Here is a 56,061-nt window from a genome sequence, read left to right as displayed (position 1 = left end):
ATCCACTCGCAGAAGCGGCTCCACACATCGGCGCTTTGGCGCTGCTGTAATGTTGTAGTCATGTGTTTATAATTGCGTTTGAGTTATGTATGTTTTGGTAGGTGTTTCTACCTCATGAATTTATAATAAGCTTTATGTTTCGATTTGTAAAGGGGTTTAAAGTAAGTATTAATTATAAAAGCCATTAGTTTTTCTGATATTACCGAATTTACAGCAGCTATTGTGATAATTGAGGGGGCAGAATGCCCACCCCATAAGGGTTTGATTATTTCAGATGTAAAAATTAACCCGGTGGCCAGGTCATAGGACGACGACCGAGAATATGTATATGTAGATGATAAACTGTTTGACCGCCATCAATACCAGTATTTATGACTACGCGATAACCGTTTTCTAGTCCTGCTTGTGCTGCAACTTTCTGAGCTGTTAATAATAGATGTCCTAAAAGTGCTTGGTCTTCAGGTTCAGCGGTAGCAAGATTAACTATGGGTTTTTTGGGAATAATAAGGATGTGAACTGGTGCTTGTGGGTTAATATCTGTAAAAGCTAAGGACAAATCGTCTTCATAAACAATATTCGCGGGAATTTCTTTACGAATGATTTTGCTGAAAATGGTTTCTGTGTTTTGACTCATACAATTTTGATTTCTTCATCTCCTAGATATTCTAAGTGATGATTGGTATTTTCTCCATAGAAATTTTTCAGAATAGTAAAAGTTAAAAATGCTATTTATTTTCCTAGAGTCATGGAGGGGGATAACTTGATTTAAAGATCTAAACCATTTTTTTGTAACTTCTTAAATGGATCTAAAATAAAATCAATAACTCTACGTTGACGGATAATTACTTCAGCACTTGCTGTTTGTCCAGGTGTGAGAGGAATCTGTTTATTACCAACTTGAATATAAGGATTTTCTAAAGCAATATCTAATTCATAAGTTTCTATCCGACTGTTAGTATTTTCCTGAACTTTAGAATTAGGTGAGATCCAATTAATTCGCCCTGATAAAATGCCATATTCTTGGAAAGGATAGGCATCAAATTTGATTTTTACTAGCATTCCTACCTTGACAAAACCACTATGTTGACTAGGCATACGTGCTTTTAAAATTAAAGCGGCATTTTTAGGTGCAATTTGAGCAATCATTTGTCCTGTCTGGACTACAGAACCAGGTTTTTTAGTAGGTAATTCAAAGATTGTTCCATCAATAGGGGAGCGGATAATACGCTGTTTTAACTGTAACTGTAAGGATGTAATTTGTCCCTTTGCTTGTCTAATTTCTGATTGCAGAGAAATAATTTGATTTTGTAAATCTTTAAACTGTTCTTGACTTTTTAATAATGCTATTTCTCCACCTTTGATAGAACTTTTATAACTACTTTCTTGTTCTTTTAATTGCAATTTTGCCTGTTCAATATCTGATTTAACTTGATTCATTAGTGACCGATAAGTAATTTCTTGTTCTTTTAGCCGTAACTGTGCTGTTTGAAGATTAAATTTTGATTCTTCTTGTGTACGTTCGCTTTCTTCGGCAATTTTTTCTAATTCTACTACTTTAGTTTGAGGAATTATTCCTTCTTTTAATAGTAAACGATAACGTTCAACTTCAGCAATATCTCGATTTAACCGACTTGTAGCTAATCTATGGTTAGTTTGAGTAGATTGTATATTCTGTTTTACTTGATCGATTTGTGCTCGTTTTTCTAAACTTTGTAAATTATATGCACTTTTTTTAGTCTCAAGTGTTTCTTGAGCTTGATTAATTCGGGCAATTTTTTCTAATGATTGAGATTGGTTTTGCTGATGCTGAATATTCATCGTCATTAAGACTTGATTTTTCAATACTTCTAATTGAGCTTGGCGATTAATTAAACCTTCTAATTTATCTTTTCCCTGTTTAATTTCTGTTTGCAGAACATCAGATTCCATTTCTAATAAAACCTGCCCAGCTTTAACAGTTGCACCTTCTTTAACATTAACATTAACAACGCTACCAGTTACTGAACTATCTAATTTTTGTGTTGCACCTTTAGGCTCTATTCTCCCGGTAGCATTTCCCGTTTCATCAACCTTAGTTAACATTGCCCAAGGTAAAATAATTGTGGCAAAACTAACTAATAAATACAACATTGAACGAGTCCATACTTTTGGTAAAGCATCTAATAATTCTTCTGTTCCATAAAACCAATCCTTAGCTTTATTTAATTTCTGATTTTGGCTTTGATTTTGGATAAAGGTAGTAGATTCAGCTTGATGCTGTTGGTTTATAGTAACGGTTGGTTGTGTGTAGACTGACTGTGGCATAAGTAGTTTTAGAGTTCTATATTTTTGTAGTTATAGATCCCCGACTTCTTGAATAAATTGGAGATCTAGTGATAATTAATTTGTTTGCGCTAATTGTTGTTGATTGAGATAGAAATAATGTCCTTTTTTAGTAATTAATTCTTCATGTGTACCGCTTTCTACTAGAACACCACGATCTAAAACTAAGATTAAATCCGCATTACGAACAGTAGAAAGACGGTGAGCAATAATTACACTTGTACGACCTTGGAGGATTTTTTTGAGGTTATTCTGAATAATGCGTTCTGATTCAGAATCAAGATGACTTGTAGCTTCATCTAATATTAAAAGTCGGGGATTTCCTAATAGTGCACGGGCAATTGCTAACCGTTGACGTTGTCCTCCTGATAACATTCCACCACCTTCACCAATTTGGGTTTCATAACCCATTGGCATTCTTTTAATAAACTCATCTGCACCTGCAAGTTGGGCTGCTTCCATAATCTCTTCTAAAGAGGCTTCAGGATGGGCAATTGTGATATTTTCTCGAATTGTTCCGCCAAATAAAAATGTATCTTGATCAACAACTCCTATTTGCGATCGCAATGAATTTAAGGAAATACTAGTCACATCTTGATTGTCAATTAAAACTCTTCCATCTGTCGCCAGATATAAACCCAAAATCAATTTAGAAAGTGTTGTTTTCCCCGACCCACTGCGCCCAACAACGGCTACAGTTTGTTCGGGCAATATCTCAAAACTGAGATTTTCTAAAATATTAATCTCACTTTCAGGATGGTAGCGAAAGGTAACATTATTAAAACTAATTTTCCCGATTAATCTCGGTAAAAATTGCCGAGTCTCACGTTCTACATTTTCCTCTGGTTCTGCCTCCAATACATCATTAATTCGTTCCGTAGCGACAATTACCTCTTGCAATTGATTCCACAAAATAATTAGTCGTTGAAAGGGCTGAATAATATTGCCCAGCAACATATTAAAAGCTACTAATTGACCAATAGTAAGTTGATTTTGAATCACCAACCAAGCCCCAAACCATAATAATCCCGTACTTGCTAAAGATTGAATAGTCGAGCTAACTAATTGCAGTTGATTACTAATTACTTGACCACCAAAATTCTTTTTGATTAAATTATTTAGCAATTCTTCCCAATGCCAACGAACTGCTTGTTCAATAGCCATAGAACGAATTGAAGAAATGCCAGTCAAGCTTTGAATTAAATAACTATTTTCCAGTGTTCCGGCAGTAAATACCTCTCGACTAATTCGCCGTAAAAATGGTGTGGCAAAGAATGTTAATAACACAAACGGTGGCACAATTGACAATGTCATTAATGCCATTGGTGGACTGTACCAAAACATTAATCCTATATAAACAAATACCGTTAATAAATCCAAACCAATAGACAAAGCTTCACCAGTCAAAAACCGTTGAATTTTTTGATTTTCTTGAACACGGGAGACAATATCACCCACATAACGAGACTCAAAAAATGAGAGAGGTAAACTAAATGTATGTTTAATAAATCCCACCATTAAAGCTACACTAATTCGGTTAGCGGTGTGATCTAGTAAATATTGTCTTAACCCATTAATGGCAACACGAAACAAACCAAAAATTAACAATCCAAATCCTACAGTATTTAAGGTTAAAACACTACCTTGAACAATTACTCTATCTAATAAAAGTTGAGTAAATAAAGGTGTAACTAATCCAAATACCTGAATTAATACTGAAGCAGTAAATACTTCGAGTAGAACTTGAAAGTGGGGTTTAACTAAATCTAATAACTGCCAAAATGGCGTGTTAGCTTCTTGCGTTTTTTTGAGGGAAGCTGTAGGCTGTAATAATAAAGCGTAACCAGTCCAACCTGCCAGAAATTCCTTAATATTTAGCTGACGTTGGCCAATAGCTGGATCGGCAATAATTACCTGTTTTTTTGTAATTTCATAGACAACAATGTAATGTTTACCCTGCCAATGAGCGATCGCTGGTAAAGGCTGTTGAGCGAATTTATCTAAACTAGCTTTCACTGGACGAGTAGCAAAACCAAGGCTTTCTGCCGCTGCACTCAAACTTCTCATTGATGCACCACTACGGCTAATATTAGTTAGATCCCGCAGCCGATTAATACTTAGGTTTTTACCCCAATAACGACCAACCATAACTAAACAAGCAGCACCACAATCAGCAGCACTTTGTTGTTCAAAAAATGGATAGCGTTTAGTAAATTTACGCCACCAATTGCCAGCAATTACAGTAGGAATAGGAAAGTATTTAGGGCTTTTTTGAGATTGTATCGATTTGGAAATTATTGGTTGAAAAAAATTAGAACTTTTTACAGTCTTTACTGTTTCAATAATCGGAATTTCAGAAGACTTGGAAGTATTAATTAGTTCCGCTTTATGCAATAAAAGATCATAGACATGAGGAAATTGACCTATGATCTTCTTGACAATCTGTTCGGGAAGATAAGCAATCTTTAAATTCACAGAAGCTCTAGCAACATAACTGCTAAACTCTCGTTCTGGAAATAAAGTCAACTCCCCAAATGATGACCCTGGGGTGAGAGTATTAATTAAATTATTGGCACTATCCAATAATCTCACCTTACCCGTCAGCACAATATAAATTCCCGGTTTTGCTGTTATCGCTTGCCAAAATTGCTTGGCTACTGGTGGTTCAATAATTTCTAATGCCTTGATACAATCTTTAACTGCTTGATCTGATAACCCATCACTCAGAACCTGCTTAATATGTGTAACTAACTGTTCTTGAGAAAACGCTGACAGCATTTCCTAACCTCCAAAACACTACTATTTATTAGTCTGTATGAGATTAAATGACCAATGTAAACTAGGTTCAGATGGAGAATGCAAATCAGTAATTTTAATTGCCAAATCCTGATTTTCAGTAGTTATCAATGGGGAAATTTTGCGCTTAGTAGAAAGTCCCATTTGTTTAAGTAAACGATTAACATGGCGATCACTAATTTGAATTCCTAACTCTTTTCCTAAATGTTTACTTAACCATTGAGCCGTCCAATCACCAAAAGCATAGCCATATTCTCGGGGACTACAATTAACTAATTCCTTTAATCTTTCAATATATTGATGATTCACAATCTTTGGTCTACCCAATGGCCGCTCATTCCATTTGTGTGCCATACCCGCCTCAGCAATACCAATCCAATATCTTGCCATTTCCTGAGAACAACCAATCATTTCACAAATATGAGTTTGCGATTTTCCCATATCTGCTAATAACATAATCTCAATTCGTCGCCGATATTCTGGTTGTGAATTATTTTGTAAATTTTTTAGCAATACTTTCCGCTGAAAAGGTGTTAAAAACTTACTTTCATAACTATCGTAAATATTAACAACCCGATCTTGATGAGAATAAGATGACATAATTCTTACCAGTTGCCTTCAATTCAAATTTGGGCAAATCCATATCAGTCCTATACCTGTTAAGTAAAGGCATTTGATGAGTATTTCTTTGATTATCAATATCTATGCAACAGTCATAGCTGTTTTGTCCCCCAATAAACAGCACCATTTGGCAAAATACCCACAGATAAACTCCAAAAACTTCTCTGAGGTATCAGATTAATTAACTCTAAACTATTTAAGTTCATACAGTTTTAATGACCCAACAATTACGAAACACTTGTTCCACAAATTGTAGCCTCAAAGTAAATAAGCTCTGATGTAATATATCCCTTACACTAACCTAAAACCAAAAAACTATCATCAGCAGAATTTCTTAAATATGAAATTGTCTGTTCGATAACATATTATGGGTTAGGGCTAATGCTACAGTAATTCAGTTTAGATAAAAAAGTGACAAGGCTTTAATTGCTATCTTTAAATTCTGCTATATCTTCTTATAAAATTTATATAAAAAATAAAATCTTCATCTAAACTTCATAAAAATTTTACATAAAATTTATATAAACTTAAATTTTGTACATTAATACTAACAATTTATGTCCTCATGGTCTTGTCCAGTCCTAGATATGAAAAAGAAGCTGTAAAATCATACAACTTCTAAACAACCCCTAATTACCGTTAAATCAATTGCCAGTTGACATGACAGTAAAAATTTGCTAATAGGAGAATGATTTCACCATAACTTTTCCTTTTCCTCATCTACCTTTGTAACTAAAATTAGCCCAACCTTAGCTACAGAAAATTTAGTAGCAGAAGTTATTTATACACCTGAATTTAATTGGGACAAGCCACCACCCCAATTGAAAACTACTCAGACTTCCTAGGAAAAAGAACCACCGTTATTGACATACTCACCGTCCTAAAGGAGCGGTGATTCTTGACACTTCACTGGAACACGCCACAAGTGGTCTTATCGTCCCTCTATGTCCGTTTAAAGTCTCCCAATGCCCTATGGCGACTATACCCAAATTATAACATAAAGCCGTCCTAGAAGGACGGGGCTTGTATCCCAGATTTTTGGTCATGGTTTATCAGTCTTAATGTCGAATTTATTTAATTAATGAGAAACTGAATGCCCAAGCAATCAGCCCATACCTTTCCTCTACAAACACAAACAATTTTCTTGGGAAAAATGCAATTAGTCTGCCTTGAATCTTGGTTTAGGTTGTTATTTCTAATTTATAGGATGTTACCAGTGTATATTTGCCATTCTGGCAGATTTTTACAACAAAGTCAGTAATTGCAGTTACTCACATTTCCTATTAGTCAGTCTGAGTAACAAGCAATTACAAGATAATCAGCAACTATGCCGACTTTTTTTCCCTACTATTAGTGTGGGACTCTGCCTTTTGCTTACTTCCCACTTCTAGATAAGCCATATCTTTAATCTTGTTTAAACAACTAGAGGCCAGATTGCCTTCGGCTCTTTTCTCTGTGGTTGGTTTGGCAAGTTTTAGCGGTTCATTATTTTGTGTATTTGAGCGACCTATGCGAGCATTCTCTTTCAGGATACGGTTATAAGTACGATAAGGGATATAATGCATTGGATTGTAGCCTACGAACCGCAACATTAAAACACAAGCCCAAGAATACTTCCCTGCTAAAATCGCCTCAACCACTTGGTCCAACTGTTCCGGATGGATTTTTGGTTCTAAGTTGTTACCACTACCAGCAATATCTTGATTCATAATCTTAGTTGTTTTTGAATTGAGTAAATTAGTTCAGTGTCTGCAAATGCCATGGTCTTCAGCCAAATTGCTGTTGCGGGAATGACCAGAACCTATAAATAATCAATTGGTGACAGATGTTGAAAAGAGTAACAACTTGTTGCAAAAGTCCGGTACTTGTGAACACCCATACCTGACCAGAAGGAAATTTAAAGAACCGTATCTCTAAAGTCACCCGTTGAACTGACTTAAAAAACGCATTTGACCTGATGATTTTTTTCATAACCTGACCTGTGATTGAAAACCTGATTGTTTTTAATCAAGCCTGTGTACTGTTGTGCTTTGTCGCTTGTATCCTAATTTCCTGCGCGGTATTACAGTTTTCAATTAGTAATATCCATAGCTCATAGAAATAATATGTATTAATTGCGTCTGGGCTTTGGGTTTATATTTACTAATGAATTAAAGGTAAAAATTTACCAAATTTTCTGATTTCTACCAAGAAGAACTGAGTTAGACGTAGCTTTTCGTAGATGCCATTGTGTACTCTTGAAACTTAAAAGTGGAAATTTTCAGTTTTATCCTAGTTACTGCTATATAACTTCTTACCATTGTTTTTGTAGCTTTTGCTGTAAAAGCTGACAAATGCTGAATGGAATCAGAAAAACGATTGATTTCTCAATTTCAAAAGCCACATTTTTATTTATACTATTTTTTGTCGCTAATGTCATCTGCCAAGGTGGCAAGATTTAAGTTAAATTTACTGAACTTATCTAGATATTTACTTATGTCCTGTGCAAGTTTGATTTTTGTCACCACTTGGCAAAAAATGAGGGGTGTCACCCCCCACCTTAATCTCAATGGCAGATGTTATCATTGTCATACAAAGCAAAAATACCACTAACATACTTTATATATGCTCCTAGCATATAAATAGTTTTAGAAACCAAATATATTAGTAATACGTTAAAGTTTAACTAAAAAAGTAGCTATTTATTATATATTTTAGTTGGCCAAGACTCTTACTGTAAAGCTGTTTCAAGGTTTTTTTGTCTTTAAAAATAGATAGAAGTCTAAATTAAGAAATAATTCAAAAACTAGCAAAATATTTTTTGTTAATTCTCTAGTCTTGTCAATTAATTGAAATTCTCAATATCTTTGATTTTAGATAAAGAACACATTTAGATAGATGTAGATCACAAAAACTGTATCACCAATGACATTTGGCTATTATCTTATTTGTTGACTTAATAGCTATTTATTTATTAGCCGGTATTGGTATTAATGATAATAGCCAGTTTATTAATTATATCTATACAACTTATTACTATAGGCAACATTACAATATATTCATTAAACTAATTTGGTAAAAATAACTATCATTATTTATTATCAATTTTCGCAGATTCTTCTGGCTAAAGATAATACTTGGGTATGAATCAAGATTGAGTCCGTATTCCTAAGTAATTTTAAAAAAATAAGTCTTCCAAAATTTCAGTATATTAACCCCTACTATTCAGCTTTAAGAACTAATTACTAACTCAGATTTTTTTGACAACTTACTCAAAAATTTATCAATTAACTCCTTGACACAAAGCAATCAGGAGGTTATATTGTAACTCCCAAGCTACTTGAGTTTTTAAGTAAGATGGGAAATTTTCAGGGTGCTCACTATTGCAAAGTTTTAATTTTATTAAAAACAATTGGGAACTTATCACCTTAACTGGCAGTCTTAGATACTAACGGCATTTGCATCTGAACTAACCTGACAAAATAGCTTGATAAAGCTCCTGCTGTCCTTGCTTTATTCAACTATCCTGCAACTACTAGTATCATTGATGATTAAAGTGTACTGGTAAATTCTCATCTGTTTCCAACTGGAGTGGGGAATATTTTTAGGTTGGTAATTTCCGGCTTTTTATTTCCCACAACCTGAAATGAAATGGAGAACAAGTGATTTTTTCGACCCTGAGGAAAATTTATGTTAAGTAATTAACTTTCAAGCGTGCTGTTATTTCCATAGCACTTGCTAAAGGCAATTACTAATGTGATTTATTGCCATTTGCTGACTCTTCATTTTTTCATAACTTCGGTGGGAAAGTCAACCCCATGACACTGAGTCCAAAAATTTATCTTCCATAAATTTAGAATTCTTGGAGATAAATCAGGGAAAAAGACATATATCCTAAAGCATTGAGGTTCAGATTTAAACTATTCAACACTTAAACATTACTGATTTTTTCACTCAATTCCGGAAATAATAGGAAAATAAAATCTCCCAAAAGTTGGATGAAAATCAGATAATTAAGAAATTCTGTATTTTTTAGGTTTTGTGAACAATCATCTCCCGGACTTCTTAGACCAGTCAGAGAGATAACGAATGTGGGATTTAACGAATTAGCAAATAAATTCCCCAAATAGCCATAGCGCGGAGATAGGTACTAGCACGGAAAGTACCATTAGCTGTGATTGCTTCTGGAGTGCGAAATTGCAAACCGTTGTTGTAAATTTGCCTCACCACAGCCTCCGTTAATTGCATTGCTTCATTTTTCATGTCCATTTGCATGAGGAAGGCTGCTAGACCAAAATTAATTCCAGTCCAAACCTCCAAAGGGTGGGTAGAATGAGGATTTTCTGGTAAACCATTGGGAAGAACACCGTTAGCAGCGCCAAATTTACCATTTTGGAATTTGAGAAAACAGGAATCATGTACTTTTGTTAAGGCAGACAAAGCGCGATCGCTGGGGACAATATCTGGTAAACTCAATAAACGAGCGTAAAATTGCCCACACAATTGATCAGCCATAACCACATCAGAACCACTGTCACTATCTAACCGATAATATTCACCATTCCACAACTTTTCCTGATAAATTGGTTTAGATTGATTTAACCAACCCTGATAAATTGACCCTTGCACCTCCACCTCCGTGACCTCTGTGCCTCTGTGGTTCGCTAAAATCTTAGAAATAGCAATAGCAGCCTCCAAAGCCGCTAACCATAAACCACCACAATATGCACTGATACCATTTAAGCGCCAATCATCAAAAGTTTGGTCAGGTGCGCCGGAATTTTCGGGTATGCTGTCCCCATCTAAATCAAATTTTTTCACATAATCGAGAGTCTGAACAATAGCATCCCAACAATCTGCTAAAAAGTCAAGATCATTGGCACCGGTAAACAGAAAATCTCGATATACCTGTAAAACAAAATCACAACCTAAATCTTTCCAGAGATTGCAGTCTTGATAACTAGTATAATTGGTTTTTTCCCAAACGTGTTCGTTGGGAGCGCCTAAATCGTGAGGTGTCGCACCTGGGACTTTACGAACTGCGAGAGGACTGTCAGATTTAATTGTCAGATAATAACCGATAATTCTAGTTGTATCATCACCTTGGGGAATTGCTCTGGCAAAAGCGCGAATTACTGATTTTTCCAGTTCAGGAAATAACATCAATAAACCAAAAGAACCATATAACCGCACGTCTAGACTTTCATACCAACGGTAATCTAAACATTCTAACACAGCAAATTGACCAATGGGATCAATTTCCGAGGCAGCGCTCCAGAGAGTTCCTCCGCTGGTTAAGTCGTAAAGTTCGTTGAATAAAGCCATTTTAAACCAATTGGGTAAATCTGATCTTTCTAAAATAGGATTTTGCCAATTTTGAATGAGCGATCGCCAATTATGATATGATTTGAGTGCGGTAGTCGCAATTTGCCAAGCATTCTCACCATTACAGCCAAAAAAGTCAGTATATCTGCGGAAATAGTTCACTCCTGCGGCAAATTCCGTCACCGGAAAATCCCAACTCAGGACAAAGGGAACTTCTAAAGTTTCCCCTGGTTGTAAAGTCAAACGGACTGCAATTGCAGCGCCTAATCTGGTATTTTCGTCTGCGGGAGTTTCATCTATATAATTAGGTAAAGAACCATTTTCTGCGAAATTCTGCCAAATATCTGCACCATTACCGACAGGGTTAAATCGGGAATGATGAAATATTTCAACTTGAGAATTTTTGGTAGTCGCAATACACCAAGTTCCGTCTCCTTCTTGAACGGTTTGACTATTAGAAACTTGACCTAAAACACAACCAAAATATTGATCATCTTCGGCTAAACAATTATAATTGTTTTGACTTTTTCCCCAAGCTGGTTGATATTCATAAACTGGACTACCATCATCTCTAACTCGCACTTGGGGAGATTTTAAAGTATTAGTAAACCAACCTACCATATTTTCCCAAGTTAACATGATGCTGATAGTAATTGGTGTATTTGTGGGGTTGTGAGCTTTCCACAAAAAAACCGCTACTGGATAACTAGTTTCTTGATAATTATCTGCCCAAATTGGGGAAAATTGCTCACAGGTTAATTGAGTTTTAAAGACATTTTCGTAAACAAACCAACTGCGGGGATAAAGTGCGTGATATGTTCCTGACCTGACCCCCAACTCCTCTTCTTCTACAGAGGAAGGTGGATACCATTGCCAGGATGATAGTGTATGATCTTCTGGGGGTTGGGTAGATAATGCGTAAGCTTGTCCAGATTCAAAGATACTAAATTGACAAGCGGGAACGGTTTTAAAAGTATGTTCTCCTCCGTCAATGTGCCACAGGTTAAAGTCTCCCCGTGAAGAACGTCCTATACACCCCGCACCAAAGCCACCAAGGGGCATTCCGTGCCAGGGACCATCATCTATATTACTAGGATAACGGACGGTGTAGGGCTTATCCCAGCCTAAGCCAATGGGACGTTTCCAGGTGCAGGGGGTATTTGGGGGTGGTTTGTCATGGTTTGAGTTTTACGGTTAATGCTAATGAAGACTAGCGCGATGTGTGATTTTTCTCAAGTCATCATGAAAATATTGTTATTTCGCGCAATCTCTCTTATTCATTTCCTGCTCTGCTAGGAATTGATTTATTTTGTCAAGTATTTCGGTGGTATTGTCTTTGTGTTGTATTTGCTGTACGACGGAGTGATTTTGTTAATTTGGTTTGTTGGTTAGGGATACGTCGTCAAATCTTTTGGTTAACTTGTGGAAATGTGACGAATCGGAATTTGCGTCAACTTCTGAAATGTAGCTACAGTGATTAGTATCGAGCAAATAAGACATAGTAACAGAAATTAAAACTGCGTTTGGGAACGGGTTTCTTCAACTAAACGCAGACAATCTTCAAGATCATCACCAGGCCAAGTTCCAGCATAATGTAGTAAATCACCTGCTTTTTTACCTCGCTTGATGGGGGAAATACGACGTAATGGGCGTTGATTTACGGTGCTTTTTTCCTGAATAGAGTCGAGAAAATCACTAACTAAGGAAAGCTGTTCTGGTGGTAGTTGGGATATCTGTTGTTCAATCTTTTGATGTAGTTCTAAATAAGTCATCTGTACCTCGTTTTCATAGGAAGAATAGGGATGATTCTATTTTATCTCTTTATTTTACAGCGATTCCTTCGGTGCGCTTCGCTATCGCACTCCCAAAAATCACACAAGCACTAAATTATCAATTTGCTGCACAGACTACTCATCATCATCTTGAACGTTTTTTTCGTCAAATCCCAGCCAAAATAGTAGCACCTGTTCTAATTCCAGCATTTGTTCTGGTGTTATGTTTCCCAATTTGCGTAAAAGCTTTGCATGAGGAATTGTGATGATATTTTGCACATCAAATACTCCTTCCCGAAGGAAATTAGTTTTGATTTGTGCCTCAAATCTTGAACCACGTGAACTTGTTGTGTGTGGAACAAGAGTCACTAATGCACGATCTTGATCTAGTACAGGAATACTGATTACTAAACATGGTCTAACTTTTGCCACATAACCTAAATCTACTAGCCAAACTTCACTACGTTTAGGACTACTCATACTCCGCTTCTTCCTCATCTAAATCAAGAAAAAGTCCCTCAGCATTCATGACTAAATCTTCATCAGATAAGGGCGAAAAATCTAAATCAACTGTCCGCTTTAAAATCTCTAATACCAAATCTAACCGTTCTGAGTCTGTCAAGCGGTCGAATGTATTCAGAAGTTCTTGTACTAAAGCAGTCATAGCTTTTTTCCTATATATGGAGATATTATAACATGAGCTTGATATGGCACTCATCAAAATCATCCTACAAGCGATCGCACTCCCCAAAATCACACTATAAGCGATCGCATTCCCAAAATCATCCTACAAGCGATCGCTCTCTCCAAAATCACACCACAAGCGATCGCATTCCCAAAATCATCCTACAAGCGATCGCACTCATCAAAATCACCCTAGAAGCGATCGCTCTCTCCAAAATCACACCACAAGCGATCGCTCTTCCAAAAATCGCACAAACACTGATTTATCAGATCCCTCATCTTATTCAAGCTGACTTAAAATATAAAACCTATGCCTAAAAATGACAAAAAACCTCTTTTAACGTTGTAAATTTGTTAGAATATCAAGGTAATTGGAAACAAACTATACCATTTAAAAGGATAAGACAGTATGGATGCTGCGAAACTTCTAGCACTTTATGAAGAAGGAGAAACAGATTTTCAGGAATTAAACTTGGAAAATATTGATTTAAGAAATGCTGATTTGAGTGGTGCTGATTTTAGTGATGCTAATTTCAGTGGTGTTAATTTTAGTCATGCAAATTTACGCAACACTAATTTAGCAGGTGTTAATTTTCATGATTCAGATTTAAGTAATGCTGATTTGAGCGATTCTGATTTGGGTGGTGCTAATTTCAGTGGTGTTAATTTTAGTCATGCAGACTTACGCAATACTAATTTAGCAGGTGTTAATTTTCATGATTCAGATTTAAGTGATGCTTATTTAAGTTATGCTAACTTATGTTTTGCCAATGCACAGCGTTCTCAATATGACTGTGTATATATAGATGATTGTATTGACAATTCACAATATGGTTATGCCGAAGAGTTAGAAGTTGCAATTTTCAGTAATGTCAATCTAAGTGATGCAGAATTAATTGAAACAAAATTATGTGGTGTAGACCTTAGTAATCTGAATCTTAGTGGTGCTGACCTGAGTGGTGGTAACTTGAGTGGTGCTAACTTGAGTGGTGCTAACTTGAGTAATGCTAACTTGAGTGATGCTAACTTGAATGGTGCTAACTTGAATGGTGCTAACTTGATTAATGCTGACTTAAGTAGTGTCAATCTTAGTGATAAAAATCTTAGTCATTTCAACTTCAGCGATGCTCATTTAAGTAGTGCCGAGCTTGAAGGAGTGAACCTAAGCTATGCTAATTTAAGTAACACCCATCTAGATTGGGCAAATCTTAATCAAGCTAATTTAAGTAATGCTAACCTTAGAAATGCTGATTTAAGTCATGCTCAATTAAATAAAGCTTTTCTCAATCAAGCTGATTTGAGTGATGCTAATTTAAAGGATGCCGATTTGAGTGATGCTAATTTAAAGGATGCTAATTTGAGTGGTGCTAATTTAGATAATGCTGATCTGAGTGGTGCTAATTTAAAGGATGCTAATTTGAATTTGGCTAATCTGACTGGAACTATAATTGATATAAAAACAGAAATAGATCATAAATGGGCTATTGTTTGGAAAATTCTTAATCAAGAAAAATTTGCTCAAATAAATCAACAATATAAAAATCAAATTAGCTTATCTGGGACACAAAATCATTTTTCAAAATATGAGTTAGAATGGATTGATTTAAGTAATAGTTATCTAAAAAATGCAAAATTGGCTAACTTTAGTTTAATTCATACTGATTTTAGCAATTCACATTTACATTCGGCTGATTTACATTCGGCTGATTTGCGTGGTGCAAATCTAACCGGAGTAAACCTACAAGAAGCTACATTAATAAAAGCGAATCTTCAAGGAGCAAATTTAAGTAATGCGGATTTACGATATGCAAATATATCTGGAGCAAACCTAAATGATACTAAAAGAGGTGGAGCAAAATTTTCTGATATATCATGTGATTGGACTCAACTTAATGATGAGCAATTTGAACAACTTTGCTACGATCTCCTTATAAAACAACATAATTTAAAATTAACTGATATAGATAAAATGGGTAAATCACGCTCTCGTGATGGTGGTCGAGATATTGTATTTTCCAAAGGTACAGATATTAATAAAAAACCTATCAAATGGATAGCTCAGTGCAAATTAAAAAGTGATAAGGGATCTCTTGGAAGTTCACAAGTTCCAAATATTCGTGATATGTTAGATCAATATAATGCAGAAGGTTTTTGTATACTTACTAGTGGCATAATTGACGCTACATTACATGATAAACTGGATACTCTGAAGGAAGATAAAGGTTTTGAAGTAGAACGATGGTCATATTTAGAAATAGAACGCTTTTTAGCAGACCATCCAGAAATTAAAGCAAGATATTTTCAAGATTAATTTGATGAAAATTATCCATAGGAATAGCCTACGCAGGTAGGCTTTGTCTGTATAGCCCCAGATTTCTAATCTGATGACTATATAAAAAAACACATTAAACAATATACCCTAACCTTCCTCATTTCTTAATCTTTGTAACAATTCCTCACGGGATAAATTACCCAAAGAAAAATGTTTATTACTTAAAAAATGGATCTTCTGATTATGCTTTGATCACTGACTTTAATCGTTATGAAGATGTAATTCATCTTAAAAAACTATCATTTAACGCCTCAAGTTCAAGTCAAGCCTGGAGTTATCGTTTAGTTAATGTTGGTTCTAATACAATTGTAGGTAAATTTAGGCTTTTAGCAATGAAAAGTCAATAATTAACCAATATATTCAATTAACCTTTATTTAAAAAAGGTTGTTTGAATTTTTTACTTAAAAGATTTTCGTCCAATAATATAATCATAATGTGATCTTTACCGTGAAGTAAGCGAACTGACAAGTCAGCGCTATCGCTTATCTATCGTCAATAATTGTAGGGGTAAAAAACAATGCTAAACCCTTACCTATCGGGTATTATTAATGGTGGAGGGATAGAGAGTGATCGCTTTGTAAAATTTACGATAACTCATTTTTAGTCAGTTTCTTGGATACCCAGCTAATAATACCGCTAAGTAACGCACCACCCATCAATATACCAATAGCAGGATTAAATACTGGTATCCAGAGTTTGTGCCACAAATCTAAACCTAAATTGATTCCAGAAGCATCACCAATCACGGCTATAACAAGCCATGCAAAACCTAAAATCACTAGGAAAACATCAGCGACTAAGATCAAGTTAAGCCAGTTTAATAATTTGTCTTTCATTTTGATTGGTCAGTTGTCAGTTGTTAGTTGTTAGTTGTCAGTTGTCAATTGTCAGTTGTTAGTTGTTAGTTGTTAGTTGTTAGTTGTTAGTTGTCAGTTGTCAGTTGTTAGTTGTTAGTTGTCAGTTGTTAGTATCTTCCCCCTATTCCCTGTTCCCTTTTCCCTATTACCTATTCTTCAAATAACCATTTTTTGACCTTTTCCAAATTTTTCCAATTAGGTTTTCTAGTTAAACCATCTTCAATACTATTTTTAACTTCCTCTTGCCATTCTTCATTAACAAATATTAATTGTTGTGCAAAATCAATGTGTTCTCGTAAACCTTTTTGACCTGTTTCCAACATAGCTAAAGCCAGATTAATTCTCCCTTGTGGGTCTTGGGGATTGAGTTTCACAGCTTTATTAGCAGCATTAAAAGCCAACTTACCCTTATTATCAAGAAGATATAACCAAGCCAAACAAATCCAAGCAGAACTGGCTTTAGGAGAGCGATCGCATACCTCCTTAAATACAGGAATCAGAGATTCTACAGATTCTCCAGCCTTATAACGTTCTAAACCTGTATCAAACAGGGAATCAATAGTATTAGTCATTTGTTCTTAGTCAGTTGTCGATTATCAGTTGTCAGTTGTCAGTTGTGATTAGCAACCAATAACTGACAAACTTTTCTCAAATATTACACGCCGAAAGATTTACCGCAACCGCAAGTTTGGGCGGCATTAGGGTTAGTAAATTGAAACCCACCACCAATCATGGCATCACTATAATCCAACATTAAACCATAGAGGTAAAGTAGACTTTTGCGATCGCTAATAATTTTAAACCCATCATAATCGAAAACCTCATCATCAGAAGTAATCTTACTGACATCCTCAAAATCCATCATATAAGACATTCCCGAACAACCACCTTGTCTAACTCCCACCCGTAAGCATAAATCTTGCCCTTGCTTATCTTGAAGAGACTTAACCTGCCGTAATGCAGCCTCAGATAACAAAATTCCCCGTTGTTGAGTTTGAGTAGCTTGTGTCATAAATTCCTAACTCCTGAACTGGTTTTATCAATACCCCATAAGGCATTCTCATCCCTCTGGGTGGCTATGAATGTTTTTGTATTCATTTTAGCGACATTAGCACGGCAAAAAGAATAAGAAAGTGGGAAGATGGAAATATGGACGGAAAATTCTCAATTATTCCTTCCCTATCACCAGTTGCCACATTCTTAGCAACCTTAGATTTTTATTCTAGAATTGAGGGGTTCGGTGTGTTTCCAGATTAACCATTCCCAAAAGTCTAATTCTATAATCGCTTTGTTTTGATTCATTTACTTTATGACAAGTTTTAATCGCTCTACCAGTCGTCGGTTGCAGAAATTAACCCAGATTCCTTCTGTATGGGAGGGCGATCGCCGTCCATTGTCATCACCACACACCCCATTTACAGACCCAGAAGCCAAAGGAGATTGTATTCTTTGGGTAGATGGCTCTGAAGGCATTGTAAGAGCCATGGACATGGTAGACCCCGCCCTGGGACCAGAAGCCATTGTGCGTACCCTTATGCGGGCAATAGAACATCCCCAAAGTCCCGCCAAACCCGGTAGACCACAAAAAATAGTCGTCCGTGACCGGGAAATTCAATTTTACTTGCGCGGAGTGTTACAAGATCTAGATATTACCATTGACTACTCGCCAGAATTACCGATAATTGATGAACTTTTTCGCTCTTTTGCTGAAGTCATTGATAGTAAAACTCCCGATTTACCACCCAAATATGCCAAAATCCTCCGTGATAAAGCCTTAGAAGTCTGGCAAACCTCCCCTTGGAATTTTCTAGAAGAACAGCAAATTATATCCATAGAGATCAATCAATGGGACGTAGAGAAACTTTATGTCTCAATTATGGGAATGCTAGGAATTGAATATGGAATTTTGTTTTATCGTTCGGAAGATTCCCTAAAACGGTTTCGGGCTGCTGTTCTAGCCAATGAAGACGAAATGAATCAAGACTTAGAAGAGGCCTTCCTCCGGCAAGATTGCGTATTTATCACCTTTGATTCATTAGATGATGACGACGATGATGAGGTTGATAATTTTGCAGAAATGCCGGCTTCAGAAATTGAACCTACCTTCGGTAATATTCATCCCCTAGAAGGATTACGTTCAGTTTTGTATGAAGAAGAAGCACTACTTGCCTTTGTCGCTGTAGAAAGTTTATTACGGTTTCTCCGTGATCATCATCGGCAATTATCCAGAGAAGATTTTCTCACCCTCAGCCAACGTTATCGCATTTCCCTACCAGAACAGGACAAAAATCCTCAATCCTTAACTGTCACTGTTTCTACCATGCCAGAATTGACAGCAGAATTAGAAGAAATGGCTGGTTTTAATTTGGATGATGATGAAGAAAATGAAAATGATTCCATATTTGAAGCCTTAAGAGACGACTTAATCCCAGAAGACGCTTTTATGAGTCTGAGTGTATTACCCTGGGAAACATTAAATCGCCTGCGTCATGAACCAAACTACCAAGCCGCAGAGAAATTTGAACCAGTCGGTGATGGTTTACCTGTTATTGTTGTTCAAACCTCTCGCCCCAAAGCTAAGAGAATTATTGAAAATATTCAAGCCGCCGGCGGACTAAACGCCATCTGTTTTCACGCCGTCACCGATCCCATAGATAATGATCTTTATGACTTAGGTTTATTACAAACACATAATAGTGAATTATTTTTGTTTGGGCAATTCTTAGATGGTGATCCAGTGCACATAGAAGCCAAGAGAAAATGGCATCAGCGTTGTCAACGTACCAAAGGCCATTGCGGTTTAATTATTGCTAAAGGATTGACCGGCGCTGCTCGTGGTAATCCCCAATTAGGAGATATGATGGCTCTATTAGAAGCTCATGTTCTTTCCTCGGAAGAATTAAGCTTGCAAATAGTTGACTAAAGAAATAGATATACCTAGAATTTATATAGGAGTCTGGTTTGATCTCTGAATCTTCTTACGTAGAAAAGCAAAAAGCAAAAGGTAAGAGGATTGTAGGATATTAAGTAACAAGTTTTGTATGGCTACGCCACGCAAACTATCGAAAATCAAATGGGAGTCCTATACATCAAAGGATATCTATGTTTCCTATGAGCACATTGATAGGTCGAATCAATGGTACTCAGGTTAAAATAACAAGGACTTCCCTGTATTCAAGCAAAGTTATCGCCAAATTTATTTGGGCAAGTAGTTGACACACTGAAAATTTTAAATAGGATTAGTGTCTTTGTTACCTTTTTAATTCTGATTAACTTTCATAGTATCATTTTTGTTTTGAGTGACCAGACTCTCTAAATCAAGTTACTATACAGCAAAGTGCATAATAATGACAAATAAAAAATGGGCGGTTAAACGCATAACAGTTAATCTCGCAACGCAAGAAGCGGAAAAACTAGAAAAATATTGTCAACAGACAGGTAGACCCGCAACGGACGTGATTCGGGAATTAATTAGAAGTTTACCCCAGGGTGATGAAGTGGTAATTAGCTGATAGGGAGCAGGGGAGCAGGGGAACAGGGAGAAGATATTTTCAACTGACAACTGACAATTGACCGAAAAGACGGGACACAAGCCCCGTCCTTCTAGGACGGCTTTATGTTAAAATTTGGTCATAGTCGCCATAGGGCATTGGGAGACTTTAAACGGACATGGAGGGACGATAAGACCACTTGTGGCGTGTTTCATTGAAGTGTCAAGAATCACCGCACCTTCAGGTCGGTGAGTATGTCAACAATTCAGTTACAATTTGTAAAGAAACTGAACAAGGAACGAGGGAATGCGCGTTGCAATTGTAGGTGCGGGATTAGCGGGATTAGTAACTGCTGTAGATTTAGTAGATGCAGGTTGCGAGGTGGAAATTTTCGAGTCTCGCCCCTTTGTAGGTGGTAAAGTCAGCAGTTGGGTAGACAGTGAGGGCAATCATATTGAAATGGGACTGCACGTCTTTTTCGGCTGCTACTACAATCTATTTGCATTAATGGAGAAGGTAGGTGCTGGAGATAATTTACGCCTAAAAGAACATAGTCATACTTTTATCAATAAAGGTGGAAAAACCGGGGCGTTAGATTTTCGCTTTTTTACTGGTGCGCCTTTTAATGGATTAAAGGCGTTTTTCACCACTTCCCAACTTTCCCTACAAGATAAATTCCAAAATGCTATCGCTCTGGGTACTAGTCCCATAGTTCAGGGTTTGGTAGACTTTGACGGGGCAATGAAAACTATCCGCAAATTAGATAAAATCAGTTTTTCTGACTGGTTCTATCGTCACGGAGGCAGTAAAGGTAGTATTAAGCGTCTATGGAATCCAATTGCTTACGCTCTGGGATTTATAGATTGTGACAATATTTCTGCTCGGTGTATGTTGACGATCTTCCAGTTTTTTGCAGTTAGAACCGAAGCTTCAGTTCTGCGAATGCTAGAAGGTTCACCCCAGGAATATTTACACAAACCTATTGTTAAATATCTAGAAGAAAGAGGCACAAAAATATACACCCGTCGTCAAGTGCGGGAAATTCAGTTTGCTGAGTCGGGAGAAGAAACTCAGGTTACTGGTATACTAGTTGCTCAGGGTGATACAGAAGAAGTGATCAATGCTGATGCTTATCTTTGTGCTTGTGATGTTCCTGGAATTCAGCGAGTTTTACCCCAACCTTGGCGAAAATGGCCAGAATTTGATAACATTTATAAATTAGATGCGGTCCCAGTCGCCACAGTGCAGCTACGATTTAATGGTTGGGTGACAGAATTACAAGATGAGGAAAAACGCAACCAGCTAAATCACGCAGTAGGGATAGATAACTTGTTGTATACCGCTGATGCTGATTTTTCCTGTTTTGCTGATTTGGCCTTAACTAGTCCTGCGGATTATTATCGTCCTGGGGAGGGTTCATTATTGCAACTGGTATTGACACCGGGAGATCCTTTTATTAAACAAAGCAATGAAGAGATTGCTCACCACGTTCTTAAACAAGTCCATGAACTGTTCCCTTCCTCCAGAGATCTAAACATGACTTGGTACAACGTTGTTAAATTAGCTCAATCTTTATACAGAGAAGCACCAGGAATGGACGCTTATCGTCCCAATCAAAAAACACCTATCTCTAACTTTTTCCTCGCGGGAAGTTATACACAACAAGATTATATTGACAGCATGGAAGGAGCAACAGTCTCTGGAAAACGTGCAGCTAAGGTAATTTTAGAAAGTCTGAAGAAGTAGGTGACAAATGGGGAACAGGGGACAGGGGACAGGGGACAGGGGACAGGGAATAGGGAATAGGGAATAGGGAATAGGGAATAGGGAATTATGATTTCATAATCACCAATTACCAATTACCAATTACCAATTACCAATTACCAATTACCAATTACCAATTACCAATTACCAATTACCAATTACCAATTACCAATTACCAATTACCAATTACCAATTACCAATTACCAATTACCAATTACCAATTACCAGTCTAAAATCTAAAATCCTATGAGTGAATGGTTAGAACATAGTGTACAAGTAGAAGTAGAAGTTCCTATAGAATTATCCTGGGGTTTGTGGTCTGATTTAGAGCAAATGCCTAAATGGATGAAATGGATTGATTCCGTGAAAATTTCCGAAGATAACCCAGAAATTTCTCTGTGGAAACTGAGTACAGGAGGGTTAAATTTCTCTTGGAAATCTCGAATTACCAAAATAATTTCTCATCAAATTATTCAATGGGAATCAGTAGATGGTTTACCAAATCAAGGAGCAATTCGCTTTTATAATCGCCAAAGTAATAGTATTGTCAAAATGACCGTTTCCTACGCTATTCCTGGCTTAATTGGTAAACTTATGGATAATTTGTTTTTAGGGAAGGTGGTAGAGTCTACAATTCAAGCGGATTTAGAAAGGTTTAAAGAATATGCTTTGAATGTGAAAGAAAATTAATACGTTTCCCAGTCTCATGAAGTACGCACCAGTTCTCTGTTCTCTATTCCCTAAAACTAAAAACTTTGTACCTCATATAGACTGATGAATTTTTCAAGTTTATGAACAATTAATATTTTAACTGGCTTGTCGGTTGCTATATTAATAAAGTCAAAATATTGAAATTTAACAGGCTCAAAATTTTATTCATGTCTCCGATAGATACTCAGGTTTTCAAATCCTTACTGGATATGGTGGGAGATAATCAGGAAGTTTTAGCGGAAATAATCAATTGTTATCTGATTGAATCTCCTAGAATGATCGCTGCTATTCAAACATCTGTCACCAATCAAGATACTAATACTCTTGGTAGGACAGCTCATAATTTAAAGTCTAGCAGTGCTTCTTTGGGAGCAATGAACCTCTATCAGCTTTGCTTACAATTAGAATCAAAGGTGAAAAGTGGTAATTTAGAAGGGGTTTTAGAATTGGTGTCACGGTTGATTAACGAGTATAAACAAGTTGAAATTGCTTTAAAGAAAATAGTATAAGTGTCATGAGCAAAAGATTTTCTAATCGCATTCAAGCCGGTAAAATGTTAGCTCAACATTTACAAGCATATACTAATGTTAAAGATGTCTTGGTACTAGCTTTACCTCGTGGTGGTGTTCCAGTTGCTTTTGAGGTTGCTAAACTTTTGAATGTGGCCATGGATGTGTGTATAGTCAGAAAACTGGGTGTACCTGGACACAAAGAACTGGCCATGGGGGCTATTGCGTCTGAAAATACCATAGTTTTCAACCAAAATATAATTAATTCTTTGGGAATAGATGAAGAAAAAATTACCCAAGTTATTAACCAGGAATTGCGAGAATTAAAGCGACGGAATCAGGTTTATCGAGATAATAAACCAGCAATTAATGTTAAAAATAAAATAGTGATTTTAATAGATGATGGTATTGCTACTGGTGCAACTATGCGAGCAGCCCTAACTATTCTTCAACAACAGCAACCGGCGAAAATTGTCGTCGCTGTTCCCGTTGCACCCCTCGCTGCTTGTCAAGAATTGCGCTTAGAAGTAGATGATATAATTTGTTTGCAATGTCCAGAAATAATGTCTGCAATTGGTTTATGGTACGAGGATTTTAGCCAAACTACAGATAACGAAGTTCGCGCACTTCTAGGAAGTTAACATCTGATAATAAATATAGCATTTCCCATGGTAGTGAGGTACAAAGTTTTTTATTTTTAGGGAATAGGAAATAGGGAATAAATCGGTGTGTTCTTCATTAAATTGGAAAATGATATAAGTTAGTCAATTATTTTTTCTATCTAAAGAATGAACTTTTATCTACTCTTATAGATAGAGGGAAATTTATTAGTTATGTGATAAAGAATAGGTGAACATTTTAGCAGCCACTAACGTACATTTGATATGATTATCATTTTGTAAATACGAGTTATACCACTTTTTAAATAGTCCATTTTTATACAAATATTGCTCAATTCCTCAAAACCTTTTAATAAGTTGAGTATTTCCTGATTAAGTGTAATTAACTTAGCCAAAAAATTAAGAATAACTGAAAATAAATTGATGTCTTTATGCCATTTTTGTAAATACCTCTTATGATAGTATTTTAATAATGATTTGATAAAACTGAAATTTTGTATACTTTTTATAGAGAAAAATGCCATTTTGGCTTACTCATTAGGGAAAACATACTATTATAGATATAATAATGTCACAAGGAGAATTTAAAAACCTAAAAACAGGAAATATTTGCAAGTTGAATGACTATTGAAATACTTTCCGATTTTTTATGAAACAATGAACTTAGCGAAAAACCGTCAGAACAGGTTGACATTAATAAACGAATCATTCTCAATTGCCGAAAATCTGACGAACTAAATGATATATCATCGAATTGAATATATATCACTGCTCACCTCACAGAAAATTAATAAAATTCTCTTATAATCACAAATAATATTGATATTTAGTCGAAAAATAATCGCTATACTCGATCTTAGATATCTAAGTTATTTATTAAGAGAATTAAATGCTTTGCATATCGCTTCCAGATAAGGTTGTCACCTAGAAGATCCAATTAATTTCTGCTTGTAATTGAGGATTTAGAAATTTAGAACTCATGATTTAGAAGGCTTTTCAAACTAGGATAAAAATTCCTAAATTTGACAATAAAAGCCTCATAAATTTTGACTCTAAAGATTCTCTGTTCTGAATTATTACAACTTATTAACTTTCAGTCCTACAAGATTAGATCAGGGTTAGTTATGAACTATCAGGCCTCTTCTTCTCAGAACGATTTTCATAGTGTCATCACTCCCGAACAGTTCAATAATATCATTGCAGCTATTACTGATGGAAGGTATTCTTGGGCTTGTGTGCTGATTTTACGTTGCATTGATTACAATCCAATTCACTATATTCCACAACGGACTTACAGCCGATTAATGAAGGAAAATCGCCAAATTGTTACACCTATAACATCTAGTCAACAAAAACAAAAAGCCGATGTTTCCACCTCTGTAAATAGTCCTAATTATAGAGATTCATCTCAATTACTAACCACAGCCAAAAGGTAGAGTAACTGAAAAGAAAATTATTCCTTAAAACCAGAATAATTTGGGATTTTTTTATCATTTAGCCCCCATACTAAGATCAGTACGGGGGATTTTATATCAACTATCCTATGGGAAATTTCTGCTAAGTTTTTCTCACAAGTTCCTCAAACTTTCGTTTTTAGATAAATCAGGGAATTTATGGTTGGGAAAATACCAATTACGAAAAATTAATGAGTTTCTGAAGGTCAAGGAATATGAACACGAGAACCTATGCAACTATAGACGGTAATGAAGCTGTGGCTAAGATTGTCTACCAGCTAAATGAGGTGATTGCCATTTATCCCATTACACCATCTTCCCCCATGGCTGAATGGTCCGATACTTGGATGAGTGAGGGAAAACCGAACATCTGGGGAACTGTTCCTTCTGTGGTGCAGTTGCAGAGTGAAGGGGGGGTTGCTGGTGCTGTACATGGGGCTTTACAAAGCGGTTCACTGACAACAACTTTTACAGCTTCTCAGGGATTGATGTTAATGATTCCCAATATGTATAAAATTGCTGGTGAACTTACATCTACAGTATTTCATGTTGCAGCGCGATCGCTTGCCGCCCAAGCCCTCTCTATTTTCGGAGATCATAGTGATGTCATGGCCGCAAGAACTAGCGGTTTTGCCATGTTGTGTGCTGCTTCTGTGCAAGAAGCCCATGATTTTGCCCTAATTTCCACAAAAGCAACTTTAGCATCTCGTATTCCTTACTTACACTTTTTTGATGGTTTTCGCACTTCTCATGAAATCAATAAAGTAGAAATACTAACAACTGAAGACCTGCAAAAATTTATTCCTTTAGAGTTAGTAATTGCTCATCGTTTACGAGGTTTAACACCTGATAAACCAGTATTACGAGGAACGGCACAAAATTCTGATGTTTATTTTCAAGCGAGAGAAACAGTAAATTCTTTTTATTCAGCTTGTCTAGATATTACTCAACAGATAATGGATGAATTTGCTGAGAATATAGGCAGAAAATATAAATTATTTGATTATTATGGACATCCAGAAGCAGAAAAAATAATTATTCTCATGGGTTCTGGTTGCGAAACAGTTCACGAAACCGTAGATTATCTGCATCAAAAAGGTGAAAAAGTCGGAGTTATCAAAGTTAGATTATATCGTCCCTTTGATACCCAAAGATTTATTAATTCTTTGCCTAAAACTACCCGCAGTATTGGAGTTTTAGACAGAACAAAAGAAGCGGGAGCAATTGGTGAACCATTATATATAGATGTGGTTACAGCCTTAGCAGAAAACCAACTTCACAAAATCAAAGTTGTGGGAGGAAGATATGGTTTATCTTCTAAAGAATTTACACCAGCAATGGTAAAATCTGTATTTGATAATTTAGATTTGCAAACACCAAAAAATCATTTTACTGTCGGGATTAATGATGATATAACCCATACTAGTTTAGCATATAATCCCGAATTTAATATAGAATCAGATCATATAGTTAGGGCAATTTTCTATGGTTTAGGTGCAGATGGTACAGTGGGAGCAAATAAAAACTCAATTAAAATTATTGGAGAAGAAACAGATAATTATGCCCAAGGTTATTTTGTTTATGATTCTAAAAAATCTGGTTCTGTGACAATTTCTCATTTGCGCTTTGGTTCTCAACCAATCCGTTCTACCTATTTAATTACTAAAGCTAACTTTGTCGCTTGTCATCAATGGGAATTTTTAGAAAAATTCCTGATATTAAAAGATATTATTCCTGGTGGCACGTTTTTATTAAATTCACATTTCAATAAAGATGAAGTTTGGGATAAATTACCTCCCATAATCCAAACAGAGATAATTAACAAAAATATCAAATTTTATGTAATTAACGCCTATAAAGTCGCCCGTGAAGCGGGAATGGGTGGACATATCAACACAGTAATGCAGGTCTGTTTCTTCGCTATTTCTGGTATTTTAACAAGAGAGGAAGCAATAGTAGAAATTAAAAAATCAATTCGTAAAACTTACATTAAAAAAGGAGAAGAAATTATACAAATGAATATCCAAGCAGTTGATAGAACCTTGGAAAATCTCCATGAAATTAGAGAAAAGAGAACAAATAACAGGGAACAAAATAATATAAAAATGTCGTCAATTCCCGATCATGCACCAGCATTTATCCGCGATGTTTTAGGTAAAATGATTGCCCGTGAAGGTGATGATTTACCCGTGAGTGCATTACCTGTAGATGGTACATATCCCACAGGTACATCTAAATGGGAAAAACGCAATATTGCTGAAGAAATTCCTGTTTGGGATACCGACGTTTGTATTCAATGTGGTAAATGTGTAATGGTGTGTCCTCACAGTGTAATTCGTGCTAAAGTATATGCACCAGAAGAACTAGAAAATGCCCCAGAAACCTTTAAAAGTACAGATGCAAAAGAACACAATTGGCATGATTTAAAGTTTACCATTCAAGTAGCAGCAGAAGATTGTACTGGTTGCGGTATTTGTGTTGATGTTTGTCCCGCAAAAAATAAAGCCGAACCACGCAAAAAAGCTATTAATATGGCAGCGCAAAAACCATTAAGAGAACAAGAACGAGAAAATTGGGATTTCTTCTTAAATCTTCCTAACCCAGATAGACTTAAATTGCAGTTAAATCATATTAATCAACAGCAAATGCAAGAACCATTATTTGAGTTTTCTGGTGCTTGTGCAGGATGTGGAGAAACACCCTATATTAAACTTGTAACACAATTATTTGGCGATCGCATGATCGTCGCTAATGCCACCGGTTGTTCATCTATCTATGGTGGTAACTTACCTACCACACCTTGGACAAAAAACGCAGAAGGTAGAGGTCCAGCATGGTCTAATAGTCTATTTGAAGATAATGCCGAATTTGGCTTAGGTTTCCGCATTTCCATAGATAAACAAGCAGAATTTGCAGCTTATTTACTCCAACAACTTGCACCCCAAATAGGTGAAACTCTAGTTACAGATATTCTCAACGCAGAACAAAAAGACGAATCGGATATTTATCAACAACGAGAACGAATTGCTATTCTCAAAGGAAAATTAAAAGAAATTATCACCGCAGATGAACACAGATTAGCGCAGATGAAAGAGGATTCTATCAGTGTTTGTCAGCGTTTATCTGCGTTCAAAAATCTTCAATCTCTCGTTGATTATTTAGTTAAAAAAAGTGTTTGGATCATTGGAGGTGACGGTTGGGCTTATGATATTGGTTATGGTGGATTAGATCATGTCATTGCTAGTGGACGCAACGTTAATATTCTCGTATTAGACACAGAAGTTTATTCTAATACTGGAGGTCAAATGTCCAAATCTACCCCTAAAGGTGCAGTAGCAAAATTCGCCGCAGGTGGTAAACCTACAACTAAGAAAGATTTAGGTTTAATGGCCATGACCTATGGTAATGTTTATGTTGCTAGTGTAGCAATGGGCGCGAAAGATGAACAAACCCTAAAAACTTTCTTAGAAGCCGAAGCTTACGATGGTCCATCATTAATTATTGCCTACAGTCATTGTATTGCTCATGGTATTAACATGAGTACAGCTATGCAAAATCAAAGGGCTGCTGTAGACTCTGGACGCTGGTTATTATATCGCTATCACCCCGACCGCATTAAACAGGGAGAAAACCCCCTACAACTCGATTCTCGCTCGCCCAAAATACCAATAGAAAATTCTATGTACATGGAAAATCGGTTTAAAATGTTGACCAAAATTAACCCAGAAACAGCCAAAGAACTGCTTAAAGAAGCCCAAAATGACGTTAATACCCGTTGGCAAATGTATCAATATTTAGCCGCCAGAAAATTACAATAAAGCTAAATTAAGAGTCATACCGTTTCTTTGTGAAAATGCGCCAAATTTTTTGAGATTTTCTGTCTCTGTGTCCTCCGTGCCTCTGTGGTTCATTTATCTTAATTGAATTAATATCAGGAGTCAGGAGACAGAAAGAAAAAATAACCCATTCCCAAATTTATGAACTTAACTACCACATATTTAGGTTTAGAATTAAAATCCCCTTTAGTTCCTTCTGCTTCTCCACTTTCCGAAGACATTGATAATATTAAATTAATGGAAGATGCAGGTGCAAGTGCAGTAGTTATGCACTCACTATTTGAAGAACAATTAACTTTAGAAAAATACGAACTTCATCATCATTTAACTTATGGTACAGAAAGTTTTGCTGAGGCTTTAACCTATTTTCCTGAATCTATTAATTTCCGAATTGGACCAGAAGAATATTTAGAACATATTCGCAAGGCTAAGGAAAAAGTAGATATTCCTATTATTGCTAGTTTGAATGGTTCGTCTTTGGGAGGTTGGACTAAATATGGTAAACTCATGGAAGAAGCAGGAGCATCAGCACTAGAATTAAATATTTATTATGTTCCCACTAATCCAGATTTAAGTAGTCATGATATCGAGCAAAATTATCTTGATATTCTTAAATCTGTGAAAAGTGCAGTCACTATTCCTGTAGCTGTAAAACTCAGTCCTTATTTTACCAATACTGCGAATATTGCTAAACGTTTAGATCATGCTGGGACTGATGGTTTAGTATTATTTAATCGGTTTTATCAACCAGATATTAATTTAGAACATTTAGAAGTTGAACCTCATGTACTTTTAAGCACTGCTCAAGCTATGCGTTTACCCCTGCGCTGGATAGCCATTCTCTATGGTCAGATTCATAGCAGTTTGGCTGCAACTAGCGGTATTCACAATGCCCATGATGTGGTTAAAATGTTAATGGTAGGCGCTAATGTAACTATGTTGTGTTCTGTATTATTGCGGGAGGGAATTAACCATATTCAGTGTTTAGAAAAAGACCTGCAGGAATGGATGAAAACCCATGAATATGAATCTGTAACGCAAATGCAAGGTAGCATGAGCCAGTTAAATTGTCCTAATCCTAGTGCTTTTGAACGCGCTCAATATATGAAGGCTTTGCAAACCTATAATCCAGATTCGGGTAGAGTTTATACAAAAAGTTAGGTAAGTAGGTAACAACTGACAAACAATGAAAAAACGTATCGGTATTCTTACCAGTGGTGGTGACTGTCCTGGTTTAAATTGTGTAATTCGCGCAGTTGTCAGTCATGCTACACGGACTTATGACTGGGAAGTTGTGGGTATTCCTTATGCTACTCAGGGTTTGCTAGAACGAAAAACTGTACCTTTAAGTATACACGGTTGGGATTTACGCGGAATTGACCCGTTACTAAGTATGGGAGGAACGATTTTAGGTAGTATTAGTAAAGGAGATACTTTAGCCCATGCTAATAAAATATTAGCCGGTTATCAAGCGATCGCCATCGATGCTTTAATAGCTATTAGTGGAAATGGTAGTTTAAATATTATTCATCAATTAGCCGTTTTAGGTCATTGGAATTTAATTGCTATTCCCAAAACTATTGATCATGATGTCGCTTTCACAGAACGCTCAATTGGTTTTGATACGGCACTAAATACAATTGTTGATGCCATTAATCGTCTCATATTTACTGCTGCTAGTCATGACCGAGTGATGATTATCGAAGTTATGGGACGCAGTACCGGACATTTAGCTCTATACTCAGGAATTGCTGGAGGCGCTGATGTAATTTTAATCCCTGAAGTCCCCTATACTATTCGCGGAATATGTCATCATCTTACCGAATTACGCGATCGCTGGCAAAAAAAATTTGCTATCATTGTTGTTGCTGAAGGTATATCTACTTGTTTGGAAGATGCTAATAATCCTTCTATTTCTACCAATACTAAATATGGTCAAGGTCAATATATTGCGGAGAAAATTGCTAATTGTAGTCATCACCTAATTGATACTAGAGTTTCTGTATTAGGACATATTCAACGTGGTGGTATACCCTCAGCTTTAGACCGTCTCACGGCTAGTATGTTTGGTAAAGTAGCAGTTGATTTAATTGCCCAAAATAAATATGACCAAATGTTAGCCTGGCAAAATGGCAAAGTGGTCACTTTCCCCATTCAAGATGTTATCGCTAAAAATCCCTCTCTTGTTAATCCTCAAGGTGATTTAGTCCAAACCGCTCGGTCATTAGGAATATATATTGGTGAATAAGCTAATTGATAATTGGTTAGAATCAGTAGAGGTAAAGGTGCGATTCATTGTTAAGATTATTTATTTGACTACAGAAAAAGCTTATACAGTGTTTTCCGCTGAAAATGAGGTACAAAGTTGAACCATGAAACTCTTGTGGTGCCGGCATCTTGCCAGCTAGATATCTACCTCATAACACCGGGAAGTGCTGTATCTCAAATTCAAATTGATATTAATTGTTTTCGCAGCTAAAACAAGACTAAGGAATCATTTGTATTTATTAATTCACTCTTTTCACAGCTAATGCAAGGTTTACCTGTCCAGAATTATACAAGTAAGAAACAAAGCTCACCTTTGGGCAAATTAATTGTTTTAACCGGTCCGAGTGGAGTCGGGAAAGGTACTTTAATGAATGAAATTCTCCAGCGCTATCCAGAATTACATTATTCAGTATCCGCAACGACTCGTTCTCCTCGTCCGGGAGAAATAAATGGTAAGAACTATTACTTTATCAGCCGTAACCAATTTGAGGAGTTGGTTACTCAAGGTGAATTTTTAGAGTGGGCAGAATTTGCTGGTAACTGTTATGGTACGCTTCGTGAAGCTGTGCTTAATCATGTTCAGTCGGGCAAGTTGGTAGTGCTAGAAATTGAGTTAGAAGGAGCAAGGCAAATTCGTCATAACTTCCCTAATTCTCTCAGTATTTTTATTTTACCACCTTCATTTCCCGAATTAGAAGGGCGGATACGTAGACGAGGACAAGATTCAGAAGAAGCTATAACTCGTCGTTTACAGCGTGCTCAAGAAGAAATGGCTGCTGCTAATGAATTTGATTTACAAATCATCAATGACGATTTTGAGAAGGCTTTAAATGAAATAGAGCAAGCTATTTTTGCGTGATTACCTAGTAATTGATGATGGATAAAATTATCACCTATGTGGTTTCTGTTGCCGATTCCCTAACTTGGTAATAGATAATAGACCAAATTAGTCAATATTACCCATTACCAAGAATAAAATTAACCCAATAAACCTTGGATTAATCCAGAATTACTGGTCAAGAAGAAAGCAACCACTGCACCACCGATACCACCAATCAAGAAAGCGCTGGCAAAATTATTCCAGCTTTCCTTAGAGTTAAAGGCATCAACAGGAGGATTGGGTGCAGCAATACTAGCAAGAGCCTTATCAGGATTGCTGTTGGCGTATAAGGATAGGCAAGCTGTTAAAATTACAACCAAGCCAATACTGCCTAATAAACCGGCTAAGGTAGCATTGGGGGCATTACGTAACGGACCTAATTTATGGAAAGGTCCAAATAGTAAATAACCATGAGCCATACCAACTTCCAGACCGCGTCTAAAAGGATTTAAACCGGGTCGGTAAGCTGGTAAATTGCTAATAAACCACTTCACCAAAGGAGCGGAATTGATGGGGGTTTCTAGATCGCCGTTTTGTGGGTCACGTGCTGCTGTGGCCATAATTTTTCGATTCCTTGGATCACTAGGTAAGTTTTTGATGAGCTTACTGGTTGAGCCATGTTGTTTGCTCGGTTAGAAAAGTATGAAACCCATAAAGGATGGACAACATGACGAGTTTCATACATTTATGAGGATTGCCAATTTTAGTGATATCACTTAGTCGTGTTTAAACACTCAACTAGACAATCTACAAACAAAAGCCAAGTAAATTAGCTTTTCTGACCTGGATTTTCAACCTATAGGGGGTGAAAAAGTAAGTCAGGGAAGAAGCGATTAAATTCAATCAAAATCCCGGCTGTGATTGTCAACCAGATGGTAGCTGCAACGGGGGCAGTAGAGATGAATGTAATCAAGTAGTTAGTTTCGTTACCTTTTTCAGCCATGAATTTATTCTCCAGAATGAGTGAGTGAAAACAAATGAATTAACGTGGCGAAACGGTAATTTCTGAATCCTTCGCTGTTAACTCCCCAGAGAGCAATTCTTTGATTGCTGCTGCTGGCCAAGCAAAACCGGAGGTGATGATAGGTAGAGCAATTCCCAAATCAATTTGGATTTCTTTTTGCTCCGCATCTTTTTCTTTTTTGATTGCTTGTAGATAAGCACGGCCTACCCAGCCAATCCAACCAGCAATGTAAAGAAAGAGAATACTAGGGATCAAAAAATCACCAGCATGATCAAGACGGCCATCTACAATCAGGTGAGGATAACCTTCAGGACCACAGAGCGCTTGAGAATAACGTTCAAACCGCTTTTTACCTGATTCGGGGTCAGAAGTGGTGTTGCGGGCATTTTGTGCTAGCTCTTGAAAGGCGGGGGAGTCTTTACAGGGGACAAGATTTGCACCTAGTGCTTTAGCTTCAGGAGCAAAATTGAACCAAAGAGTAACCGCTAAAAGCAAAGCAAACAATCGTCTCATGGAGTTGTTTCCTTTTATTACAAAACGAGAAGTTTCATGTACAAAACGAAGCGGCTTGTACAGTCTTTATTTTAGATAACTAGGAAGTTATCATACTCTTACCTGGGAACTGAGTAAAGTTGAAGTCAATAAAAATTAAAGCTTCTCAATAAAAAGATAGGAAGGGGGTCAGTTGTTGGTGGTCGGTGGTCAGTTGTTGGTGGTCAGTTGTCGGAGGTTAGTTGTCAGTTGTCATTACCTTTTTGCCTGTTCCCTGTTCCCTGTTCCCTGTTCCCTGTTCCCTATTCCCTATTAATCTCCTATGACAACCGTTTTAGCCATTGAAACCAGTTGTGATGAAACTGCTGTTGCAATTATTAAGAATCGTGAAGTTTGTAGCAGTATTGTTGCTTCACAAATTTCCGTTCATCAACAATATGGTGGGGTAGTGCCAGAAGTAGCCTCACGTCAGCATTTAGAAACGCTGAATTATGAAATAGAACAAGCGATGGCCTCTAGTCATCTAAATTGGAGTCAAATTGATGGCGTGGCTGCAACTTGCGCTCCTGGGTTGGTAGGGGCGTTGCTGGTGGGATTAACAGCCGCCAAAACTCTAGCAATTGTCCATAATTTGCCTTTTTTAGGGGTACATCACCTAGAAGGTCATATTTACGCAACTTACTTGACAGAGCCAACTTTAAATCCTCCCTTTCTTAGCTTACTTGTTTCCGGCGGTCATACAAGCTTGATTTACGTTAAAGATTATGGTATATACGAAACCCTGGGAGAAACCCGTGATGATGCGGCGGGTGAGGCTTTTGATAAGGTGGCGCGGTTGTTAAAACTAGGTTATCCCGGTGGTCCAATAATTGACAAATTAGCGCAAACTGGTAATCCCCACGCCTTTGCGTTGCCAGAAGGAAAAATTTCTTTACCTGGTGGGGGCTATCATCTTTATGATTGTAGTTTTAGCGGATTAAAAACGGCAGTATTACGTTTAGTGCAGCAATTCGAGAAAGAGGGTAAAGAAGTACCAATAGCTGATATTGTAGCTAGTTTCCAAGATACTATAGCGCGATCGCTGACAAAAAGAGCGATCACCTGCGCTCGTAATTATGGACTAGATACCATTACGGTGGGTGGTGGTGTAGCTGCCAATAGTGGACTGAGAAAGCATTTACAAGCAGCAGCAAGCAAACATAACTTCCGGGTTCTTTTCCCCCCCTTGAAATTTTGCACTGACAACGCCGCCATGATTGGCTGTGCAGCCGCCGAACACCTATCACTGGGGAGAACTTCACCTCTCACATTAGGAGTGCATTCCCGGCTCTCACTGAACCAGGTTATGCAGTTATACGAAAATTAGTTCAGGAGTATGGCTAACGCCACGCTTCGCTATCAGGAGGAAGAAAGAAGAAAGAAAGTTACCACTGACAACTGACAACTGACAACTGACCACTAACCACCAACTATTGAGCAAATATGTTTAGCTACGGCTTCTGGTTGCTCTAACATAGCCAGATGCCCGCAATCAGAAATTTCAATCACATTATCACCAACATATTGGAAAAGCCAATGAAAGCTGGCTAAATGGCGAATATATTTGGGTTCCATTACCTTATCATCAGCACCTGCTAAAAAGTACACTGGCTGCTTTAATTTGGATACTAATTGGGGTAAACAGTTAATTTCTTCTTCCGTAGTCGAATCTAAAAGAGTTCCTAAAGCAGCTTCAGGGTCAGCGACAATAAAATCAATCAGTCGTTGACGGGACCAAAATCGCTCTAAAGGATGCAATACACTAGCTTTAGTAAACAATAAATCAATTAAAGGCATTTGTGAAAGCCAACGAGGACGAACTTGTAAAAATTTCTGACCTACAGCCCGGAATTGCTCAAATGCTTCTTTGAGATAAATTCCCCCACCTGCATTAATACAAATTACACCCTGAGCATAATTAGGTAATTGAGCCGCAGTCCATAACGCAATAGTCCCTCCTAAAGAATGACCTATTAACCAAGCACTAGAAATATTCAGGTGTTGGAGAAGAACGGCTAAATCCTGAGCATAAGCAGAGGGAGAATATAGAGAATCTAAAGACGAACTAAGCATAATAGAGCCTGTCGCAGTCAATTCTATATCCGTATGTTCTGATGTTACCTGGGACTGTGATTCACCAAAGCCACGTAAATCATAAGATAAACATTGAAAATCTAGTGATAGACGAGAAATCACGGGTTGCCAATACACACAACTATTAAGCCAACCGTGGATAAATACTAAAGTATGGGGGCATGATGTAGGAGCAGTTAGCTCATATCTATGTGGAACACCTAAGATTTCTATTGTTGCCATAATTAAATATCGTACCCTTACGGGTGGGTGCGACTCAATACAACTAAATAATTTCAAGTTGCTGGTAATTTGGTAATTACCTCTTAACCTATTCTCTCTTTTTTTTAACTATAAACTTGAGTAAGTTTTATGGAGTAGTGGCAAAATAAAATGCTAAAGTTGAGAGTGATTGGGAAGAAACACCTGATAACTAGCCATAAGTATTGCAAATCGCTAAAACACCTACAATGTTTCTAGTGAACTGGCCAGCAATGATCATGGTGATGTTAAATGTGAATCAACACTTTTAAAAAGTGGAAACCAATTTTAGTCATACTACCCGAACTGCATTGGCATGGGTTTTTGGAAAACTTGGTTTAGCTCTTCTGAATCTTTAGCGACAAATAAAAACACTGCTGTTAATGATTATACGGCAGGAGTTGAAGATGATTCTAATGTAAGTAAGGATCAAATCGTTTTCAGTACAGAAAGAGATATTGATCTTTATGAACTCGAAGAACTCTGTGATGCAGTTGGCTGGTCACGTCGCCCCCTTAGAAAAGTAAAAAAAGCTATTGAGCATAGTTTTCTCGTGGCCTCTATGTGGCAAGTGCGAGGAAACAAGAGGCGTTTGATTGGTTTTGCCCGTGCAACCTCAGACCATGCCTTTAATGCTACTATTTGGGATGTAGTAGTTCATCCTGATTTTCAAAGTAGAGGGCTAGGTAGGGCATTAATGAAATATGTCCTCAAAAAACTTAGGAGTGAAGAAATTAGTAATGTCACTCTTTTTGCTGACCCTCATGTTGTAGATTTCTACAAGACTATGGGCTTTATGTCAGATCCTGAAGGTATAAAAGGAATGTTTTGGTATCCTCAGTAATTAAGGTGTCCGAGACTGGGAATTAGGGAATTACGAATATTTCCCTAAATCTTATTTTTCTAAATGATTGGGTTTACATTTATTATTTTTTGTGTTATGATTGTCGAGATGAACCAAACAAACATAATTTGATTTATGTCTAGGTTGGTTTCTATGACTTTACGGGATGTAGCGCAGCTTGGTAGCGCGCCTGCTTTGGGAGCAGGATGCCGCAGGTTCGAATCCTGTCATCCCGATTGATACGTAAAGGAAAGAGATTTTCTTTTTCAGCTATTATAGGAGGTTAGGTAAAAATCAAGTCTTGTAGATGCTGATTTTGACATATTCCTTTTCTGTCACTTTCTGAGTATAATGAATAAGAGAATCAGAAAATAAAACTCTATAAGGTAGACGGAATAATGGATGTATAATCACAAATTCTAAACCATTTGGCAAGATATGACCAGCCAACAGTGAGAATAATTTGCGCTTAATCGTTTAACTACTCTTACTATTTTAGTTAATTTATCCGTTGTTTCAAGGCCAGTTTCTAAACCAGGGTACTTCCGACAGAACAAAGTTTAGAGCAGCGAATCGTGGGCTTGAGTTGTAAACTTGTAAATAGTATCATCTCATTCTATGGAGCTAAGCGGATTCGAACCGCTGACCCCCTCAATGCCATTGAGGTGCGCTACCAACTGCGCTATAACCCCGAAATCCCAATACAGTAAGCTTTTTAGCTTATTGGTTAGTTTCTCTTAGTGCCTTCACTCCTAATATTATGCAAGTTTATGTCAATTCAGTCAAGGTATTTATGTTAAGAAATATTAAGTAGTGAATTAACCTTGATAATTCTCACTATAGAGTAAGTATTTTTGTTGACAAACCCTACTGAAAAATATAAAGCTAGTATTATTAAAAAACTAGAAAATTAATTTTTTTTCCCAGTTAAGAGTTCCCTTCTCTCAACTTTTTGGTTTAGGATAACAAGTACCGAAGAGCCATATTTAAAAAATCAAGCTAACTACTAGAATACAATAGTCAGCTTTATAAAAGTAATCCCAAACTTGCATTTAATAATCTAGAGATTGATAAAACATTCTGACTCCTGAATTCTGATTTTAATCATATAACCAGGTATTTTTGGAAAAATCCTCACTATCTTGACTGGGCTTTTCTTGCAGTCTTTCTATTGACCTATGTGATTTTTTGTATTGAATAGATTTGGAAATTTGACTAGATTGTGGACTAGGTTGTTGATAAGGTTGTTTTAAAAACTTGATTTCTTCTAGCAACTGAAAGTTAGAATCTGCTAGTTGTAATGCTGTTTGTTTTGTTTCATGAAGTTCTTGAGTTAAGCGTTCTGCTAATGCTTCTTTTTCAGAAACAGCTATTTGTAAATCACTAATTTGTTTTGTGAGATTAGATTCTTTTTGTTTTAATGTATCCACAGTTTTTTGCAATTCTTTTATAATTGCTTCTACTTCGGACTGATTTTTAATTGCGGGAGTTGGAGCTTCAGAGGTTTGTACTTTCGGTTCTAATACAGCTTCAGCAATAATTTCAATTATGGGTTCATCTGGAAAAGGTGTAAATTTTGTGCTTTCTTCCTGTATTAAGTTAGAGAGATTTTTTTTAGTCATTACATGATTAACTCCAATTACACTGTCATTATTCAAGTATAAGTCTTGAGGTGACAACAAAAGTCAAATGTAAACTTCTTCAAAGAATGGGATATTTTATTATTCCAATTTACAGGGAATTTATTGGAGATAATAGCTAAAATTAGAATATTTCCTTATGTATTCTTTTCTAATTTTGACTACTATATCTTGTCCTCGTTGCCATCAAATTATTAATAGTCAAGCAATTACTTGTCCTCAGTGTCAACTATTGCTCAAAGCTTACGGACATCCTGGTATTCCTTTGTACCGCGCTCAAGAAAATCTGGAGTAATTTCCACAGTTGATGGAATTTGTTCCTCAAACACCTCTAAATCAAACCAAAAAGTAGTACCGATACCCACCTCACTAACCAAATTAACTTGACTATGATGTCTATCAATAATATTTCTGACAATTGATAAACCCAAACCTGTTCCTTCTAAAGTATGAACTCTGTTTTCCACGCGAAAAAATCGGTCAAAAATTGCCCGTTGATCTTCTGGGGCTATACCAATTCCTGTATCACTAATTTCAATTCTAACCTTGCCAGAATGATGAGAATTAGAATTAGCATCTAGTTGATAGGCACGAATAACTACCTTGCCACCGACTAAAGTAAATTTGAGAGAATTACCAATTAAATTCCCGAAAACTTGCAATAACAAATCATAATTTCCCAGAACTAAAGGTAAATTAGGAGTTATTTCCTGACATAGTTCAATACCTTTATCCTTAGCATTAAGCTGATAAGTGCGTAATGTTTGTTCTAGTGCTTGTGATAAATCTATCTTGTCAAAAGTGTAATTACGCCCAGATTCAAGTTTTGATAAATCTAAAACATCATTAACTAAACGGGTGAGTCTATCAGTTTCATTATTAACTGTTTGTAGAAATTCCTTGCGTTCATCAATACCTAAATCTTCGCCATAATCATGTAAGGTTTCAATATAGGTTTTGATATTAAATAAAGGTGTGCGTAATTCGTGGGAAATATTGCTAATAAATTGGCTTTTTGCTTCATTTAGTTCTACCTCACGGGTAATATCTTGAACAGTGATAGCGATACCTTTAATACTTTCCCGTTGTAAGTTGAGAACAGTTGTTAAAAGAATGCGAATTGCTCGTTGAGTGGGTTGTTTGAGGAGAATACGAAATTCGGCACTTTCACATTCACCTATAGCCATGGCATACAAAGTCCGGGATATTTCCATTTGTACACTGTGGGGTAAATGATTGAGTATATTACTACCTACAACTTCTGTACCTTCCCAACCAAAAATACGCCTGGCGGTGGGATTAACTAATATTACTTGCATATTATCATCAATCAAGACAGCACCATCAGCAATGGTAGAAACTAAGGTTTCTAATTTAGCTTTTTCGGCGGTCAATTCTTCAATATTTTGTTCTTCATAACGTTCTAGCCGTTCTGCCATTTCATTGAATCTGAAAATTAGTTCTCCTAATTCACCGCCTAGTGGTATGTCTATACGTTGTTTAAAATTTCCAGCCGCAATTTGTTTAACACCTACCAATAATTCTTTAATAGGTTTGGTAATAGTTAAAGCATTAATTACTCCTGCTAAAATTACCATCACCCAAATTGTGATGAAAACGGCAATAGTAACATCACGGGTAAAATTAGTCGATATGACTGTAGTTTTATTAGGATTAATACCAACTGCTAATACACCTAAATATTTATTATCTACTATTAAAGGCACAAAAACATCAGTAATTACGCCATCAGGCGTGTTATGCTGCCTAACCATTGGCTGATCTTCATTACTACGATTATCTTCTGATAATTGGATATGACGCTTAATGGCGAGGGAGTTTTCCACCTCTGGCTCCCAAAAAGGAATACTAAAAAAGATTTTCCCAGTTTTATCGGCGTATAACATATAACGCACGCTAGAAGTAGCACTGTAAAAACGTTGGGAAAATTCCGCAACTTGAGTGAGATTGTTATCAGCAATTAGAGGGGCTAAATTAGCCGCCAGCAACAATCCTAAATCACGACCAAAGCGGGTATCATTGAGACGGGCATCCTGCTGGATTGTGTTCACAGCCCAGAAAGTCAAGCCACTCATCACCAAGGAAACCGTGAGGGTGGCCACAGCTAGAAGTTTGGTCTGAAGGGTGAACTTTGACCACCAATTGGCAACGGTTGTTGAGAGGGAAGCTATCGCTTTTGACCAACCAGAGGTAAATTCGTTTCGGAAATTTCTGAAAATAGCCAGCATCTTAAAATACAGGTGTTAGTAAGTAGTTGGACAAAATTACATTCAATCGGGTTATCAGGAGCAGGGAACAGAAAGACAATGGATATAATTAATTTTGTCCGATCACCCCTTCTTTTCTAATTTAACTATGTTTTTTGGAATAATCGTCAAAACTTTGAAAAGGAGGTTATGAAATGTAATCATGATAATGTAAAATAGGTAATAATATCAAATCCAAAGTCAAGAATATGCTTATTTTCCCCGATTTAACTAACATTCTCACTCAGTAAATTCTTCTCAAAATACCTATAAACTCATTAATTTTTGTTATTCTATCTATGACTTATCCTGCAGTATCACCTAAATTACCAATTCCAGCAATCGGTGCGAAAATTTTTCACTATTGCGATTTTATCAGTTTATTGATCATGCTTACCAGTGGATTGCAAATTTATAATGCTAATCCTGTTTTTGGTGGCCGTGGTGGCTTACGTATTTTTCCGCTGTTTACCTTAGGTGGTTGGTTGGCTGGAGGTAGAAATTGGCATTTTGCCGCTATGTGGCTATTTTCTATCAATGTTTTCTGCTATGGAATTTATATTGTTGTTACCCGCCGCTGGAAAAATAGATTTGTTGGTGCAAATGACATTCAATCCACAAGTGTTGAATCCTGCAATAAAACTTTACAATCTTTGCGTTTTACCCAGGTAAAATCCATTGTCTATTGAGAATAGAGTCATTAATTGATCAAATTTGGTATCACCAATACCAATGCACAACTTGGACACAATCCTCAAAATCTTAACATTCAACACTTCTGCATTCAATCATTACAAAAAAGTTAGAATCACCAACGCTTAAATTATGCTTGGCATCGAATTATTTATACAGCAATTATTCCTATTTTATTACTGGCAATATTTGTTTATTTTCATTGGCATTTAGAGCAGAAAGTTGGCGGAAATGCCCTAACGCAGCTAAAGATATTGACCGATGGTTTACGGATATTTTTATCCCTTAACAGTCAGAAACGGTAAGTTTTACTCTTATTGTCTGTCGAGCGGAAAAACCTCTTAGAAGTCATTCTAAGACCGCAATGAAGCAGAAAATAAACACCAAAATTATCGCTATCCAAATGTGTCTAGACTTTGGTAATTTTGGGTAAGTTTTATAGAACGGTTATCGAACACTTCCAGCCTGACAATCCTGTAACCATAGTTTAACACCTTGAGCGATCGCACCATGACTACTATTTCTGGGTGGTGCGATAGGAGGTTTAACTGGATACTCAGAAGTTTGAGAAAACATCATCACCACAGTCCAACCGATGTTAGTTTTTGTCAAAAATAGCCTGTGAAATTCTTGTAATTCTACAGGTTTCTTATTAATATATTTTCTTTCTAAGGTAGTAAAGAAAATCTGTTTTACCCCCGCCGCTTTATAGTTGTTCCCATAATCAATACCAGGATTTAATGGTAAAGATTCAAACTCTGGTTTACCCGCTACTAAAATATAGGAAAAAGTCTCAAAATTTCGACTCAGACGACGGGAACGCTGAATAACCCGGTTGGTATAACCAGGTATATCTAACATTAATTTAGCTGTTAAAGTTTCTAAACTTTGCTCAGAACAGGAATTACTAATTTCAAGATTTACGGGTTTGGGAACAATACTTTTCGCAATTAGAGAATAATAAAATCCGGGAGAAAAGAACAAGCAGAAATTACAGACTATCAAAGATAAGCACCAAAAAGGAGGAGTGAAATGTAATTTATTCTTTCTGCTGATTTTTTCCTTTTGAACTCGTAAACTACAGTAAGGGTTTAGCATGGCTCATTTTTGTGATCATATAAATTGTAAATAATAGCATTTCCTATCCTTATAGCTACATAGGAATGAAACGCAGATAAACACAGATAAACGCAGATGATTTTGTAACTCCATAACTTATCGAATAATTCCTACTCCTAATAAAAGCCCAAAAAATACTATCAAGGGGGGTTGACAATTGATTTTAAATTTGTTGTGATGGAGTGGATAAGGAAGAACTATCTTAGTCAATAATCCTTTGGTTTTTAGTGGGAAAGGTCTTTAACTCCTCAACAATCAGATTCCAGGCTAATTCAGGTTCAGCAGCCGCAGTAATAGGACGACCGATAACGAGATAATCAGCACCCGCTGTGATAGCTTGGGAAGGAGTGAGCGATCGCTTTTGATCGCCTTTATCAGACCAGGTAGGACGGATTCCTGGACAAACGAGCAAAAATTCATTTTTACAAGTTTCTCTTAATTGTTGCACCTCCTGGGGAGAACAAACCGCCCCATTTAACCCTGACTTTTCGGCTAAAAGTGCCATTTTCAGAGCAAATTCGGGCAATTCTAGGGGAATTTTCAAATCAAACGCCAATTGTCTTGGGGAAATACTGGTTAACAACGTAATAGCGATTAATTGCGGGGGTTTTGTTCCGGCCTTTTCCGCTCCAATTTCCACAGCTTCCGCAGCCGCTTTGAGAGCATCACTACCACAAGTTGCGTGAATTGTCAATAAATCCACCCCATAACCAGCAGCAGCGCGACAAGCGCCAGCGACAGTGTTGGGGATGTCGTGAAATTTCAAGTCGAGGAAAATCCGTTTTTCTTGAGATTTGAGGATGTCGAGAATTTTCGGACCAGTGCTAGTAAACAACTCCAAACCAACCTTCCAGAAAGTGACTTGAGGAAGTTTATTAATCAGAGCGATCGCACTATCTAAATCTGGTACATCTAAAGGTACAATAATTTTTTCATCATTCATAATTCTGATTATTACTTATTACATATTATCCAATTTATTATACTTCAATAGCGATGTTTAATATGACTACTTTTCAGTATTTTAACAATTAGACTTACTTAAATAAAGCCTATAAGTGTTTAATAACATATAAATACTATTTAATAGAGTACAACAAAAATTTTGCTCTTAACCCTCTTATTTACCTAAATTATAAGTGTAAATTATGAATATTTAGAAAATAGTTTAAATATTTCTATTCTGAAGAAATTAATATAACTTCATATTTATATTTTCTTAATATTTTATTGAGAAATATTTCTATTTATCAACGATCTTGCAATAGTTTCAGCGATTTGGTAAAATTTCAAAATCTAGGCGTAGTATATTAATTTTCTAAAATTGCAGGAAGTAGAATTTAGAAATCCTTTATTTATAGGTATTTGAGAAATAGGGAAAGTGAGGACGGGGAAAATATTCAGGAGTGATAGAGAATTTTTTGGACAAATTTAGAAATACCTTGATGTAGTTTTGTAAAGCAAAGTCAAGGGTGGGTTGACAAAATAGACAGTTTATGATATGACGATTAGCAAAAATATTGTCTAATTTATCGTATAATAATATTATTTATATTCTTCATCTGCATTGGAATCAATGAATCAATTTTATCATCTTGTAGGAGATCACACCATAATTAATGAAATCTAGCGATAATACAGAACTTTCCGGTGTTATGAGATACATATTTAGCGGGCAAGATACCCGCACCACAAGAGTTTGATGATTTAACTTTGTACCTCATAAGAACAGAATTTGATGATAGTTCTTCCTTATCAAGTTTACGATAACATTTTTAAAATTAATTGTCAACCCCTAAATCTACTTTTTTCGCGCGACTTCCTGGGGAAATTAAATGTTATTTTTGTAATTATTGACAGGTCGGGTATCTTGTTTTTTAGAAAAAACTATGACATCATCAACACCAGAAAGTTTATCTAAATTCGTCGAATTTTGCAACCAATATATCACTGGACAAGAACGTAAGGAAGCACAAACTTTTCTTGACCGATTTTTTCGCGCTTTTGGTCATGAGGGTGCTTTGGAAGCAGGAGCGAAATATGAGGAAGCTATTAAAAAAGGTAGTAAAACTGGAAAAACCGGTTTTGCTGATTTGGTTTGGAAACCTCGGGTTTTAATTGAAATGAAAAAGCGCGGAGAAGACCTAAATAAACATTATTCCCAAGCCTTTGATTATTGGACTAGGTTAGTTCCAAATCGTCCTAAATATGTGATTTTATGTAATTTTGATCAATTCTGGATTTTTGATTTTGATATTCAGATAGATACACCTGTAGATAAAATCTCCCTGGAAGAACTACCAACACGGTCGGGAGCGTTGGCTTTTATGGAATTAGGTCAAAAAACTCCTATATTCCAAAATAACCAGGTAGAGGTGACAGAAAGGGCTGCTCGTCGTATGGGAGAGTTATTATTAGAGTTAGAAGCTAGGGGTATTGAAAAGTTAACAGCACAGCGGTTTGTTTTACAATGTGTGTTAGCTATGTTTGCGGAAAAAAGACAGTTGTTACCCCGTGATTTGTTTGTTTCTTGTGTTCAAGATTGTATGAATGGGTCAAGTTCTTATGATATTTTAGGTGGTTTATTTCGGGAAATGAATCTACCGGGAAAAACTCCTGCGGGACGTTATCAAGGTGTAGATTATTTTAATGGTGGTTTATTTTCTCGCATTGACCCCATTGAGTTAACTAGGGAAGAATTAAATTTTTTAGATGTTTCTGCGCGGGAGAATTGGAGTAAGGTTCGTCCGGCGATTTTTGGGAATTTGTTTGAGGGAACGGTAGATAAGAAAGAACGTCACGCGAAGGGAATTCATTATACTTCTGAGGGAGATATTATGAAAATTGTCCGTCCCACAATTAGTCGTTATTGGGAGGATAAAATTGAGGAAGCAAGTACGGTTAAGGAATTGGGAAAATTGCAATTAGAATTACAAGGCTATCGGGTTTTAGACCCTGCTTGTGGTTCGGGAAATTTTCTTTATATAGCATATCAGCAATTGAAAAGAGTGGAAAGAATGCTATTAGAAAAAATCCAGTCTTTGAATGGGTCTAAAAGTCAACAAATGGAAATGGGTTTGGTAACACCTTTACAGTTTTATGGTATGGATACAAATCCTTTTGCTGTGGAATTAGCGCGGGTAACTTTGATGATAGCGCGGAAAATTGCGATTGATGATTTATGTTTAACTGAACCTGCTTTACCTTTGGATACTTTGGATGATAATATTGTTTGTCAAGATGCTTTGTTTGGTGAATGGGTCAAAGCTAATGCTATTATTGGAAATCCACCGTTTTTAGGTGGTAAAAAGCTGAGAATAGAATTAGGAAATGAATATGTAGAAAAGATATATCAGGCTTTCCCAGAGGTAAAGGGACAACCGGATTTTTGTGTATTTTGGTTTAGAAAAGCATCTGATTTATTAGGTAATAAAGGAAGAGGAGGGTTAGTTGGGACAAATTCTATTGCTCAGGTTTCAGGGAGAAAAGCAAGTTTAGATTATATTGTTAATAATGGTGGGATTATTCATAACGCAATTTCTACTCAAATTTGGTCTGGAGATGCTGCTGTTCATGTTAGTATTGTTAATTGGACAAAGGAAAAACAAAAACAAAACTTTTTAAATAGTGTTGAAGTTCCGTTTATTAATTCTTCTTTAAAAAGTGAGATATCAGTAAATAACGCCAAAATCTTAAAAGCTAATAAAAATTTTTCTTTTCAAGCTTGTGAATTATCGGGGAAAGGATTTATAATCTCTGAAGAAGAAGCTAGGGAATGGATAAAGATTGATTCTAAAAATGTCGATGTTTTAAAACCGATGATTGACGGTAAAACTTTAATTAATCCTTTTTTAAAATTAGATTGGGTAATTGATTTTAATAATTTATCAATAGAGGAAGCAAGTAAATATCAATTACCTTTTCAGCGTGTAAAAGAAAAAGTGAAACCAGAAAGAGATAAAAACCGCGAAGTTTCAAGAAAAATTAATTGGTGGAAATTTGGTAGAGAAAGACCAGCTATGAGACAAGCAATGTCTTCTTTATCTTGTTATTTTGCTATTCCAAAAATTGCTAAGTGGATGATTTTTACACCTGTAAATATTTCTATTTTACCTTGTGAAGCTAATATGGTAATTGCTACTGATGATTTTTATATCCTTGGTATTCTCACATCTAATATTCATCGTATTTGGGTAAAAGCGCAAAGTTCGACTTTAGAAGATAGAACTCGTTATACTAATACAACTTGTTTTGAAACTTTCCCCTTTCCGCAAACAGTAGATATAAAAATAGTCCAACAAATTCGCACTAAAACAGAAGAACTACATAAATATCGTACTCAACAAATGGAAACCAAACAATGGGGAATCACTACATTATATAATAAATTTTTCACCGAACCGAGCAGTCAACTTTATAAACTACATCAACAATTAGATAAACTGGTAATGTTAGCTTATCAATTCAACTCAGAAGATGATATTTTAGAAAAATTGCTGTTATTAAATTCAGAATTAGGAGAAAGAGAAAAACAGGGAATTAAAATTATTGGACCAGAAATAGCAAATTAGTATGTAGGGTGCGTTCCCAATACTCGCCATTTTTCTCGACTGAGAAAAAAACCAATACCATTACTATTAGTACAAGTTAAACCTGTTTTTTGAGATACACATTTAAAACCACCATTGTTCCAAGTCCGTCCATAAGCCAAAACGGGTTTATTTTTATCAGCGACAGTATCACTAATACACAAAATTTCTGGTTTACCCTCCGCAGTTAATAAAAAACCTTGTCCCCAGTCAAATTGACAATATCCAGGGTAAGGTTGAGGAGGTTTAGGTTTTAGTGAACTACTGATTTCACAACGCAAACTTATTCCATAAACTAATTCACAAAAAATATTACCACTAGGAGATTGAAAACCTTTTGGCGCTGCTACACTTACCTGTGGTAATATAGTCACTAAGCTAGTAATTGTCAAGATAATTGCTTTCATCCATTGTTTATACATAAATCATGCCAAAATGATAATTAAAACCATATTTGTAGGATAATTGATTTACGCTTTTAAATACCTGTATTTTCACCTTACCTTTTTTAGTATGGGAAGTAGTACACAATGGCGTAAATCAACCACCTAAAGTCTAAATCAGCAATTTACAAATTCTGACCGCAGTTCTAGCAAATACTTTATTCCGTAGAGGGAAGAGTACAGCAATTAACATCATTTAAACACACCTTACCCCACTGTAAACCCCAACGCACTAAAGCTACACGGTTCTCAGTCTTAGTCTTAGTGAGAATGTTGCTAATATGGTTATCAACTGTGCGTTTACTAATTTTCAGTTTGACCGCAATTTCTTGGTTAGTTAAGCCGGTAGCCACTAAGTCTATAATTTGCAGTTCTCTGTCTGAAAGACTAACACAGGTCTCAGACTCACTAGTAGCCATGACTTACCATTCCTCCCTTAGTATATGTACTCAAGTCTTATTCCTTATTCTAGAAGATTCTTTCCGAGGTAGATAGTTTTAAATGTTGCTAATAATACTAATATCAAGATTTTCTTTTGATTTTATATTTGTAGTCATACACGCTACAGATAATAAGTATTTATTCTAACTATAATCAATAAAAAGCCCTGACTGGACAAAAGACATTTTCCCAGAATTAAAAAGATCTCTAGCTTAGTGTCAAACTAAATTTAGATTATGTCCATCGAAAATCAAAAATAAAATGAGTAAACCCTCCGTTTTATGTCTTGGTGAAGTCTTATTTGACTGTTTAGCTGACCAATTAGGACTTAAACTAGAAGAAGTGAAATCATGGACTCCCTACCCTGGAGGAGCACCTGCTAACGTCGCCTGTGCTTTAGTAAAATTAGGAACATCAGCCGGCTTTATGGGTGCAGTGGGGGAGGACGAACCAGGAAATAAACTGGTAAAATTATTACAAGATGTTGGTGTGGATACAACGGGTGTACAACGTCATCCTACAGCACCAACTAGACAAGTATATGTAACTAGGGATTCAGGAGGCGATCGCACTTTTGCGGGTTTTGGTAAATACGACACATCGGAATTTGCTGATACTTATCTACAGTCAGCAAAATTATCTCCCGCGCTGTTTGCGGAAGCTGACTTTTTGGTATTAGGAACTCTAGAACTAGCCTATCCTGAAAGTGAGCAAGCTGTTTTGCGGTCTTTAGAGTTAGCAGAACAATACAACCTGAAAATCATTCTCGATGTTAATTGGCGACCAGTATTTTGGCAAGATGAAAATACAGCTAAGACCAAAATTCTCGCATTATTAAAGCGATTTGATTTTCTCAAATTAACCAAGGAAGAAGCTCAATGGTTATTTGATACTACTGACCCAGGGGCAATTACTTATAGACTCAATTCCTTAGAGGGGGTTTTAGTAACAGACGGTGAACATGGTTGTGCCTATTGTTTAGGGGAGAATGAGGGGAAAATGCCAGCGTTCTCCATGTCTGTGATAGATACAACAGGTGCAGGAGATGGTTTTTTAGCTGGATTTATCTATCAATTGCAACAAGTGGGGATTAAGAACCTCAAAGACGCAGAAACAGCTAAAAGGATTGTTACCTATGCCAGCGCTGTGGGAGCATTAACAACTATTAAACCAGGTGCGATCGCTTCTCAGCCCACTGCAGCGGAAGTTGATAATTTTCTTGCTTCTCATCAACTTTGAATTTAGCATATTTAACGGGAATATCAGTAACTATTATTAACTGGTATTCCCAATATATCCTATCAACGCGCCTAAATTTCTTTCCAGGGATTCAGAAACATCAATATAGCGGGTAAGATATCCGCACAACAGGAGTTTTATAATTTAATTTTTACCTCATTTATTGCGGAAAACACTGTAATTATGAAATTTTCAATTCTGCTAACCCCAAATAACGGATACCTGCTGGAGAAATATCAAAACGACATGGTAGAACCTCTAAACCCAGTTTAATCGCTTCCCGTAATAACTGACCATATACAGGATCTTGACTATCTCCAGGGCTAAATTCTTGACAATCACCTCTGTTAATAAAATATAACATAACTGACCGACTTTCTGGTAAAATCTCCATTAATTCCCGTAAATGCTTTTGTCCTCTGGTGGTTTCGGTGTCGGGAAATAGGGCTAAAGTTCCCTGTGACCAAGTTGTATTTTTGACTTCTAAATAAATTGGCCGTTGTTGTGCACTTCCGGTTAAATAAAAATCTACTCGACTTTTCCGATCTTTTCCATAAACAACTTCACCCTTTACCTGTTGATATTCACCCAATTCTGGAAATAAATGCTTTTCTAGAGCTAATTTAATGACCCGATTGGGTAATGCAGTATTTACACCTACCCAAGTTGTTATATGATCATTGACCTGAATTAACTCTAATGTATAACCTAATTTGCGGTTAGGATTATCGCTTTTAGAAATTTGTACAGCACTACCAACGGTAGAAACTCCTGTCATTGGACCTGTATTCGGACAATGTGCTGTTACGACCTCTCCAGAGTCCAGTTGAACGTCAGCAAAAAACCGCTTGTAGCGTTTGAGTAAAATTCCAGGATAGAGTATGGGGTAATTATAGAGCCAATCAATCATTATTTATCAATAGGTAGAGCATTTATTTATAATAACTCAAAATTATTCTGAGTAAAAGATAAAATCCAAACCTGCTAGAATTATAATATCCAAAACAGTCACGAATGACTAATATGAATAATGAATTTTACAACCGGGGATTAGAAAAAGCTCAAGAAAAAGATTATGCTGGTGCAATAGCAGAATTTACCACTGCTATCCAACAAAATCCTGACTTTAGTAAAGCATATCTTCAACGAGGTTTAGCATATTATGATTCTGGGGCAATTTTGCAAGCTGTTTATGATTATAATGTAGTAATAAAATTAGATGAATCTAGTGGAAAAGCCTTTTATTTTCGGGCTTTAGCTAGATTGGCTTTAAAAAATATTCCCGGCGCTTTGGAGGATGTAGAAAGGGTAATTAAGATTGATGATAATCATGCTGCTGCTTATGATTTACGGGGAATTTTACGACGAAAACAAGGATATATTCAAGATGCGATCGCTAATTTTAAAAAAGCAGCAGAATTATATCTAGAACAAAAAGATAAAGAAAAATCTCAAAGTTGTTTACAGAAAATTAAACAATTACAACCCCCAGAAAAACCAATAACTCAACCAATTAAATCTGTACCTGAACCTATTATTTCCACCAATGAATATTTTCAGCAATTATTAACAAAAGCACAACAGGGAGAAACTCAAGCGGCCATTGCTGATTTAAACTGGATATTAAAAGTTGATCCCCAAGATGCTCAAGCTTATTGTTGTCGCGGTGTAGTCCAGTGTAAAATTGGTAATTATCGAGAGGCAATTTCCGACTTTAATCAAGCACTAAAACTAGATTTCCACGATGTTATTGTTTATCGTAACAGAGGTAAAGCTCGTTGTCAACTTGGTGATTATCAAGGTGCATTATCTGATTTAAACCAAGCTTTAAAAATGCAACCAGAAGATTCTTTAGTTTATGTTGCTAGAGGTAATATTTATCGAGAAATGGGTAATTGTGTAAATGCAATTCAAGATTATAGTCAAGCATTGCAAATTAATCATAATTATGCTCCAGCTTACTACAATCGTGGTCTTGCCTATACATTATTAGAAGAAACTCAAAATGCTGTATCTGATTATCAAAAAGCCGCTAGTATTTATTGTGAACAAGAAGACTGGGAAAATTATCAACAAGTATTAAATAAGTTACAAACAATCCAAACATTTAATCCCGCAATTAATAATCAGAAATATGAGGTTTTACGTCAGCGACTTTTGCGGTTAGTGGGGGGACAATGGGAAATCGCAAAACGCCTAATTCAGCAACAAGAAGATAATCATCCAGGAATGTCAGATGATTGGTATTTACAAAGAGTTATTGACCAGTTGGAAAGAGATCGTTTTTAAAAAACTTAGATACAGTGTTTTCCGATCTAAGGAGGTACAAAGTTAAATCATGAAACTCTTGTGGTGCGGGCATCTTGCCCGCTATATATGTATCTCATGACACCGGGAAGCACTGTAAATTGGGTATCTATAATTTATAATTACACATTAATTAATTGAGAATTTTACTTTTTCTACCTGACTTGAACCAAAGACCCTGGGACTTGGCTACTTAATTCATAAATTTTAATAATGCCAGTATGATACAACTACAAATATTTGTGATATAAGTAATAAAGTACGGTATTCCTACTTAAAAACCGTAGATTATTTGCAGAGGTGTAAAACCAGTGGGTATAGTAGTCGAAAATGTCTCTAAACAATTTGGTAGTTTCCAGGCCGTTGAACAGGTAAATCTGGAAATTCAAAGTGGTTCTCTCGTAGCTCTACTCGGTCCATCTGGATCTGGTAAATCTACTTTATTACGGTTAATCTCTGGTTTAGAAATGCCAGATACAGGTAGAATTATTCTCACAGGGAAAGATGCTACTTATCAAAGTGTCCAAGAACGAAATATTGGCTTTGTGTTTCAACATTATGCCCTATTTAAACATTTAACTGTGCGTAAAAATATCGCTTTTGGTTTGGAAATTCGCAAAGCTTCTCAAAAGAAAATTCAAGGTAAGGTAGAACAACTACTAGAATTAGTGCAATTAAGCGGATTAGGCGATCGCTATCCTTCACAATTGTCTGGGGGACAAAGACAACGAGTAGCTTTAGCTAGAGCATTAGCAGTAGAACCCAATGTACTATTATTAGATGAACCTTTTGGCGCACTTGATGCTAAAGTTCGTAAAGACTTACGAGCTTGGTTGCGTCGTCTGCATGATGAAGTTCATGTTACTACAGTTTTTGTTACTCATGATCAGGAAGAAGCTATGGAGGTTGCTGATGAAATTGTAGTTATGAATAAAGGTAAAGTTGAACAGGTAGGAACACCAGCACAGATTTATGATCATCCTGCATCAGCATTTGTAATGAGTTTTATCGGTCCTGTAAATATATTACCTAGTTCTGCTAAAATTTTCCAAAGTAGCGGATTTGAGTCAACACATCCAGAAACCTTTTTGCGTCCTCAAGATATAATTATCGAAACTGTTGCTAATGGAACGACAGTACCAGCTACAGTTAGTAGAATTATTCATTTAGGTTGGGAAATCCAAGTAGAATTAACCTTAGATGATGGACAAATGATGACAGCCCATTTAACACGAGAACGGTTTGATGAATTAAAGCTAGAACCACAAAACAAAGTGTATGTTAAGCCTAAAGATGCTAAATCCTTTCCGCTGTTTTATTCAATATAGAAGGAAAGAATGCAAAGCCAACGATTATTAATGTAAAGCCAACAAATAGTAATGTAAGGCAATCTATTAATAATGTAGAGCCAACAAATAGTAATGTAAGGCAAGCAAATGATAATGTAAAGCCAACGATTAATAATGGATAACAGATAATTGATAATTGATAACTTTAAATTATCAACCATCAACTATCAATTAGTAATTAGATGAGAGATTTTACCTTTTCAGATTCCTTCCCTAAGCCAACCAACTGGTAGCTAAGATCCCACATTCGATTACCCTTTTCATTATCTCGTGCTTGGGGAGAAACCTTTTGTACAAAAGATGTTCCGTCCTTCTTTTGACGATTTCCCCAACTCCAATAAATACCAGATTGTTTGTATTCAGGGTCAGCAACTACCATAGCAACACGCTCTCCTGATAATTCCTCAGTTACAAATCCTCCAGTAATATATTTTTGGAACAGAGGGAAAAGTTTTTGAAACTGAGGGTAATGATTACGGAATAAAGCCGTTGTAGCCACACAACCAGGATAAAGAGAACTAAAAGTAATTCCAGTGGATTGATGAAAACGGTTATGTAATTCGCGCATAGTTAGCACATTACATACCTTACTATCTTTGTAAGCCTTAACTGGTTCAAACTTCTTACCATCAATCATTGTAATGGGATCTTGAAAACCTGCTGCAAAACCCTCAAAATTACCCAAATCTGGACGAGGGGGAATTTTCCCTCCCAATTCATCTGGGTTGTGGGTAACAGTTCCTAGAATTACTAATCTTTTATCAGCAGCAGGTGACTTTTGCAAATCTGGTAACATCAGATTACATAATAAGAAATGTCCTAGATGATTGGTAGTGACAGTTAATTCATATCCTTCAGGAGAAAATAAAGGCTCTTTAAGCAAAGGCATATAAATAGCAGCATTGCAAACCAAAGCTTCTACAGTTTTACCAGTAGCTCTAAAATTGTTAACAAATTGCCTGACACTTTCTAAAGATCCTAAATCAATGTGCATGAGTGTGTAGCTATTTGTAGGCATTTCCACGCTTTTGGCAGCTTTTTCGGCTTTAATGAGATCTCTGCAGGCCATGATAACGTGCCATTGTCCTCTATTAGCGAGAGCTTTTGCTGCTTGTAAACCAACTCCCGAAGAAGCACCTGTAATGATTACGGTTGACTGACGATTTTGTTCCATTTGTTTATATTGCTTTGATAATTGTTAAGTTTGGAAAAACAGTGTATATGATCTTGATGATCTCATACTTTTGAGACTTCTATGGTAATTGGTGATTGGTAATTGGTGATTGGTAATTGGTGATTGGTAATTGGTAATTGGTAATTGGTGATTGGTAATTGGTGATTGGTAACTAACAACTAACAACTGACCACTGACCACTGACCACTAACCACTAACCACTAACAACTGACAAATTAAACAATTTTTGGTTTTTGTAAATGCCAGTTAGTTGATTGTTCGTAAGCATAAGCTACTTGAAAAAGTTGCTCCTCTCCCAATGCTTTACCAACTATTTGTAGCCCAATGGGTAGACCCTGACTATCAAAACCACAAGGTAAACTAATTCCTGGTAGACCAGCTAAATTAGCGGGAATAGTCATTAAATCATTTAAATACATACTCAAAGGATCGGTAGTTTTTTCTCCCGCTGTGAATGCGGTAGTGGGTGCGGTGGGAGAAATTAAAACATCTACTGTTGCAAAAGCTTTTTCAAAGTCTTGTTTAATTAGAGTGCGGACTTTTTGGGCTTTCAAATAATAGGCATCATAATAACCGGCAGAAAGGGCATAAGTACCAATCATAATCCGGCGTTTTACTTCTGCTCCAAAACCTTGAGAACGAGTCCGGGTATACATTGATAAAAGATTATCCGCGTCAGGAGAACGTAAACCATATTTAACGCCATCGTAACGGGCTAAATTAGCTGAAGCTTCCGAGGGGGCGATAATGTAGTAAGTTGGTAAACCATAGCGGAAACTGGGACAGGAAATAGGATGAATTTCTGCACCTAATTCTTGTAGTTGTTGAATAGCTTTAGTGACAGCGGCTTCTACTTGAAGATCTAAACCTGCACCAAAGGTTTCTGTAATTACACCAATTCTCAATTTTTTGCCAACTTTGAAATCAGCTTTTAAATTAGCTGCATAGTTAGGAATTTGGACCTTGAGACTGGTAGAATCTTGGGGATCATAACCTGCGATCGCAGTTAATAATATAGCTGCATCTTCCACACTGCGGCCAAAGGGTCCAATTTGGTCGAGAGAAGAAGCATAGGCCACCAAACCATAACGGGAAACTAAGCCATAGGTCGGTTTTATTCCTACCACACCGCAGAAAGAAGCCGGTTGACGAATTGAACCTCCGGTATCAGAACCCAGAGAAACCACACATTCATCTGCTGCTACGGCTGCGGCTGAACCACCGGAAGAACCACCAGGAACACGGGATAAATCCCAAGGATTAGCGGTGACTTGATAAGCGGAGTTTTCTGTAGAACTCCCCATAGCGAACTCATCTAAGTTGGTTTTACCCACCATGACACCCCCAGCGTCAGCTAGTTTTTGGGTAACGGTGGATTCGTAAGGGGGGACAAAATTTTCTAAAATCCGGGAAGCGCAGGTGGTGACAATCCCTTTTGTGCATAAGTTATCTTTAATACCGATGGGAATCCCGGCTAAGATGCCAATTTCTTCTCCCGCAGCGATTTTTGCATCTACAGCTTGAGCTTGTTTTAAGGCTTGTTCTGTCGTGACAGTGAGAAAACTATGCAATTTTGGCTCTAATTCTTGAATCCGATTTAATGCTTCTTGGGTAATTTCAACAGCAGAACGTTTTTTAGTGATTATCTGTTCGTGCAATTCGCGGATGGATGCCATAATTGTTATCTTTAAGGAATCAAGTCATTGATTTTAGCATTTACAGGGTTGGGGTTTGGGGAATTTTGGTCTGAAGTTACAGCGGATTTTTGATCTACAGCAGTTTGATATCAAGTCCAGTACAAGAATAGCTATCTAAATAGGGTCAAAAAACAATCCACAATGATTAAACCAATTGAGAGCATTTTCATCAGTAATAGCATTAACC

Annotated in this window: 46 protein-coding genes, 2 tRNA genes and 3 pseudogenes; 25 read left to right on the top strand and 26 right to left on the bottom strand. The window is 36.5% G+C overall.

The window, feature by feature from the left end; genetic code table 11:
* Positions 1-283: 283 nt before the first annotated feature.
* From H6G44_RS13930 to H6G44_RS13890, 9 genes and pseudogenes are all read right to left on the bottom strand, one after another.
* The gene (locus tag H6G44_RS13930; RefSeq protein ID WP_190387079.1) at positions 284-634 is read right to left on the bottom strand and encodes a histidine triad nucleotide-binding protein; all 351 of its coding nucleotides are present in this window, start codon (positions 632-634) and stop codon (positions 284-286) included.
* Positions 635-765: 131 nt separating this feature from the next.
* Positions 766-2,304, bottom strand: a complete 1,539-nt coding sequence (locus H6G44_RS13925) for an HlyD family efflux transporter periplasmic adaptor subunit (RefSeq protein ID WP_190387080.1) — start codon at positions 2,302-2,304, stop codon at positions 766-768.
* 75 nt (positions 2,305-2,379) lie between these two features.
* Entirely contained in the window at positions 2,380-5,100 is a 2,721-nt protein-coding gene (locus tag H6G44_RS13920) for a peptidase domain-containing ABC transporter (RefSeq protein ID WP_190387081.1), read from the bottom strand.
* A gap of 21 nt (positions 5,101-5,121) precedes the next feature.
* Positions 5,122-5,718: a helix-turn-helix domain-containing protein gene (locus H6G44_RS13915; protein ID WP_190387082.1), complete on the bottom strand. Its 597-nt coding sequence runs from the start codon at positions 5,716-5,718 to the stop codon at positions 5,122-5,124.
* 1,346 nt (positions 5,719-7,064) lie between these two features.
* Positions 7,065-7,448 carry a HetP family heterocyst commitment protein gene (locus H6G44_RS13910; protein WP_190387083.1) on the bottom strand — a complete coding sequence of 128 codons (384 nt, stop codon included), beginning with the start codon at positions 7,446-7,448 and terminating at the stop codon, positions 7,065-7,067.
* Positions 7,449-9,816: 2,368 nt separating this feature from the next.
* A pseudogene (locus tag H6G44_RS13905) lies at positions 9,817-12,221 on the bottom strand (GH116 family glycosyl hydrolase).
* 333 nt (positions 12,222-12,554) lie between these two features.
* Positions 12,555-12,815 carry a hypothetical protein gene (locus H6G44_RS13900; protein WP_190387085.1) on the bottom strand — a complete coding sequence of 87 codons (261 nt, stop codon included), beginning with the start codon at positions 12,813-12,815 and terminating at the stop codon, positions 12,555-12,557.
* Between the two features lie 135 nt (positions 12,816-12,950).
* Positions 12,951-13,295, bottom strand: coding sequence for a type II toxin-antitoxin system PemK/MazF family toxin (locus tag H6G44_RS13895; RefSeq protein ID WP_190387086.1), 345 nt, complete (start codon positions 13,293-13,295; stop codon positions 12,951-12,953).
* A complete protein-coding gene (locus H6G44_RS13890; RefSeq protein ID WP_015213583.1) occupies positions 13,288-13,479 on the bottom strand; it encodes a hypothetical protein in 192 nt (63 codons plus the stop codon). The genes H6G44_RS13895 and H6G44_RS13890 overlap by 8 nt, the downstream gene beginning before the upstream one ends.
* Before the next feature lie 32 nt (positions 13,480-13,511).
* Here H6G44_RS13890 and H6G44_RS13885 point away from each other — a divergent pair, with 32 nt between their 5' ends.
* The 3 genes from H6G44_RS13885 to H6G44_RS13875 all read left to right on the top strand — a co-directional run bounded on the left by H6G44_RS13885 (position 13,512) and on the right by H6G44_RS13875 (position 16,178).
* Entirely contained in the window at positions 13,512-13,817 is a 306-nt protein-coding gene (locus H6G44_RS13885; protein ID WP_190387087.1) for a hypothetical protein, read from the top strand.
* 91 nt (positions 13,818-13,908) lie between these two features.
* Positions 13,909-15,810: a pentapeptide repeat-containing protein gene (locus tag H6G44_RS13880; protein ID WP_190387088.1), complete on the top strand. Its 1,902-nt coding sequence runs from the start codon at positions 13,909-13,911 to the stop codon at positions 15,808-15,810.
* Positions 15,811-16,019: 209 nt separating this feature from the next.
* Positions 16,020-16,178, top strand: coding sequence for a hypothetical protein (locus H6G44_RS13875; RefSeq protein WP_190387089.1), 159 nt, complete (start codon positions 16,020-16,022; stop codon positions 16,176-16,178).
* Positions 16,179-16,416: 238 nt separating this feature from the next.
* Here H6G44_RS13875 and H6G44_RS13870 read toward each other — a convergent pair whose 3' ends face one another.
* The 3 genes from H6G44_RS13870 to H6G44_RS13860 all read right to left on the bottom strand — a co-directional run bounded on the left by H6G44_RS13870 (position 16,417) and on the right by H6G44_RS13860 (position 17,701).
* Positions 16,417-16,668, bottom strand: a complete 252-nt coding sequence (locus H6G44_RS13870) for a hypothetical protein (protein WP_190387090.1) — start codon at positions 16,666-16,668, stop codon at positions 16,417-16,419.
* A gap of 170 nt (positions 16,669-16,838) precedes the next feature.
* On the bottom strand, positions 16,839-17,261 hold the full coding sequence (locus H6G44_RS13865) for a tetratricopeptide repeat protein (protein WP_190387091.1): 423 nt from the start codon (positions 17,259-17,261) through the stop codon (positions 16,839-16,841).
* Between the two features lie 83 nt (positions 17,262-17,344).
* Complete coding sequence (locus H6G44_RS13860; protein WP_190387092.1) at positions 17,345-17,701, bottom strand: iron-sulfur cluster assembly accessory protein; 357 nt, start codon at positions 17,699-17,701, stop codon at positions 17,345-17,347.
* A 297-nt stretch (positions 17,702-17,998) separates the two neighbouring features.
* Between H6G44_RS13860 and H6G44_RS13855 the strand changes: the two genes are divergently transcribed.
* From H6G44_RS13855 to gmk, 13 genes are all read left to right on the top strand, one after another.
* Positions 17,999-19,612: a DUF6930 domain-containing protein gene (locus H6G44_RS13855; RefSeq protein WP_190387093.1), complete on the top strand. Its 1,614-nt coding sequence runs from the start codon at positions 17,999-18,001 to the stop codon at positions 19,610-19,612.
* A gap of 418 nt (positions 19,613-20,030) precedes the next feature.
* Positions 20,031-20,201 carry a CopG family transcriptional regulator gene (locus H6G44_RS13850; protein ID WP_190387119.1) on the top strand — a complete coding sequence of 57 codons (171 nt, stop codon included), beginning with the start codon at positions 20,031-20,033 and terminating at the stop codon, positions 20,199-20,201.
* A 285-nt stretch (positions 20,202-20,486) separates the two neighbouring features.
* Positions 20,487-21,926, top strand: coding sequence for a 9,9'-di-cis-zeta-carotene desaturase (gene zds / locus H6G44_RS13845; RefSeq protein WP_190387094.1), 1,440 nt, complete (start codon positions 20,487-20,489; stop codon positions 21,924-21,926).
* Positions 21,927-22,003: 77 nt separating this feature from the next.
* Positions 22,004-22,177, top strand: a complete 174-nt coding sequence (locus H6G44_RS20670) for a hypothetical protein (RefSeq protein ID WP_313885305.1) — start codon at positions 22,004-22,006, stop codon at positions 22,175-22,177.
* A gap of 13 nt (positions 22,178-22,190) precedes the next feature.
* A complete protein-coding gene (locus H6G44_RS13840) occupies positions 22,191-22,634 on the top strand; it encodes an SRPBCC family protein (protein ID WP_190387095.1) in 444 nt (147 codons plus the stop codon).
* A gap of 188 nt (positions 22,635-22,822) precedes the next feature.
* Positions 22,823-23,164 carry an Hpt domain-containing protein gene (locus H6G44_RS13835; protein ID WP_190387096.1) on the top strand — a complete coding sequence of 114 codons (342 nt, stop codon included), beginning with the start codon at positions 22,823-22,825 and terminating at the stop codon, positions 23,162-23,164.
* Between the two features lie 5 nt (positions 23,165-23,169).
* The gene (locus H6G44_RS13830) at positions 23,170-23,805 is read left to right on the top strand and encodes a phosphoribosyltransferase (RefSeq protein ID WP_190387097.1); all 636 of its coding nucleotides are present in this window, start codon (positions 23,170-23,172) and stop codon (positions 23,803-23,805) included.
* A gap of 1,103 nt (positions 23,806-24,908) precedes the next feature.
* Positions 24,909-25,220 (top strand): HetP family heterocyst commitment protein, encoded by a 312-nt coding sequence (locus H6G44_RS13825; RefSeq protein WP_190387098.1) that lies wholly within the window; start codon positions 24,909-24,911, stop codon positions 25,218-25,220.
* Between the two features lie 233 nt (positions 25,221-25,453).
* Positions 25,454-29,056 (top strand): pyruvate:ferredoxin (flavodoxin) oxidoreductase, encoded by a 3,603-nt coding sequence (gene nifJ / locus H6G44_RS13820; RefSeq protein ID WP_190484394.1) that lies wholly within the window; start codon positions 25,454-25,456, stop codon positions 29,054-29,056.
* Positions 29,057-29,215: 159 nt separating this feature from the next.
* A complete protein-coding gene (locus H6G44_RS13815) occupies positions 29,216-30,235 on the top strand; it encodes a dihydroorotate dehydrogenase-like protein (RefSeq protein WP_190387099.1) in 1,020 nt (339 codons plus the stop codon).
* 25 nt (positions 30,236-30,260) lie between these two features.
* On the top strand, positions 30,261-31,322 hold the full coding sequence (locus tag H6G44_RS13810; protein ID WP_190387100.1) for an ATP-dependent 6-phosphofructokinase: 1,062 nt from the start codon (positions 30,261-30,263) through the stop codon (positions 31,320-31,322).
* Complete coding sequence (locus tag H6G44_RS20535) at positions 31,315-31,443, top strand: hypothetical protein (RefSeq protein WP_276513861.1); 129 nt, start codon at positions 31,315-31,317, stop codon at positions 31,441-31,443. Before H6G44_RS13810 ends, H6G44_RS20535 begins: the two co-directional genes overlap by 8 nt.
* A gap of 161 nt (positions 31,444-31,604) precedes the next feature.
* The gene (gene gmk, locus H6G44_RS13805; RefSeq protein WP_190387101.1) at positions 31,605-32,201 is read left to right on the top strand and encodes a guanylate kinase; all 597 of its coding nucleotides are present in this window, start codon (positions 31,605-31,607) and stop codon (positions 32,199-32,201) included.
* Between the two features lie 119 nt (positions 32,202-32,320).
* Here gmk and H6G44_RS13800 read toward each other — a convergent pair whose 3' ends face one another.
* From H6G44_RS13800 to H6G44_RS13790, 3 genes are all read right to left on the bottom strand, one after another.
* A complete protein-coding gene (locus H6G44_RS13800) occupies positions 32,321-32,782 on the bottom strand; it encodes a photosystem I reaction center subunit XI (RefSeq protein ID WP_190387102.1) in 462 nt (153 codons plus the stop codon).
* A gap of 236 nt (positions 32,783-33,018) precedes the next feature.
* Positions 33,019-33,165, bottom strand: a complete 147-nt coding sequence (gene psaJ, locus H6G44_RS13795) for a photosystem I reaction center subunit IX (protein ID WP_015079100.1) — start codon at positions 33,163-33,165, stop codon at positions 33,019-33,021.
* A gap of 39 nt (positions 33,166-33,204) precedes the next feature.
* Complete coding sequence (locus H6G44_RS13790; RefSeq protein WP_190387103.1) at positions 33,205-33,699, bottom strand: Photosystem I reaction center subunit III; 495 nt, start codon at positions 33,697-33,699, stop codon at positions 33,205-33,207.
* Between the two features lie 301 nt (positions 33,700-34,000).
* On the opposite strand from H6G44_RS13790, the gene tsaD reads away from it, so the two are divergent.
* Complete coding sequence (gene tsaD, locus H6G44_RS13785) at positions 34,001-35,044, top strand: tRNA (adenosine(37)-N6)-threonylcarbamoyltransferase complex transferase subunit TsaD (RefSeq protein ID WP_190387104.1); 1,044 nt, start codon at positions 34,001-34,003, stop codon at positions 35,042-35,044.
* A gap of 92 nt (positions 35,045-35,136) precedes the next feature.
* Here tsaD and H6G44_RS13780 read toward each other — a convergent pair whose 3' ends face one another.
* On the bottom strand, positions 35,137-36,033 hold the full coding sequence (locus H6G44_RS13780; protein ID WP_190484397.1) for an alpha/beta fold hydrolase: 897 nt from the start codon (positions 36,031-36,033) through the stop codon (positions 35,137-35,139).
* A 334-nt stretch (positions 36,034-36,367) separates the two neighbouring features.
* On the opposite strand from H6G44_RS13780, the gene H6G44_RS13775 reads away from it, so the two are divergent.
* The gene (locus tag H6G44_RS13775; RefSeq protein WP_190387105.1) at positions 36,368-36,895 is read left to right on the top strand and encodes a GNAT family N-acetyltransferase; all 528 of its coding nucleotides are present in this window, start codon (positions 36,368-36,370) and stop codon (positions 36,893-36,895) included.
* Positions 36,896-37,057: 162 nt separating this feature from the next.
* A tRNA-Pro gene (locus H6G44_RS13770) sits at positions 37,058-37,131 on the top strand.
* Between the two features lie 383 nt (positions 37,132-37,514).
* Here the strand turns inward: H6G44_RS13770 and H6G44_RS13765 are convergent.
* A tRNA-Ala gene (locus tag H6G44_RS13765) sits at positions 37,515-37,587 on the bottom strand.
* Between the two features lie 408 nt (positions 37,588-37,995).
* Positions 37,996-38,517, bottom strand: coding sequence for a hypothetical protein (locus H6G44_RS13760; protein WP_190387106.1), 522 nt, complete (start codon positions 38,515-38,517; stop codon positions 37,996-37,998).
* Positions 38,518-38,692: 175 nt separating this feature from the next.
* Between H6G44_RS13760 and H6G44_RS20760 the strand changes: the two are divergent.
* Positions 38,693-38,812: pseudogene (locus H6G44_RS20760) on the top strand (zinc ribbon domain-containing protein); the annotation flags it as partial.
* Here H6G44_RS20760 and nblS read toward each other — a convergent pair.
* Positions 38,772-40,784 (bottom strand): two-component system sensor histidine kinase NblS, encoded by a 2,013-nt coding sequence (gene nblS / locus H6G44_RS13755; RefSeq protein WP_190387107.1) that lies wholly within the window; start codon positions 40,782-40,784, stop codon positions 38,772-38,774. The pseudogene H6G44_RS20760 and the gene nblS overlap by 41 nt on opposite strands.
* 317 nt (positions 40,785-41,101) lie before the next feature.
* On the opposite strand from nblS, the pseudogene H6G44_RS13750 reads away from it, so the two are divergent.
* A pseudogene (locus tag H6G44_RS13750) lies at positions 41,102-41,419 on the top strand (cytochrome b/b6 domain-containing protein); the annotation flags it as partial.
* A 523-nt stretch (positions 41,420-41,942) separates the two neighbouring features.
* Here H6G44_RS13750 and H6G44_RS13745 read toward each other — a convergent pair.
* Both H6G44_RS13745 and pyrF read right to left on the bottom strand, forming a co-directional pair.
* Complete coding sequence (locus tag H6G44_RS13745; RefSeq protein ID WP_190387108.1) at positions 41,943-42,593, bottom strand: hypothetical protein; 651 nt, start codon at positions 42,591-42,593, stop codon at positions 41,943-41,945.
* 223 nt (positions 42,594-42,816) lie between these two features.
* The gene (gene pyrF / locus H6G44_RS13740; RefSeq protein ID WP_190387109.1) at positions 42,817-43,557 is read right to left on the bottom strand and encodes an orotidine-5'-phosphate decarboxylase; all 741 of its coding nucleotides are present in this window, start codon (positions 43,555-43,557) and stop codon (positions 42,817-42,819) included.
* 946 nt (positions 43,558-44,503) lie between these two features.
* Here pyrF and H6G44_RS13735 point away from each other — a divergent pair.
* The gene (locus H6G44_RS13735) at positions 44,504-47,185 is read left to right on the top strand and encodes a DNA methyltransferase (RefSeq protein ID WP_190387110.1); all 2,682 of its coding nucleotides are present in this window, start codon (positions 44,504-44,506) and stop codon (positions 47,183-47,185) included.
* On the opposite strand, the gene H6G44_RS13730 is transcribed toward H6G44_RS13735, so the two are convergent.
* Positions 47,182-47,625: a DUF6636 domain-containing protein gene (locus H6G44_RS13730; RefSeq protein ID WP_190387111.1), complete on the bottom strand. Its 444-nt coding sequence runs from the start codon at positions 47,623-47,625 to the stop codon at positions 47,182-47,184. The two genes, H6G44_RS13735 and H6G44_RS13730, sit on opposite strands and share 4 nt — an antisense overlap.
* A gap of 179 nt (positions 47,626-47,804) precedes the next feature.
* Positions 47,805-48,065: a photosynthetic electron transport-dependent transcriptional regulator PedR gene (gene pedR, locus H6G44_RS13725; protein ID WP_190387112.1), complete on the bottom strand. Its 261-nt coding sequence runs from the start codon at positions 48,063-48,065 to the stop codon at positions 47,805-47,807.
* Between the two features lie 283 nt (positions 48,066-48,348).
* On the opposite strand from pedR, the gene H6G44_RS13720 reads away from it, so the two are divergent.
* Positions 48,349-49,326, top strand: coding sequence for a carbohydrate kinase family protein (locus H6G44_RS13720; RefSeq protein ID WP_190387113.1), 978 nt, complete (start codon positions 48,349-48,351; stop codon positions 49,324-49,326).
* A gap of 181 nt (positions 49,327-49,507) precedes the next feature.
* On the opposite strand, the gene sfsA is transcribed toward H6G44_RS13720, so the two are convergent.
* Positions 49,508-50,236, bottom strand: a complete 729-nt coding sequence (gene sfsA, locus H6G44_RS13715; RefSeq protein WP_190387114.1) for a DNA/RNA nuclease SfsA — start codon at positions 50,234-50,236, stop codon at positions 49,508-49,510.
* 113 nt (positions 50,237-50,349) lie between these two features.
* On the opposite strand from sfsA, the gene H6G44_RS13710 reads away from it, so the two are divergent.
* Both H6G44_RS13710 and H6G44_RS13705 read left to right on the top strand, forming a co-directional pair.
* Positions 50,350-51,615: a tetratricopeptide repeat protein gene (locus tag H6G44_RS13710; RefSeq protein ID WP_190387115.1), complete on the top strand. Its 1,266-nt coding sequence runs from the start codon at positions 50,350-50,352 to the stop codon at positions 51,613-51,615.
* Between the two features lie 329 nt (positions 51,616-51,944).
* Positions 51,945-52,961: a sulfate/molybdate ABC transporter ATP-binding protein gene (locus H6G44_RS13705; RefSeq protein ID WP_190387116.1), complete on the top strand. Its 1,017-nt coding sequence runs from the start codon at positions 51,945-51,947 to the stop codon at positions 52,959-52,961.
* 199 nt (positions 52,962-53,160) lie between these two features.
* Here H6G44_RS13705 and H6G44_RS13700 read toward each other — a convergent pair whose 3' ends face one another.
* Together H6G44_RS13700 and gatA are read right to left on the bottom strand one after the other, a co-directional pair.
* A complete protein-coding gene (locus H6G44_RS13700; protein ID WP_190387117.1) occupies positions 53,161-54,156 on the bottom strand; it encodes a protochlorophyllide reductase in 996 nt (331 codons plus the stop codon).
* 236 nt (positions 54,157-54,392) lie between these two features.
* Positions 54,393-55,853 (bottom strand): Asp-tRNA(Asn)/Glu-tRNA(Gln) amidotransferase subunit GatA, encoded by a 1,461-nt coding sequence (gene gatA, locus H6G44_RS13695; protein ID WP_190387118.1) that lies wholly within the window; start codon positions 55,851-55,853, stop codon positions 54,393-54,395.
* Between the last annotated feature and the right edge of the window lie 208 nt (positions 55,854-56,061).

It is taken from the genome of Aphanizomenon flos-aquae FACHB-1287, assembly GCF_014698755.1.
Lineage (GTDB): Bacteria > Cyanobacteriota > Cyanobacteriia > Cyanobacteriales > Nostocaceae > Dolichospermum > Dolichospermum flosaquae.
Note: the sequence above shows the minus strand (reverse complement) of the source record. Positions and strands in the feature narration are given on the sequence as shown.

Bases quoted from the DNA above. Each gene is read 5' to 3' on its own strand.
- H6G44_RS13930 (WP_190387079.1), bottom strand. From the start codon at position 634: ATGAGTCAAAACACAGAAACCATTTTCAGCAAAATCATTCGTAAAGAA.
- H6G44_RS13925 (WP_190387080.1), bottom strand. From the start codon at position 2,304: ATGCCACAGTCAGTCTACACACAACCAACCGTTACTATAAACCAACAG.
- H6G44_RS13920 (WP_190387081.1), bottom strand. From the start codon at position 5,100: ATGCTGTCAGCGTTTTCTCAAGAACAGTTAGTTACACATATTAAGCAG.
- H6G44_RS13915 (WP_190387082.1), bottom strand. From the start codon at position 5,718: ATGTCATCTTATTCTCATCAAGATCGGGTTGTTAATATTTACGATAGT.
- H6G44_RS13910 (WP_190387083.1), bottom strand. From the start codon at position 7,448: ATGAATCAAGATATTGCTGGTAGTGGTAACAACTTAGAACCAAAAATC.
- H6G44_RS13900 (WP_190387085.1), bottom strand. From the start codon at position 12,815: ATGACTTATTTAGAACTACATCAAAAGATTGAACAACAGATATCCCAA.
- H6G44_RS13895 (WP_190387086.1), bottom strand. From the start codon at position 13,295: ATGAGTAGTCCTAAACGTAGTGAAGTTTGGCTAGTAGATTTAGGTTAT.
- H6G44_RS13890 (WP_015213583.1), bottom strand. From the start codon at position 13,479: ATGACTGCTTTAGTACAAGAACTTCTGAATACATTCGACCGCTTGACA.
- H6G44_RS13885 (WP_190387087.1), top strand. From the start codon at position 13,512: ATGAGCTTGATATGGCACTCATCAAAATCATCCTACAAGCGATCGCAC.
- H6G44_RS13880 (WP_190387088.1), top strand. From the start codon at position 13,909: ATGGATGCTGCGAAACTTCTAGCACTTTATGAAGAAGGAGAAACAGAT.
- H6G44_RS13870 (WP_190387090.1), bottom strand. From the start codon at position 16,668: ATGAAAGACAAATTATTAAACTGGCTTAACTTGATCTTAGTCGCTGAT.
- H6G44_RS13865 (WP_190387091.1), bottom strand. From the start codon at position 17,261: ATGACTAATACTATTGATTCCCTGTTTGATACAGGTTTAGAACGTTAT.
- H6G44_RS13860 (WP_190387092.1), bottom strand. From the start codon at position 17,701: ATGACACAAGCTACTCAAACTCAACAACGGGGAATTTTGTTATCTGAG.
- H6G44_RS13855 (WP_190387093.1), top strand. From the start codon at position 17,999: ATGACAAGTTTTAATCGCTCTACCAGTCGTCGGTTGCAGAAATTAACC.
- zds (WP_190387094.1), top strand. From the start codon at position 20,487: ATGCGCGTTGCAATTGTAGGTGCGGGATTAGCGGGATTAGTAACTGCT.
- H6G44_RS13840 (WP_190387095.1), top strand. From the start codon at position 22,191: ATGAGTGAATGGTTAGAACATAGTGTACAAGTAGAAGTAGAAGTTCCT.
- H6G44_RS13835 (WP_190387096.1), top strand. From the start codon at position 22,823: ATGTCTCCGATAGATACTCAGGTTTTCAAATCCTTACTGGATATGGTG.
- H6G44_RS13830 (WP_190387097.1), top strand. From the start codon at position 23,170: ATGAGCAAAAGATTTTCTAATCGCATTCAAGCCGGTAAAATGTTAGCT.
- H6G44_RS13825 (WP_190387098.1), top strand. From the start codon at position 24,909: ATGAACTATCAGGCCTCTTCTTCTCAGAACGATTTTCATAGTGTCATC.
- nifJ (WP_190484394.1), top strand. From the start codon at position 25,454: ATGAACACGAGAACCTATGCAACTATAGACGGTAATGAAGCTGTGGCT.
- H6G44_RS13815 (WP_190387099.1), top strand. From the start codon at position 29,216: ATGAACTTAACTACCACATATTTAGGTTTAGAATTAAAATCCCCTTTA.
- H6G44_RS13810 (WP_190387100.1), top strand. From the start codon at position 30,261: ATGAAAAAACGTATCGGTATTCTTACCAGTGGTGGTGACTGTCCTGGT.
- gmk (WP_190387101.1), top strand. From the start codon at position 31,605: ATGCAAGGTTTACCTGTCCAGAATTATACAAGTAAGAAACAAAGCTCA.
- H6G44_RS13800 (WP_190387102.1), bottom strand. From the start codon at position 32,782: ATGGCCACAGCAGCACGTGACCCACAAAACGGCGATCTAGAAACCCCC.
- psaJ (WP_015079100.1), bottom strand. From the start codon at position 33,165: ATGGCTGAAAAAGGTAACGAAACTAACTACTTGATTACATTCATCTCT.
- H6G44_RS13790 (WP_190387103.1), bottom strand. From the start codon at position 33,699: ATGAGACGATTGTTTGCTTTGCTTTTAGCGGTTACTCTTTGGTTCAAT.
- tsaD (WP_190387104.1), top strand. From the start codon at position 34,001: ATGACAACCGTTTTAGCCATTGAAACCAGTTGTGATGAAACTGCTGTT.
- H6G44_RS13780 (WP_190484397.1), bottom strand. From the start codon at position 36,033: ATGGCAACAATAGAAATCTTAGGTGTTCCACATAGATATGAGCTAACT.
- H6G44_RS13775 (WP_190387105.1), top strand. From the start codon at position 36,368: ATGGGTTTTTGGAAAACTTGGTTTAGCTCTTCTGAATCTTTAGCGACA.
- H6G44_RS13760 (WP_190387106.1), bottom strand. From the start codon at position 38,517: ATGACTAAAAAAAATCTCTCTAACTTAATACAGGAAGAAAGCACAAAA.
- nblS (WP_190387107.1), bottom strand. From the start codon at position 40,784: ATGCTGGCTATTTTCAGAAATTTCCGAAACGAATTTACCTCTGGTTGG.
- H6G44_RS13745 (WP_190387108.1), bottom strand. From the start codon at position 42,593: ATGCTAAACCCTTACTGTAGTTTACGAGTTCAAAAGGAAAAAATCAGC.
- pyrF (WP_190387109.1), bottom strand. From the start codon at position 43,557: ATGAATGATGAAAAAATTATTGTACCTTTAGATGTACCAGATTTAGAT.
- H6G44_RS13735 (WP_190387110.1), top strand. From the start codon at position 44,504: ATGACATCATCAACACCAGAAAGTTTATCTAAATTCGTCGAATTTTGC.
- H6G44_RS13730 (WP_190387111.1), bottom strand. From the start codon at position 47,625: ATGTATAAACAATGGATGAAAGCAATTATCTTGACAATTACTAGCTTA.
- pedR (WP_190387112.1), bottom strand. From the start codon at position 48,065: ATGGCTACTAGTGAGTCTGAGACCTGTGTTAGTCTTTCAGACAGAGAA.
- H6G44_RS13720 (WP_190387113.1), top strand. From the start codon at position 48,349: ATGAGTAAACCCTCCGTTTTATGTCTTGGTGAAGTCTTATTTGACTGT.
- sfsA (WP_190387114.1), bottom strand. From the start codon at position 50,236: ATGATTGATTGGCTCTATAATTACCCCATACTCTATCCTGGAATTTTA.
- H6G44_RS13710 (WP_190387115.1), top strand. From the start codon at position 50,350: ATGAATAATGAATTTTACAACCGGGGATTAGAAAAAGCTCAAGAAAAA.
- H6G44_RS13700 (WP_190387117.1), bottom strand. From the start codon at position 54,156: ATGGAACAAAATCGTCAGTCAACCGTAATCATTACAGGTGCTTCTTCG.
- gatA (WP_190387118.1), bottom strand. From the start codon at position 55,853: ATGGCATCCATCCGCGAATTGCACGAACAGATAATCACTAAAAAACGT.